The sequence below is a fragment of the Pseudomonas sp. 5P_5.1_Bac1 genome (assembly GCF_025466015.1).
Lineage (GTDB): Bacteria > Pseudomonadota > Gammaproteobacteria > Pseudomonadales > Pseudomonadaceae > Aquipseudomonas.
Genome location: NZ_JANLNX010000019.1, coordinates 1 through 57,274 on the forward strand (window position 1 = coordinate 1; position 57,274 = coordinate 57,274).

The window sequence follows — 57,274 nt, forward strand, 5'->3', positions numbered from 1 at the left end:
GGGCGGAAGGGGCCGGCAGCCTCGCCGCATCGAACGGATAAGCCCGCAAAGCTAAAGCCAAAGCCAAGACCAAAAAATCATCGTCCCCGGGGGGATTCCATGAAGCCCCCAAAAAAAGACCGCGACCAGCCCATCGCCAGCCGCGGCCAAGCGGGAAGCTCACTGCTGCAGCACGCTGGCCTGGTTCCCAGTACCAAACTGCTGAACGGTAGCGTTCATATTCATACCGCTCTGGTCCACCGTAGCCTGGTTGGCCGTCCCGCCCTGGGTCACGTAGGCGACATTGACCCCATCAGTCTGTTTGATGCTCGCCTCGTTGCCCTGCCCATAAAGCTGCCAGGTGTAGCTCTGGTTACCGCTGCCGCTCTGGTCGAGGGTCACGCTGTTGCCACTGCCGGTACTGCTGCCGGTGGCGTAGTTGAGCGTGCCGCGCTGGTCGGCGATCAGCAGGTTGTCGCTGCCGTTCTGCTCGAAATACAGCTCATTGTTGCTGTCAGCCTGGTCGATCCGCGCTTCGTTGTCCGTGCCGTTCTGGTTGAGGCGGGCCAACTGGTTGCCGCCGTTCTGGGTCAGGTTGGCGCTGTTGCCGCTGCCGTTCTGGTTGAGCTGGGCCCGTTGCTGGGTGCCGAACTGGCCGCCCAGGCGCTCGCCTTTCCAGTTGCTGGCGAGAATGCGGTTGCCACTGCCGGTGGAGTTGACGCTGAGCTGGTGGCCGTCGCCGCTCTGGTAGCTGAAGCCGACGTTGCCTGAACCGGTCTGGTACAGGGTCGCCACCGATTGCAGCGATTCGAACTGATCGACATAGAAGGCGTTGAGGTCGCCGGCCTGGATCACGCTGGCCTGGTTGCTTTCACCGAAGGTCTGGTCGACCACGGTTTCGTTGGTCTGGCCGTACTGGGCGACGTTGGCCTGGCTGGAAACCTGGGTGTCCTGCCAGACCTGCACGCTGTTCCAGCCGCCGCTCTGGCCGATATTGACCTCGCCACCTTGCCCCGAACTCTGCTCGCCGTAGGCCCAGTTGCCTTCGCCAGACTGCTGGATAGTGATCTGGCCGTTCTCGTGAAGCATGTGTTCGGCGGCGCTGTAGTTGTCATTGCCCTGTTGCAGGGTTTGCGACTGGTTGGCGACGCCGCCGAACAGTTGCTCGGCGAAGGCGCTGTTGCCGGCGCCGAACTGCTGGGTCACGGCCTGGCTACCTTCCTGGGTGTCCTGGTAGATGAAGGCGAAGTTGCCGCTGCCGGACTGGATCTGGGTCGCCTGGTTCTCGTAGCCGATCGACTGGCTGGCGTGGGTGGTGTTGAGGCTGCCGGTCTGCTGCTGGTTGATCTGGCTGCCGGATTCGTACAACTGCTCGGCGTAGCCGGCGTTGTAGTCGCCCAGGTGCTGCTGCAGGATTTGCGCGGTGGCGCCGTCCTGCAGACTGGCGGCGTTGTTGCCCAGGCCGGTTTGCTGCTGGTTGCTGGTGCTGTTGGGTGCGGCGAGTTGTTTGACCTCGGCGATGTTCTCGGTGCCGAGCTGGTTCTGGTTCGACACGCTGTCATCGGCCATGACCTGGCCGGCAAGCGCCAGGACAATGGCGGCGCTTAGGGGAGCGAGCTTGAACATGGTGATGCCTCCAGGGTTTAGCGGTATTGGTTGACGGACACGTTCTGGCCATTGCCGGCCTGGATCACCGTGCTGGAGAGCCCGGTGCCGGTCTGCTGGATGGTCGCGCTGTTGCTGTTGCCGGCCTGGGAAATCTCGGCGCGGTTGTGGCTGCCGTTCTGCACGATGGCCGCCTGGTTGCCCTGGCCCTGCTGGCTGATGGCAGCCATCAGGTCGGCGCCCTGTTGCAGGATCCAGGCTTCCTGGGCGCTACCGGACTGGACGATGGTGCCCAGCAGGTTCTGCCCGTTCTGGTCCACGGCGGCGCGGTTGGCCTGGCCGTGTTGCTCGATCAGCGCATGCTGGCCTGACGGGGCCATCTGCGGCAGCAGCGACTCGCCAAGGTCGACGCCGGGGGCCAGGTCGGCGTTGTCCATCAGGTCGTCGGCCTGCGTGGCCTGGCCGAGCAGGGCCAGGCACAGCAGCAGTGGGGTCAGGCGCGGCATGCGGCGATCCTCCTTGTTACTGCACGACAACCGGGACGGTACGCACCGTGCCCTGGCTGCTGCGAATCGTGGCGGTCGGGTTGGCGGTCGGCACGACGGTGGTGCTGTTGGCCACCACCAGCCGCCAGCGTCCGGTCACCGGCACCGTGGTGGTACCGAGGGTCACCAGGCCGCTCGGCGTGGTCACTTGCACGGTGATGGTGTTGCCGGTGGTCACCGAGGACGTGCCCGAGATATCCCAGTTGAAGCGGTTGTTGGAGCGGGCCTGGACCACCGCGGCGGTGACCGCGAAGGTTTCCTGGGCCGGCCGTGGCGACACTTGCACGCTCACCGTCGCCTGCCCCGACAGCGCCCCCAGCGAATCGCGGATGGCGTAGCTGAAGCTGGTGCTGAACGCGCTGGTGACCGTGGCCGGTGGCGTGTAGGTGACCTGGTTGCCGGTGATCGCCACGCTGCCGCGCCCGGCGGGTGGCTGGGTGACGCTGGCGATGTCCAGCGGCAGGTTGCCTTCCGGGTCGCCGTCGTTGGCCAGTACGTCGATAGCCAGTGGCACGCCGAGGGTGGCGACGCTGTCGTTGACCGGCACCGGCGGCTGATTCGGCGCGACCGTGACGGTCACCGTCGCCACCGCCGATTTCAGGCCTTTGTTGTCCTGGGCGCGGTAGCTGAAGGTGGCCTGCATCGGCGCGTTGACCACGGCGGGCGGGGTGTAGGTCACCGAGGTGCTGCCATTCAACGCCACCGTGCCCTGGCCGTTGGCCGGCTGGGTGAGGTCGGCGACGCTCAGCGGCAGGTCACCGTCCGGGTCGCTGTCGTTGGCCACCAGATTGAGGGTCAACGGCACGCCGAAGCTGGTGCTGCCGCTGTCGGCCACCGCTATCGGCGCCTGATTGGCCACCGGCGCCGGCGCGCTGCCGAGCACCTGTACCGGTTCGCTGTCGCTGCCGCCGGCGGCGGACTTGATGGTCACGCTGGCCGGCGGTTGCGCCAGGTCGTTGACCGTCAGGGTCTGCACCGTGCCCGACTTGGACAGGCGCCCGTAGCCCTGGGCCACCAGATCCGGCACCAGCACTTCGTCGCTGGAGCTGGCCTGCAGGGTCAGGCGTTTGTTGGCCCAGTCATAGCGCGCGGTCTGGATCTTCACCACGTCACTGAGCTTGCTCGACAGCGAGGTCGGCCGGGTCGCGCCGGTCGGGCTGCTGGCGGTCAGCACCACCACGGCAGGCGGCGCGCCGGGCAGCAGCCGTTGGGCGAAGAACAGGCCATTGTTGTCCGCGAGCAGGTTGTACTGGCAGGGCGACGGCGGCGTGCCGGGTACCAGTGCGACGCTTTCGCGCAGGCACAGGCTGGCGCTGTTGGCGGAGCGGGCGAACACTTCGACGCGGCTGCCGGCGGCGGTACGCCGGTAGGTGGCGCGGTCCAGTTCGGCGGCGGTCTGGGTGCGGGCGTCCAGCACTTTGCCGGAGACGCTGAACAGGTTGGTCTGGATCGTCCCGGCCGGGCCCTGGATACGCACGAAGTTGGTGTTGTTGGGGCTGCCGGTCACCGCTTCGGTGAGATTCGGGTCGCCGATATAGGTTTCCGACGCCCCGGTGTCCGGGTTGATCTCGGTATACGGCCCGTTGACGCTGCGCAGGAACGGCCCGAGCGCGCCGTTCAAGGCGCCGCTGAAATCGCCCGGCGCGCCGATGCCGATATCGCGGGTGATGTTGATCGCGCGGCGTCCGCCGCTGGCCACGGTGACGGTTTCGACGCCGTAGGGGTGGGTCACGGTGTAGGTGCCAGCGGTGGGCACCGAGGCGCGGATGCGGATGCGGGCGAAGCTCTGCTGGTCGCCGTCCACCGGGTTCTCGGCGGCGAAGGCGGCTTCGATACCGGCGACGTAGACCTCCAGTTCATAACCGCTGTTGCCCACGGCGGGAATCGAGGTCTCGGCCAGGAACCAGAACATCTCCGGCGGCCAGTTGTCGGGGAACACCAGCGGCAGGGCGTCGTCGTAGATGCCCGGCTCAGGGAGTAGCGTGCACATGTAGTTGGGCGGGGTGGCCGCCGGCAGCCGCGAACTGGCGGCGCGCGACTGGCACAGCTCCAGCGACAGGTCGCCGTCGTCCTGGTACCACATCGGGTAGCGCCCGGTGGCCAGGGTGTAGGGGCCGGGATCGACCGCGGCGAGTCCGGCCCAGGCGCTGTTGCCGAGGGTCAGGGTGAGTCCGGCGGCACACAGCGCCAGGCGGGGCCATCTGTTCATGTTGCCTCCTGCGGCGGGTCTTGGCGTGAATGCGTTCATGGCAGGATCACCACTTCTTCGCTGTCGCTGCCGCCATTGCTGCTGGTGACCGTGACGGTCGCTGGCGGAATCGGCGACAGGCCGGTGGTCAGGGTTTTCACCGCGCCTTCGCCACCCAGCGCACCGATGGCGGCGCCATGGCCGGTGTGGGCGGTGAGGGTGGGTGGGGTGATTTCATCGCTGGTCGCGGCAATCAGGGTCAGTTGCCCGGAGCCGAGGCTGTACTCGGCGCGCTGGATCGTGACCAGGTCCACCAGCGGCAGGCTGGCAGTGCTCGGCGTACTGCTGGGGATCGCCGGGGTGTTGTCGGCCGCCACGGTGAGCAGCGCCGGCAGGGTCGGGTTGAGCGCCGACTGCGCATACCAGGCGCCGGTGTGGTTGGCCTCGCTCAGCGGCAGGTTGGGGCTCTGGCTGGTCAGGGTGACCGTGGCCGGCTGCGGCGGGGCCTGGACGAACACGTCCTGCTGGGCCACCGCGTTGCCGTTGACCGTGCGCCGCGAGTAGGTGCTGCGCTGCGGGATCAGCGGTGTCGGCCGGTTGACGCTGGACAGCTTGCCGGACACCGAGAACACCTCGGTGCGCAGGTCCAGGCCGTTGGGCCCTTCGATGCGCACGTAGTTGGTGTTGAACGGGCTGCCGGTGACGGCTTCTTCCAGATTCGGGTCGCCGATGTAGCGCTCGCTGGCGCCGGTCAGCGGGTTGGTTTCGCTGTAGGGGCCGTTGACGCTGCGCAGGAACGGTCCGACATCGCCTTTCAGCGCGCCATTGTAGGTCTGCGGCGCGCCGATGCCGATATCCCGGGTCATGTTGATCGCCCGGCGTCCGGCGACGGGCACATCGAACACATCGACGCCGTAGGGATGGGTGATCACGTAGGTGCCCGGCGCGGCCACATCGACGCGGATGCGCACCCGGGCAAAGCTGACCTGATCGCCGTCCACCGGTTCTTCGGCGGCAAAGGCGGCTTCGATCGCCGTGCCGAAGCTCAGGTCGATACCGCGGGCGGCATCGACCAGGGCAGCATCGGCGGTGAACCAGAAGGCCTCATCGGGGAAGTTGCTGGGGAAATTGATCGCCTGGGTGTCGTCGAACACCCCGGGGGTGGGCAGCAGGGTGCACATGTACGAAGGCGCCGCGGCGGTGCCGGGCACCCGCGAGCTGACGGCCTTGGACAGGCACAGGTCGAGGACCCGACCATGGCTGTCCTGATACCAGGCGGCGAAACCGCCGGTGGCATGCAGATAAGGGCCTGGGTCGACATCGAACAGCGCCGCCTGGGCGGGCGCCTGGAGCAGGCCGGCCAGAACCAGCAAAGCCAGCGGATGGGGCGTTGGACGGTGCATGAGCGTATTCCTCTTGCAAGCGGGCCCAGGAAATTGGGTCGTCTGCACGAGCATCGGCAACATCCGTACCAGCGCGGCGAAAGCCTTGCCAGGCTTGGCCTGCAGCGGATTTCCCCGGTTTTCCCCACTGCCGTCTGGCGGGGCACTGGCCCCAGCATTGGGGAATGTGGCGTGGGGCAGATTCCGCATTCATGGCATTGCGCTATACCTAAAGGCATCCGCCCGGGGATTCGCCATGACCCTGCAGCCGCCTGCCGCCCAATCGCTGGAAACTGCCGCCCTCGACGGCGACGGCGAGCGCCCGGCATTCAACCTGCTGCGCTGGTACGCGGTGGTGAGCCTGGCGGTGATTCTCAGCGTGGCGATCGGCCTCGGGCTGGTGTCCAGCCGCTTCATCATCAACGAGAGTGTCGAGCGCGACGCGTTGCTTACCGCGCAGTTCATCCAATCCATCGCCGAGGCGGAGGTGCGCCACGTCGCGGTGCCGAATATCCGCACCATGGGCGAATTGCTCGACCCGCGGCTGGACGCCTCGTTCAGCGACGTCCCGGCGCAGGTCCGGCAGATGGCCCGTTGGGAATTCCTCGACCATATCGCCCACCTGCCGGACATGCTCCTGGCCAATATCTACGCGCCGGACCGCATGGTGATCTGGTCCAGCAACCCGGCGCTGGTGGGGCGCATGATCGAGTCCGATGACGACCTGGAGCGGGCCTTCGACTACAAGATGCGCGTCTCGGCCAGCTACCACGACATCGACGACGCCCGTTCCGAACAGAAATTCCTGGTGCCGCCGCAGCGCCTGTTCATCGAAAACTACATCCCCTTGTTCGACACCAGCGGCGAGCAAGTCACCGCCATGGTGGAAATCTACAAGGAGCCCCGCGACCTGATCGCGCGGATCGAGCGTGGTTTGCTGATGCTTTGGCTCGGCACCGCGCTGGGTGCCACGGTGGTCTACTGCGGGCTGTTCCTGATCGTGCGGCGTGCGGCCAGGGTGCTGGCGGCGCAGCACAAGCAACTGGTGAACAACGAAACCTACGTCGCGCTGGGCGAGATGTCCTCGGCGGTGGCCCACAGCCTGCGCAACCCGCTGGCGAGCATCCGCTCCAGCGCCGAGCTGGCCCAGGAATTCGATGACGGCGCGGCGCGGAAAAACATCGACGACATCATTGGCCAGGTTGATCGCATGTCGCACTGGGTCCGCGAACTGCTGCAATCGCTGCGCCCGCTCAGCGACGAGGCCGAGCCGGTGGCGCTGGACGGCATCCTGCGCGAATGCCTGCAGGCGCATGCCGCGCAGATCATCCGGGCACGGGTCGAGGTGGAACTGGACGACCTGAGCGGCATTCGCGTGCTGGGCCAGCCGGTGATGCTGGCGCAGGTGTTCAACAGTTTGATCAGCAACGCCCTGGAAGCCATGCCCGAGGGCGGGCGGTTCAGCGTGCGGGTGCAGGCCCGCACGCGGCGCTTGGTAAGCATCCGTCTGGCCGATACCGGCAAGGGCATGAGCAGCCAGCAAATGCGCATGGCCTTCAAGCCGTTCTTCACCACCAAGCGCGGTGGGCTGGGGGTGGGGTTGGTGCTGGTGCGGCGGATTGTCGAGCGCTTTGGCGGAACGGTGAAGCTTGGCAGTCGTGAGGGGCAGGGCACGTGGGTGACGGTGGCGTTGCGGCGGGTGAAGGCGTGATTTCTGAGGCCTGTCCCTGAACCCCTTGTTCGCGATGACCCCACCGGCCCCATCGCGAGCAAGCTCGCTCCTACAGGGTTCAGGGGGCAGGGATTCAGGGATTCAGGGAGTGGGGGCGGAGAGGGGCGGAAAGGCGAAATGGCATCACCGTGCGTCGCGTAGGCGGCACGGCTGACTCACGCCACGGACGGGCTGGGCTATAAGTTCCTGACACGGGCATCCTGCGAGGAAGCGGTCCGATGGTGCTGAACAGCGATGACGCGGCCGTTTCCGGCCAGCCCGATGCACGCCTTGCCCGGAATCAGCAGCCGTTCAATCTGCTGCGCTGGTTTTCCCTGGTCAGCCTGTTGATCATCGCTTCGGTGGCCGCCGCGCTGGGCTATGTCTCCACCCGCTTCGTGGTCAACGACAGCGTCGAGCGCGACGCGATGCTCACCGCCCAGTTCATCCAGGCCATGGCCCAGGCCGAGGTGCGCCATGCGCGCATCCCCGCGAGCGTGACCATGGGCGAGCTGCTCGACCCGCGGCTGGACGCCCTGCACCCGGGCCTGGAGGCGTCGGTGGTGGCAGATGCGCGGATCGAATTCCTCGATCATGTCGAGCACCTGCCTGACACGCTGCTGGCGAATGTCTACGCGCTGGACCGGACCATCGTCTGGTCGACCAATCCGCAACTGATCGGCCGCAAGATCGAGGGCGATGATGACCTCGATGAATCCTTCGCCTCGCGCACGCCGGTCTCGGCCAGCTACCACAAGGCCGCCGAGGAGCGCGAGGAACAGCAGTTCGAGCGCGAGCCGCGTTACCTGTTCATCGAAAACTACATCCCGATGTTCGACGCCTCGGGCACCCAGGTGGTGTCGATGGTCGAGGTGTACAAGGAGCCCCAGGATCTGGTGCGGCGGATCCAGCGCGGCTACGTGCTGATCTGGAGCAGCAGCATCATCGGCGGCGTGCTGATCTACCTCGGGCTGTTCTGGATTGTCCGTCGCGGCGCCGCCATGCTCGCCTCGCAGCAGCGCCGGCTGGTGGTCAGCGAGACCTTCGCCGCGCTCGGCGAAATGTCCTCGGCGGTGGCCCACAGCCTGCGCAACCCGCTGGCGACCATCCGTTCCAGCGCCGAACTGGCCCATGAGGTTGCCAGCGAGCCGGCGCAGAAGAACATCGCCGACATCATCGGCCAGGTCGATCGCATGTCGCGCTGGGTGCGCGAGTTGCTGGTGTCGCTGCGCCCGGCCAGCGACGAGGCCGAGGCGGTGGACCTGCTGGGCGCCATCGACGATGCCCTGGCCAGTTTCGCCGGGCAGATCGAGCGTTCGCGGGTCGAGGTGCGGGTCGACACGCCCGCCGCCGCCAGTGTGTCGATCCAGCCGATGCTGCTGACGCAGATCCTCAACAGCCTGTTCGCCAACGCCCTCGAAGCCATGCCCAAGGGCGGTCGGCTGGGCATCGAGGTGAGCCCGGAGCAGGGCGGGCGGCAGTGGCGGATGGTTGTGAGCGACAGCGGCAAGGGCATGAGCCAGCAACAGGAGCGGATGGTCTTCAAGCCGTTTTTCACCACCAAGCAGGGCGGCCTCGGGGTCGGCCTGGTACTGGTCAAACGCATCATGGAACGATTCGGTGGTTCGGTCAGCCTGACCAGCCGTGAGGAGGAAGGAACCCGTGTCAGCCTGATTTTCAATGTTGCCGGAGGGGACCATGGAACACAGCATCCTGCTGGTCGAGGACGATGAACTCCTTGCGCAGAACATCCAGACCTACCTTGAGCGCAAGCAGTTCGAGGTGACCGTTTGCCACAGCGCCGAAGACGCTCTGGAGCGTTTGCAGCATATCCAGCCCGACGCGGTGCTGACCGACAACTCGCTGCCGGGGATGAACGGCCACGAGTTGCTGCGCACCCTGGTCGCCCAGGCCCCGGAGCTGAAAGTCATCATGATGACCGGCTACGGCAACGTCGAAGACGCGGTGGCGGCGATGAAGGAGGGCGCCTTTCACTACCTGACCAAACCGGTGGCGCTGGCCGAGCTCAAGCTGATGCTGGACAAGGCCCTGGCCACCGAACGGATGGAGCGAACCCTGTCGTTCTATCAGGAGCGCGAGGCGTCGAAATCGGGAATCCAGGCGTTGATCGGCGAGTCGCCGGCGATGCTTGGGCTCAAGCACACGGTGCGGCAGTTGCTCGATGCCGAACAGCGCATGACCGGCGGCGACCTGCCGCCCGTGCTGGTGGAAGGCGAGACCGGCACCGGCAAGGAACTGGTGGCCCGCGCCCTGCATTTCGACGGGCCGCGCAGCAAAGGGCCGTTTATCGAGTTCAACTGCGCCTCGATTCCGGCCAACCTGCTGGAAGCCGAGCTGTTCGGCCATGAGAAAGGCGCCTTCACCGATGCCCGCGAGCGGCGGGTCGGCCTCGTCGAGGCGGCGGACGGCGGCACGCTGTTTCTCGACGAGATCGGCGAAATGGACCTGCTGCTGCAGGCCAAGCTGCTGAAACTGCTGGAAGACCGCACCATCCGCCGTATCGGTGCGGTCAAGGAGCGCAAGGTCAACCTGCGGATCATCAGCGCCACCAACTGCAACCTGGAGCAGATGGTGCAGCAGGGCAAATTCCGCCGTGACCTGTTCTTTCGCCTGCGGATCATCTCGATCAAGGTGCCGCGGCTGTATGACCGTGGCGAAGACATCCTGATTCTGGCCCGGCATTTCCTCGCCCAGCACGCCAAGCGCTACGGCAAGGGGCCGTTGCGTTTCAGTGTGGAAGCCGAGGACCTGATGCTCAGTTACGGCTGGCCGGGGAACGTGCGCGAGCTGCGTAATATGCTGGAGCAGACGGTGTTGCTGACGGGTAGCGAGGTGATCGGCCCGCAGCAACTGAATGTCTGCCCGAGCCTGGTGGAAGAGCCGCTGGCGATGCCCACGGCGCCGAGCTTCACTGCGCGGCCGCCGGCGGATCCGCTGGAGTCGATGAACCTGCCGGAAGTGGAGCGCGACATGGTGCGCAAGATGCTCGACCGCACCGACTGGAATGTCACCAAGTCGGCGCGGCTGCTGGGGTTGAGCCGGGACATGTTGCGTTACCGGATCGAAAAACTGGGGCTGACCCGGCCGGACAAGCGGCAGTGGTGAGGTGAGCCGGTTTCGCGGCTTTCGCGAGCCAGTTCGCTCCTACCGAAGAGCCGGACCCTCACTGCCCGCTACCAGACCCACCGCCACCGGTATTGCTGCCACCGGTTCCGTTGATCCCGCCTTTCCCCACGCCGTTTTCCGCACCGGTGCCGTCGATGGCATTGGGTTTGCTACGGTCGGTGCCGTCGGTGGTCGCGCCACCCTGGCGTCCTGGGTCGCTGCCCTGGGTGCGCGGGTCGGTGCCGTTGGGCATCGGCACGTCAGTGGCGTTGGCGCCGGCGCCAGAAGACGGCGGGTTGGGATTGGTCGGCCCGTTGTCGGCCAGGGCATGGGTGCCGAGCAGGGCGCTGAACAGCAGTACGGCAAAGGCAGAACGCTTCATGGTCAAACTCCTTTTCGCGGGGATACCTGGTATTGGGCCGTGCCCTCGCATGAGGGTGCGATCCGGATACTCCCCGCGGCGACCAGCGGCGCTTACTCGCGCCCGCGCATGAAAAAGCCCGCCACGTACTTGCGGAAGGTTTCGAGGCTCTTGAAGTCGGCATAGCGGCGGAAATTCTCCACCTCCGGCTCCGGCCCCAGCGGCTGCTCGGTCAGGGACACCGAGAGCACCCGGTCCTGGTCGGAACTGAGCAGCAGTTCGTCCATCACCTGGCCGCCGATCACCGGCCTGCGCATGATCACCCGCACACCCTTGCTGGCCATCCAGTCGATCAGCGAGACGAGCATTTTCAGCGGCTCGCGCTCTTCATCGCGGTACACCGGGAACAGATGGCCGCGGGACAGCACCGGCACGCTGGCGACATGGATCAGTTCGTAGAAATGGCTGCCGGCGCTGGCCGGCGAGTAGATCGCCAGGGCCAGCAGCGGGCCGGGCGTGCGGCTGCCGCCCCAGAGCAGGTGGTGGCCCTGGAAGTCGAAGCCGTCTTCGCTGCGCTCGTTGTAGACCTTGCGCGCCTTGATCTGGCTGACGCAGTCCAGCAACAGGCCGTGGCGGCGATGGTTGCCGAACACCGTGGATTCCCGCAGGCGCGCCTTGAGCATCATCATGTGCTTCATGTCGAGGCGGGTTTCCAGGTAGTTGCTGGCCGGCACCCGGTCAATCAGCGGGTAACGCCCGGCCACGCCGCGCAGCTCGGCGAACTGGCCGGTGAGGTCTTTTTTCAGGTGGGTGGCGTAGACGTTAAGGCCGCTGGCCTCGATCAGGGTCAGCAGCAGCGACAGCAGGCGGTGCTGCTCGCGCTTGTCGCCGGCGCCGGCGCTGCCGGACTCATCGCTGGCGGCGCGGCGAAAATCGCCAATCAGCCGCAGCGGCGTGTCCGGCGCCAGCCAGGCGGCGGGCGGGGTGTCCTGGGCGTCGGTGTCGCCGGCCTCGCGCTCGTCCTTGCTGAACGGGCAGTCAGCGGCGTGCTCGGCGGTGCCGGGGTTGTTCTTGAGGAACAGCGTGCCGGTGTGGCTGTTGAGAGTGACATTGAGCACCGGCATGGCTTTGGCCTGACAGTCACAGGCCAGCCAGTGACCGGCGGCGCGGACCTTAATCAGCAACTGGTTGGCCTGCAACAGGCGCGGGCCTTCCAGGGTGCCGCGGTTGAAACCGCGCAGAAGATCGTCTTCAGCGGGAGTGAGGGTGCGCACCAGGGTGGCGCTTTTTTCGATTATTCGCATTGCCCATTCCATGAGGGACTGCTTTGCAGCCCATCGCGCCGAACCGTCGCGATGGGCCGCTGAAGCGGTCCCGGCACACTATCAAAAAGCCGGCGATCAGCCACCAAACAACTTGGCTGCCCGGGCCCGGATTTCTTCCACCGAGAGGTCTTCCTTGTGGGTGGAAATGAACCACAGGTTACCGAACGGATCCTTCAAGGTGCCACTACGGTCGCCGTAAAACTGGTCCTGCACCGGATTGACCTCGGTGGCCCCGGCCTTGATCGCCTGGGCGTAACGGGCGTCGACGTCTTCGACGTAGAGGTGCAGCCCCACGGAAACACCGGGTTGCGACTGGCTGCTGACCAGTGCGGCCTGGTCGCAGGGCTCGGCGAGCATGATCGACGAGTCGCCGATCTTCAGCTCTGCGTGGCCGATGCGGCCGTCCGGGCCTTCGAGACGGAACATCTCGACGGCGCCGAAGGCGGCCTTGTAGAAATCGATGGCTTTATGCGCGTCCTTGATGCCCAGATACGGCGTGATGCTGTGGGCACCTTCGGGAATGGGTTTTGCGGTCATTGCGTGTTCCTCCTGTAGCCACTGCCAACGGAGCACCCGGGCACGATGCCCGGGCGTATCGCTGTATGTTTGTACAGGAATGGCAAAAGCGCAAATCCGTCGCCGCTTGCGCGGGACGGATGGCATGCGACGCGCCGAACGGTCTTCAGAAGATGTAATCGGTGGTCAGGAAACTCGACTGGCGGTTGCGGATGATTTCGCTGATCAACTGCTTGTTGCTGTCCTGGAAGCGGGTGGCCACCAGCGTGCGGATGGAGAACACCCGCAGTGCATCGTGGACCGACAGGGTGCCTTCGGCGGAGTTCTTGCGGCCATTGAACGGGAACGTGTCGGGGCTGCGCTGGCATTGGGCGTTGATGTTGATCCGCCCGACCTGGTTGGCGAAGGTGTCCACCAGCCGGCCGATCGCTTCCGGGTCATTGCCGAACAGGCTCAGTTGCTGGCCGAAGTCCGAATCGAGCACGTAGTCCACCACCGTTTGCAGGTCGCTATACGGCACCACGGGCACCACCGGGCCAAACTGCTCTTCGTGGTAGACGCGCATCGCCGGGTTCACCGGGTAGAGCAGCGCCGGATAGAAGAACGAACCACGGCTCTGCCCGCCACCGGGGTTGAGCACCTGCGCGCCCTGGCTGACGGCGTCGCTGACCAGGCCATTGAGGTAATCGATCTTGCCCGGCTCCGGCAGCGGCGTCAGTGCCACGCCCGGGGTCCAGGGCATGCCGGGCTTGAGGGCGGCGAGTTTGGCCTGGAATTTTTCCAGGAAGTTGTCCACTACTTGTTCGTGGACGAAGAGGATCTTCAGCGCGGTGCAGCGCTGGCCGTTGAACGACAGCGCGCCGGTAATGGACTCGCTGACCGCGTTGTCGAGGTCGGCGTCGGGCAAGACGATGCCCGGGTTCTTCGCGTCCAGGCCGAGGGCGGCGCGCAGGCGGTGCGGGCGCGGGTGGAGTTTTTTCAGGTCGCTGGCGGCCTTGTTGGTGCCGATGAAGGCGAACACGTCGATCTTGCCGCTGGCCATCAGCGCGCTGACGGTCTCGCGGCCACGGCCATAGATGACGTTGATCACCCCGGCCGGGAAGCTGTCGCGGAAGGCTTCGAGCAGCGGCCGGATCAGCAGGACGCCGAACTTGGCCGGTTTGAACACCACGGTGTTGCCCATGATCAGCGCCGGGATCAGGGTGGTGAAGGTCTCGTTCAGCGGATAGTTGTAAGGGCCCATGCACAGCGCCACGCCCAGCGGGGTGCGGCGGATCTGGCCGAGGGTGTCCTGTTCCAGTTCGAAGCGGCTGGAGCGGCGGTCCAGTTCCTTGAGCGCGCCGATGGTGTCGACGATGTAATCGCAGGTGCGGTCGAATTCTTTTTCGGCGTCCTTGAGGTTCTTGCCGATTTCCCACATCAGCAGCTTGATCACCGCCTCGCGTTGCAAGCGCATGCGTCCGAGGAACCCTTCGACATGGCGGATGCGCTCGGCCACGCGCATCGTCGGCCAGGCGCCGCGGCCTTTGTCGTAGGCATGCACGGCGGCGTCCAGGGCGGTGAGGGCGGTGTCGGCATCGAGCAGCGGCGCGCTGCCCAGCAGCACCTGGCGCTCTTCATCGCCTTCGCGCAGCCACACCGGGCTGCGCACCGTGGCCAGCGGGCCGTCCCAGCGGCGCAATTCGCCGTTGACCAGGTAATCGCGCTGCTCCAGCGGCTCACCCAGGCGGTACGCCTCGGGAATCTCCTCGGTAGTGGGAAACAGCGTATCCAGCAGACGATCCATGGCACGACACCTCTTTGTTCTTCGAATGGTGAAACAGATAGATGAAACGTTTCAGTCGAGAATAAACCCGCGCCGCAAAAAAAAGCCAGCCCGCCTCAACATTGCCGTTCGTCCGCCGATAACCTGAGTAATTCGATGCCAGCAGCTCGGCGTATGACTATAAGAATTTTCGCCCTCGAAGCCCCCCGCAGCTTACCTACCAGCGTGCGTTCCACCGCTTACCGCCTGCTTCCCATCGGTTTTGCCGTGATTGGCATCGGACTGTCCGTGGCCCTCGGCCGGGTGGACATGCAGCGCCAGGAAAGCGAAATGATCGCGACCGCGAGCATGCGCCTGTCTGGTATCCGCGCCGGACTGGAGGCGCAGATGCGCTCGGCGTTTGGCGAGACTGAAGGCATAGCACAGTTGCTCAGTGCCGACGGCGATATTTCTGCCGCGCATTTCCATGACATGGCGCGCCAGGCCATGGAATCGGTGCGCTATATCCGCCACGTCTCGCTGGCGCCCAACGACGTCATCGCCGATGTCTACCCGCTGCACAACAACGCAAGCATCCTCGGCCTGAATTACCGCACGCTGCCGGCGCAATACCCGCTGGTGCAGCGCGCGCGCGACAGCGCCGAGCCGGTGCTGGCGGGCCCGGTGCAGCTCTATCAGGGCGGACGAGCGCTGATCTACCGGCGTCCGGTTTTCCTCAAGGGGCACAAGGGCGTGCGCCTGTACTGGGGCAATGTCTCGGTGGTGGCGGATATCGACAGCCTGCTGCGCGCGGCCGGGGTCGGCGAGGACGCCAACTTCCACCTGGCGTTGCGTGGCGGTGACGGCGAAGGCGCGGCCGGGGCGATGATCTGGGGCGAGCCGGCGATGTTCAAGCAGCCGTCGGTGACGCTCAACGTCGATGTGCCCGGTGGCATCTGGCAACTGGCGGCGACGCCGCGGGAAGGCGGGTCGTCGATGAGCCTGTTCAGCTCGCCGCTGTTTCTGTTCGCCTTGGCCACCACCGGGCTGTTCAGCCTGTTCGTCGCCCAGTTGAACCGCAGCAACCGCCTGATCAACCTGCGCAATGGCGAGCTCAAGCATTCCCAGGCGCAACTCGAGCACCTGGCGCATTTCGACGCGGTCACCGGCCTGCCCAATCGCGTGCTGTTCCAGCGTCGCCTGCAACAGGCGCTGGCCGCGCCGAAGGTGCAACTGGCGGTGCTGGTGCTGGACATCGACGGCTTCAAGCTGGTGAACGACAGCCTCGGGCATGCCCTCGGCGACCTGTTGCTGGCGCAGGCGGCGCAGCGTCTGAAAGACGGGGTTGGCGCCGAAGACACGGTCTGCCGCCTCGGCGGCGACGAGTTCGCCTTCATCCTCAACCGCATCAGCACGCCCCAGCAGGCCTGCCAGGTGGTGGATGGCCTGCTGCGTGCCTTGCAGCAGCCGTTCGACCTCAAGGGCAATGCCGCGCTGGTCACCGGCAGCATCGGCATCGCCCTGGGCCCGGAGCACGGGCACAGCGCCGAAAGCCTGCTGCGCCACGCCGACACCGCGATGTACGCGGCCAAGGAAAGCGGGCGCAATGCCTGGCGCCTGTACCACGGCGACATGACCGCGCGCCTGCAGGAACGCCTGGCCCTGGAGCGGGCATTGCGCCGTGCGCTGGAACAGCATGAATTCGAGGTCTGGTATCAGCCGCGTATTGACCTGTTCAGTGGCCGGGTCGAAGGCGCCGAGGCGCTGTTGCGCTGGCGCGATCCGCAGAAAGGGCTGATCTCGCCGCTGGATTTCATTCCTCTGGCCGAACGTACCGGCCTGATCATTCCCTTGGGCGAGCACGTGCTGGAGCTGGTCTGCGCGCAGGTCCGCAAGTGGCGCGACCGCGAGCTGCTGCCCGGGCCGATCGCGATCAACGTCGCGGCCTTGCAGATCGAGCGCAGCGACTATGTGCGCAGCCTGACCGAGTCCCTGGAACGCCACGGCCTGAGCCCGAACCTGCTGGAAGTGGAGATTACCGAGAGCCTGCTGATGGAAAGCCAACAGCATGCCTGCGATGTCCTGGCACGCTTGCAGGCGCTTGGCGTGGCCACGGCGGTGGACGACTTCGGCACCGGCTACTCGTCGCTGGCGTACCTGAAATCGTTGCCGATCAACCACCTGAAAATCGACCGCGCGTTCATCAAGGACTTGCCCCACGGCGACAACGATGTGGCGATCACCCGCGCGATCATCGACCTCGGCCATGCCCTGGGCTATCGCATTACCGCCGAAGGCATCGAGACCCACGCCCAGTACCAGTTCCTGCGCAATGCCGGCTGCGATCACGGCCAGGGCTACCTGCTGGGTCGGCCGATGCCGGCCGACCTGTTCGAGCACTGGCTCGCGGGAGAGCGTTTTACCGCCGTGGAGTATTGAGTGCCCGGCCAGCGCGGCTGGCCGGGGGGTGGGTTACCAGCGGGTCTGGGTGCCGTCGGCGATGCGGCGGGTCAGGTCATCGAGCAGCGCCCGCTGATCGGCTTCGTATTGAAGGCGCAAGCGATTGGCTTCGATCAGGTAATCACCTTCGTTCATCTCGGCTTCGGCGGCTTCCAGCAGCGCATCGGCCTGTTCCTGCAACTGTTCGAAGTCGGTGGCATAGCGCAGCCGCAGGTGGTTGACCCAGAAAGAATAGGCATATTCGCCATCCGGCAGCTCGCTCCACAGGGCGCTGCGCCCGGTCACAGTGCTCGGGCCGAGTTCGCGCAGTTGCTCATGCAGTTGCGTGGTCCACTGCGCGTCGAGCGACTGCAGCCGTCCGCCGCCGAGCCGGGTATAGACGGTTTCGGTCGGTGTCGGCGCGAGGCGCATCTGCATGTCGACAGCCACCCGTTGCAGCGTGCGGGCGCGGAAGATCTCGAACTCAAGCTCGGTGATGACCGGAAATTTCAGGCGCAGTGCATCGTTGACCGCCTGGTAGCGAATGGCGGCCACCGCCACGCTCAGGATGTGCTCGGTCTGCTGCCGGGCACTGAGCTCCTCCCCGGGAAACGCGACCGCTTCACAGAGGTCGGCGGCCAGCTCGAACGCCAGCAGGGCGCGCGCATCGATCATGGTCGCCGATGCCAGTGCCAGGGGCGTCTCCAGCCAGCGCAACATGACCCAGAAGCGACGCCGGGTGGTGGCCGGGGCCACCTGGAACAGCGTGCTCGCGGCCAATTCCCGCAAGTCGCGGCGGTACTGCAAGGGCAGTTGGCGGCTGACCCGCTCCCAGCACGCCAGGGTCGGTTCATCGGCCTCCAGCAGCAGTTCCGCGTAATCCACATCCGGAACCATCAGGTCGATGCCGGTTGCGCTGAAGTGCTCCTGGATCCGCTCCTGCGCGGCCGGGGTGAGCGGATTTTGCTCAATGTTCAGGGCCAGTTGCGCCGCGCGGGTCATGCCCAAGGGCTCGGGCAGATCAGTGATCTGGTTGGCCGCCAGCTCGACGTGTTCCAGGTGTTCCGCTCGGTCAAGGCCCGCCGGGAACTCGTGCAGGTCGGCGTCGAACAGCCCCAGGTCGCGCAACGCCGGCAGCCGGCTGATATCCGGCGGGATGCCGAGCGGATTACCGGCCATGTTGAGCACCTGCAGCCCGGTGCATTGTTCCAGGGTGGCTTGCGAGGCCGCACTCCAGGTGATCTGGTTGTCGGTCATTTCCAGGGTGGCCAATTGCGGTCCGAGTCCTTCGGGCATGTGTTGCAGGCGCATGGACGCGGCCCATAGGCAGCGCAGCGCGGGTAGCTGGTTGATCAGCAGGAGGGGCATGCCTTGAAGCTCGTTGCTGTCCACGCTCAGCTCAGTGATATGCGTGAAGGCATCGGCCAGGTGAGGAAAGTCACTGAAGTCGCTGTCGACGAGGTTCAACGCCGAAAGGTCGAGGACCGACGGGATGTCCGACTGGCGATGCCAGTTGGACAACAGGCTGTCGTGGATCCGGTTGCGTGCGGGCCGGTCTTCCGCCCATTGGCCCAGCGTGGTGCGCAGGTATTCGAGCTGTCGCTCCAGGGCGCGCAGTTCCAGGTGCGGCGGCCGGTCAGCGGCCCGCCATTGATCCAGTTGAATCTCCGCGGATGCAACGCTGGCCCGCGGGTACAACCGACGGTAGCGGGCGATCAGCGGATTGCCGTTGGTGCTCGACGACGGGTAGACCTCCGGCCGGTCGGAACCGCCGAGAAGACGGCCGTCATCAGCCCAGCCGTATTCGTGGCCGGACCAGAGCCAGCGCTGGGTGCTTTCACGGTCCAGCAGGGCGTGTTCGGCCATCCGGGCCTTGAGCGCCTCGGTATCGCCGTTGAACTCGGGCATGACCTGGGCCAGCGCCTCGAACACGTCTTCAGTGACGGCCCCGGGTTGATCACGGACTACGGCACGGTAGCCATCGGCGGCTTTGAGGATCAGGCGCAGGTCGCTGGCGTGGCGTTCGCCGGCGCGCTCCAGCAACGGACCAGTGACGCCACCGCCGCGCAACTCGAGCCGGGTGTTGGCAGGCCAGGCGCTTTCCCGCGGTAGACTCCAGAGCGCCAGGCGGTCGCTGGCGGTGCAGCGCCGCCGCGGCAGGTAAAGCCCGTCGAGCGCGGCGTCGAGACGGTCTTCGGCCGGCACGTCGCCGCGCAAGCGCTGCAAGGTGTCGATCAACTTGACGGGGGTGGGGCGTCCGCGCAGGTAGATATCCAGGAGTTCATCGCGGTTGACGCCACTGATCCGGCTGGCGATTTCCAGCTCTTGATCGCTGTAGGCGCCAACTTGATGGCCGATGCGCCGCAGCAACGTGTGTCGCGGCCAGTCCAGCGGCGACTCGTGGGCACCGATCCAGGCGCCCTGGCCGTTGTGTTCGAAGACCGGCTGGAAGGCTCGCGGCGTGTCGGGGTGGACGAGTTGCCAGCGCTGGCCGTCGGCATGCGCGGTCATCGGGTAATGCGCGCCGTCCAGCGGCAGCAGCGGACGACCGTCCACAACCCGCTGGCCCAGCGAGTTGTGCACGGTATCGGCTGGCGGCGCAGGCACTTCATAGGGCGCCAGGTCGGCGTTCCACAGACGGGGACTGCCGTCGGGGCGCATGACCTCGATCCATTTGCCGGTAAAGCGGCTGACATAGTGAAACAGCACGCCGCCGCCCACCGCCGTAACCCCGTCGATGGCCACGGCCTTGATACTGTTCAGCGCGGCATCGATGTCGCCCTGTCGCCAGGACTCCACGCCTTCATAAACGGTGTCCAAAACTTGCGCGACGAACACCAGCGTCATCAATTGCCCGGCGGCGGGTATGAAGAAGGCGGCGACGCCAAGCAGGTCCAGCCCGAGCGCCTCCCAGTGGCGCAGGCGTTGCTGGCGCGCGGCCTCGTCGGCATCGGCGCTGGGCACCGCCAGTTGCCGGGCTTCGTTGAGCAGGCGACGGTGATGGCGGTCTTGCAGGTAGCCGAACAGTTCGCCGTCAATCGCGGTTTCGTTCCAGTGCAGGTCCGCGTCGGGAGCTGCCTGCCACGAGGTATCGCGATCGCCGGGCAGGCTTTGTCCGGTGAGCGTGCGTTGCAGCACGCTGGCGAAATGGTAGGCCTTGTCATGCTGGATAAAACGCATGAAACGCTGGCGGAACGCGGGTTCGCAGAGGCGTCGCGCGAGGTCGTGCTGGCAGGCGCCGGGAGTGGGGTAGCGCGTCAACGCGCCATCCTTGACCCCGGGCAGGTACAAGATCACGGCGGTCGAGTCGGGGGCCGGGTAGATCAGCACGGCGTCGAGAATGTCGATGCCGAACAGGCTCAGGCGGTGACAACGCGGCGAGTGCGGGCTGGTGTTGGGCGTGCTATCGACGATCAGGCTCTGCACCCGCTCGCAATCATCGCGAAGGTTGTAGCAGATGCGGGCGAGCAACAGGTCCAGGTGCAGTTGTTGTTTGCGCACCTCGATTGCCAGGGCGCGGACCTGCGTCCGGCCGAGCACGCCGTCCAGGTGTTGCTGGTAGCGTTGGCCGAGGTCCAGGGCATGGCATTCGCCGGCGAATTGCTGCGCGGTGAAGGGCAGGCCGGTGTAGTGATAGCGCGGGTAACCCAGGTGCGAACCGACAACGAACTCGCCGTCGATGGCCACGCTTTCCGGTTGCCACTCCAGGTCCCGCGGGAAGTTTTGCAGCGCCGCCTGCAATAGCGGCTCCGCCTCGTGGTTCAGCTCGGCCTGCATCAACATCCAGTTCCAGTCGCGGCTGAAACGCACCAGTCTCAGCCGGCGCATATCGCCTTGCAGGCCAAAGGCTGTGTGCAGGCGTTCTTCGAGCAAAGGGGTGGCGAAGTCGGCGAGGGGCTTGAGGTCGTGCATGGCTTTGGCCAGGGCCACGGTCGAGCGGTGTAACCGGCGTTGCGCCTGTTCGAACGCTTCGCGCAGCGTCGGCAGGGCGTTGCGCAGCCAGGGCTGTTCGCTGGCATCGGCGAGGTACTCCAGGCTATCGATCTGCTCGGCGTTGAGGTGGCGGATCCAGCTCGGCAGGCGCTCCTTGATGAGCTGCCGGTGGACGTCGGCGGCGGGCGCAGCGGGGTGAGGTAGTTGTGGCATAACGGGCGCTCCATGTAAGGGAGCGCAAGCACACCGCGAAGCGCGAATGGAGCGGTGGCAAATAGTTATCTATGGTTTGAGCAACAGACCGTCACCCGAGGAAATCGACCATGGCCCTGATCAGCCGCGAAGTCTGGTGGTTCGAACCGCCCAAGCCCGGGCAGACCGAAGCCGACCTGCGCTGGGGTTTCCTGGAAATCCATAGCGATGGGCCGCCGCGTTTCGTCGACGAGCGCCCCACCGACCGGCAGATGGCCGAGCGCAAGAGTTGCCGGCATTTTCCCAAGACCGGCGAGGGTGATTAGCCCTCCGCCAACACCCGATAGCCAACACGCGGCGCCGCTCGCAGTTGCTGTTCCAGCAACCCCGCCAGCGATTCCCCGGCGCCCAGGTAGGCGTCGCCAAAATCATTGCTGCCCAAGGCGCTGGGATGCGCCACCACTTCCAGCAAGCCGTGGCGCGGCGCGAGGCCGTCGCGCAGGTCGACCGGCGTGCAGACGAAATCTGCGGTCGACCCGGCCAAATGGCGCAAGCGGCGGTTGAGCAAGGTCTTGAACACGCGCTTGGCCGGGCCGATGTTGCGCCCCAGGTTGCGCGCCAGCCTGACCGGCACGCCTTCGCGGGCGGCGAAGCGGGCGACGATCTCGCCGATCGGCCAGATGTTGTGGACGTGCTGGTGCGAATCCAGGTGGCTGGGCAACAGGCCCAGGTTCAGGCAGTGCTGCCATTGCGCGAGCAGTTCCTGTTCCACCGCCTGCCGGGCGCGGCGCCCGAGCCAGAGGCTGTTGCGCGACAGCCTGAAAGCGAATTCGCCGGCGGCGTTGCAGAACAGTGGCTGTTCACGGATGGCGTCACTCAGCGGCCGGCCATGGCTGAGATTGAAATGCAGGCCGATGTGCCCGCGCAGCGCCGGCAGCCGGGCCAGTGCACAGGCGCCGCGAAACGCCGGCATGTTGGCCATGGCCGTCGCCGAACTGATCAGCCCGGCATTGAAGGCCCGCAGAATCACCGCATTGACGTGTTCGCTGAGGCCGAAATCATCGGCGTTGACTATGACCTGGAAGGACATTCCGTGGCTCCTGTAGCGGGACGGCGTGGGGATGGCAGGTGTTCGCTGGGGTGTTTTTGCGGCGGCGGGCTCGCTTTGCTTGAGCGTAGCCACGGCCGGCAGTGGCGCCACAGGCGCAGCGCCAGGCCCAGGCCGATGCCCGACACGCGCCAGCTATAGAAACTGTGGCGCAGGTGCTCGACCTGGCCGCTCATGCGTTCGTGCAGTTGGTGGCTGGAGTTCTCCAGGCTGACCCGCGAGGCGTCGATCCACTGCCAGCCGTCGTCCAGGCCCCAGTCGATCCACGCCTGCAACAACACCCGGCCGCTGCCCAGTTCCGCGTAGTGCGGCAGAAAGGCCAGGTTGTAGTCGTACAGCCGGCCCCGTTCCAGCAGGCCGAGGCGGTAGCTGATGCACTGGCCGTCCAGCTCCAGCACCACCAGGCGCAGGCGACCTTCGCCGGCCAGGGCGGTGAGGGCCTGGGTCATCCAGGCGCGGGAGGCCGGTGTGCTGAAGATGCCGACGCCGTCGTCGCCTTTCCAACTGGCGTCTTCCACGGCGGCGATGCGGCCGAGCCAGTCGCCCGCATTGTCGGCATCCAGCACTACCCGCCGGACCTGCGCGCCACAGGCGGCGATCCGCTTGCGCGCGCGGCGCAGCTTGTAGCGCGGATCGCCGCTGACTTCCTGGCGGTCGGCGGCGCTGAGCTGGTGCACCGGCACCGCGCAGGAGCGGCGCCGTTCATGGGTCGAACTGCGCCAGCCCCAGTGCAGCAACCAGGGTTCGCCCTGGGTGACTTCGCTCAGTTGCAGCAGGGCGTGGGGCAGGTGCCGGCGGATCTCGCGCAGCACCTGGGGCGCGTCGCGCTCGGGCAGGTCGATAAGCAGGCCGATGCGGTCGCTCAGCGGATAGCCCAGGTGGCGCACCACGCTGAACGTCAGCGGACCGATCCGCCAGGGCATGCGCACCAGCGGCAGGCACAGGCACAAGTGGTCGCGGTCGAAGCCGAGCAGCACCTGCAAGGTGTGCCCCGGTTCCAGCGCCGCCGCGGCCGCCCGCAACCAGCCGAGGCTGTTGAATGGCGTGGCCTGCGGCAGGCGCTGGCGCAGGTGTTCGTAGGCCTGCGCCGGGAAGGCGGGCGCGTCCAGCGAGTCGAGCCAGCGCAGGCGCAGGCCCATCTCAGGCCACCCCTACGGACGGCGCCACTGCCGGCGGCTTGCGCAACGCGGCCAGGCGCGAACCCGCGTAGCGGCTCTGGCGAAAGAACTTCCAGCGCCCGAACAGGCAATAGACGTGGGTGACCCGGCCCTGCTCGGCGTAGCCCATGCGCAGGTGCAGTTTCAGCGCCGGGATATTATGGCTTTCGCAAACGTCCACGACTTTGTCGCAGCCCTGTTTGAGCATGGCTTTCCACAGGTTCAGTTGCAGATCCACCGACAGCGTGGTGCCCCAGTAGGCGCGGGTCAGTTCGCCGCCGAACTCGAAGAACTCACCGGCGTTCACCGGGAACCAGCAGCCGTAGTAGTGATGGTCGTGGTAGTCCCGCGGGCACCCCCAGATGAAGGCCACCACATGACCTTCGGGGTCGCGATGGATGATCCCGGTGTGACCTTCGGCGAGCAGCTCGCGCATGGTTTCCAGGCGGTCGCCGAAGTAGCGCGCGAAAGCATGGATATTTTGCAGGGTGATCCTTTCGGCCTGGGTCGGGCTGCTGGGCTTGAGGTTGTGGGGCGGCACCGGGCTGACCAGGTCGCGCTCCATCCAGAGCAGTTCCCAGTGGTAGAACATATAGCGGTGCAAGGCGGTTTTCAGGGTCGAGCGCAGTCCTTTGTGCCTGAGGTGCGTTTGAAGCTGGTTCAGTACACGCATGATTGCCTCCAGGGGCGGGCAAGGCGGGTGGATCAGCGCGCGGATCACGACGCGCTCCAGCTCAGGGCAAACAGTGTTTGTCCTGGCAGATCGAACCCGAGCCGGCCATCGCGACAGACCAGATTGGCCGTGCGTGGCTGGTGATCGGGCCCGAAAAGGGTCAACCGGGGATTGGCCGGGCAGTGCGCGGCAGCGGTGGCGAAACGCACCTGCTGGGCGCGCTCGCTCTTGTTCACGCCGAGCACGCTGCGGGCGGGGCCGCGGGCCATGGCCAGGGCATCGACCTCGAAGGCGTCGTTGTCCAGGCGCAGCACCTCGTCCAGCCAGTGCTGCTGGATGAACTGCTGGGCCAGGCCGACCGGCTTGAGCACGAAACGCTGCGGGTCGAGCACTTGCAGCATGCCCTTCGGGTAGTCGGGTTCGTCGGCGGCCTGGAACCAGTTGAGCATGTCCAGCAGGCCGTCGGCGCTGGCGTTGATCGCTACCGAGGCCCACCACAGCGCGGCGTAATGGCCGTTCTGCTCATACAGGCTCAGGCTCGAACCGGGCGACAGGTTGGTCTGGTCCAGCAGCAACGCCTTGCGCGGCCGGCCACGCTCATCGAGGCCCACCAGCGCGGCGGCCTGGCGCACGTTGTCGCGGTAGACCCGGGTCGCCAGCAGATCGCGGACCATCCATTCGTGCCAGGCCAGCGCATCGATGCGCGGGCCGAATTCCTCCAGCAGACGCCGCGCCCAATCCAGCCCGCGACGCTCGGCGCTGTGCTCGGCCAATGGGCCGTTGACCAGCCGCGAGCTGGCCGGCATGGCGATGCGCACCCCGGCTTCGCGGGCGCCGGCGTAGTCTTCGACCTGTTGCAGGCGTTGCTGGAAGAACGCGCGGAAATCCTCGAAGCGCGGGTAATTCAGGTTCGGCTCGTCGGCGAACGCCAGGTAGTGCCGGCCCGCGCCACCCAGCGCGACACTGGCCGCCAGCCAGGCTTGCAGGCCCTGGCGGCTGGTGGCGTCGTCGCTCAGGTCGGCGCGGCGGCCGGTGGCGGCGAGCAGGGTGATGTCGTCTTGAATGGCGAAGCGCTCGCGGTACAGGCGGCGGAAGGCGGTCTCGTAGTCCGGCTGCCGGGCCAGCACGTCGACGAAACTGTAGAAACCCGCCGCCCGTGGTTTCAGGGCATCGAGTATCGGGTGGCTGGCCACGGGCGGCAGCAGATAGGGCAGGTTCAGCCCGAGTTTTGCCGTCGGGCCCAGGCGCTGCTGGCCGAGGCGCAGGTTCACCGTGCCGGGTTGTTCATCGAGCGGGCCAAGGTCGGCGACGCGGCCGGCGAACAGGTTGGCCGTGCCGTCCAGCCAGAACGCCGCCTTGCCGCGGCCTTGCAGTTCCAGGCGCCAGACCTGCGGGCGCGGGCTGACGGGCAGGGTGACTTCCTCGTATTGCCAGTAGGCCGGCTGCGCCACCAGGTTCAGGCTCAGCGCCTGGTCGTCGTCCAGGCGCACGGCGCGCAAGCCGCTGACGCCGCCGTGGTACTTGCCGGCGAGAATCGCCTGCTCGCCGGCGGCCACGCGGAAGTACAACTGCGTCCCGGCCTCCACTTGCAGGCTCACATGCACCCGCGCCGGAGCGAACTGGGCGCGGGTGCTGTCGCTGAACGCGGGCCGGTAGCGGCGGAAACTGTAGCCGGGAATCTCCAGCCGGTAGCTGCCGTGGCCGACCGCCAACGGCCATTGCTGTTCACCGCGCGCTTCGCTGGCGGCGATATCGCGGCGGGCGGCGAGGCGGCCCTGGCCGTCCAGCAGGAACACCTGCTCCGGGTTGGCCTCGGCCTGCCAGGCGCCGACCCAGTCGAGGCGCAACTGATCGGCGCGGCCCGGGGTCAGGTACAGGCTGCCGTCGCGGATATCCGGCCAGCGCAGTTCGGCAGCGCCGGCCGCGCCGCTGAACAGCATCAGGCCGATAAGCAGGCGCACGGCGTTCATCCGGCCACCCGACCGGGCAACATGCGCCACAGCGGCAGCAGGTCGCCGGGCAGGATAAACAGCGTGCGCCACCAGGCCACGCCGCTGAGCCGGCAGTACAGCACCAGCATCGCCAGCGTCACCGCGAGGTAGGCGATCGACGACGCCAGTGCCGCGCCGACGATGCCCCAGCGCGGGATCAGCAACACGTTGAGCAGCAGGTTCAGCGCGGCGCCGGCGCCCATCATCAGCGACACGCTGCCGGGGCGGTTTTTGCCCAGCAGGTCGAGGCGCAGGATGCTCGCGTAGCACAGGCCGAACAGCCCCGGCAGCAAGCCGAGCAGCGCCGGGTAGGCCGGTTGGTACTCGGCGCCGAACAGGGTGACGATCAGCCATTCGCCCACCAGCGCCATGCTCAGGCAGGCGCCGAGCATCACCGTGGCGGTCAGGCGCAGGGCCAGCGGGGTCAGTTTGTCGATGCCGGCGTCCTGTTGCAGCAGGCGCTTCATCAGCGGCGTGGTCACCGCTTCCGGGACGATCAGCAGCAGTTCGGCGGCGGCGCTGGCCATGGCGTAGTGACCGAGGGCGGCGCTGCCGAGCAGGGCGCTGATAAACAGATAATCCGAGCGCAGGATCACCTGCTGGAACAGCAGGTCCGGGTGGCTCTTGGCGCTGTAGGCGAGCAGTTCACGCTGGCCGGCGCGGTCCCAGCACAGCCGCAACGGATGACTGCGCCGCAGCCAGACCAGCCCCAGCACCACCACCAGGCCCAGCCCCAGCAGCCAACTGGCCAGCGCCGCCGACAGCGCGGCTTCAGGCCACAGCGCATAGAAGACGAGGAACAGCAGCAGCGGCGCCAATGATTCGCTCAGGCGCAGGGCGTTGAAGGCGCCGACGCCACCGGTGGCGTTGTGCAGCGTCAGCAGGCCGCTCTTCAGCACGCTCAGCGGCACCGCCAGCAACAGCAGCCAGGCCAGCAGGCCGAGTTGCTGGCTGACGGCCAGTTCGATGCCGAAGCCGCGCAGCGCGGCGAGGCAGATCAGGGTCAGCAAGGCGGCCAGCAGGCAACCGTAAACCAGCACCTGGGTCAGCAGCAGACCGACATTGCGCTGCTGCGCCGCCTGATAACCGATGGCGCTGTTGAGGCCGCCACTGGTGGCCGCGGCGATCAGGTCCGGCAGGCTGCTGAGCAGGGCGAACAGGCCGCGTTCGCTGGGCCCGAGCAGCCGCGCCAGCAGCACGTTGCGCAGCAGGCGCAAGGCGATCATCGCCAGCCGCGTGCCCATGCTCAGCAGCAAGTGGCGCACATAGGCGGGACGGCTCATCAGTGACCTCCACGGCTGATGCGCCAGGCCAGCAGCGACGGCCGGCTGGCGTTGCGCTGGCTGACGCCGATGCGCGGCAGGGCCAGCGGATCGTCGCTGTCCTGGCACAGCCCGGCGCGGGTGCTCAGTGCCCACGGATAACGGTGCGCCGCCAGACGCTGGCGCACGCGCAAGTCGTGGTCGCCGTTGGGGTAGCAGTACACCGGCAGCGGGTTGCGGCAGCCGTTGAGCAGGGCGCGGTGACTGCGCAGCAGCTCTTCTTCCAGGCGGCGGTCGTCGAGGCCGGGCAACAGCGCGTGACTGGCGCCATGGGGGCCGAAGCTGATCAGGCCGGAGTCTTCCAGTTGCCGCACCTGTTGCCAGTCGAGGGCCTGGGGCAGCGATTCCGGCGGGCAAGCGTCGGTGAGCAGGTGCAGGGCCTGCGGCGCCAGGGTTTTCAGGCTTTGCAGGTAGCGCGCCAGGGCCAGGCTGCGGGCGCGAGGCGCTTCGTTCATGAAGTAGGCGGCGGGCAATGGCCGGCCGACCCGCCGCAGTTGCTCGATCAGCAGGTGCCGCGGCGCCTCGCCGTGGCTGCCCCAGAGCGTCTCGCCGAGGCTTTCCCACCAGAAGCGCTGGCGGCTGCCGATGTAGTCGGTGGAAAGAAAGATGCTCGCCGGCACCTGGTATTTCGCCAGCAGCGGAAAGGCGTGCAGGGCGTTGTCGCGCCAGCCGTCGTCGAAGGTCAAGGCCACCCGTGGCCGATTGCCGCCGTGGCCTTGCAACAGGTCCAGCAGCGGCAGGCAGTCGAAGTGCTGGCGCAGCCAGCGTAGCAGCCGCTCGAACGCCTGCGGACCGACGCACAGTTCGTTGCGGTGCGGCAGTTCGGCAGCGCGATCATCGGCCAGCACCCGGTGCAGCATCAGGATCAGCCCGGCACCGTGCAACTGCCGGCGTCCCACCGGAGAGTTCAGGTAGATCCAGCCGCTGGCGCGCTTGATGGTGGTCTTGATCGGCATGGCCGGTCCTCAGCGATTCTGGTCAGGGTTCCATTGCTGATAACTGTGCCCGCGCAGGAACTGCCACAGGCCGACACTCATCCCGGCCAGCGTCACCAACACGTACGCGGCCAGGCGAAACGGTTTCGGCAAGCGGTGCCCGGCATCGAGCAGGCCGACCAGCGCCACGGCGTAGCCGAGCAGTTGCATGCTGCAGGTCCAGCGGTAGAACGCGCCGTCGTCCAGCAGCCAGAGGTTGCTCAGCAGCAACGGCAACAAAAGCACCGGGGCCAGCCGGCGCAGCAGCTTGTGGCTGATCAGGGCGATGGCGTACAGGCCGTGGCGTAGCGGGTTGAGCAGTGACCGCCGCGCGGCCAGGCTTTGCAGGCCGCCGACGGTGACCCGCTGGCGCCGGCGAAACTGTTTGCCGGCCTCGTCCACGCCGTAATCCAGCACCACCGCCTCGGGCACATAGACCAGTCGCTGGCCCGCCGCCGGGGCGCAGGTGCTGATAAAAAAGTCGTCGTTGACCTGCGGCGGAATCGGCTGGAACAGCTCCCGCCGAAGGGCGAGCAAGGCGCCGTCGGCGGAAACCATGCAGCCGGTGCGGTTCTCGACCCGGCGCACCCAGGCCTCGAAGTGCCGGTAGAGGCTGTCGCCCAGGCTCAGGCCCTTGCCCGGCCGGGGGATGATCATCTGCCCGGCGCTCCCGCCGACCCCCGGAGTTGCCAGCGGCAGCAGCAAGTGGCGCAGGGTGTCGTCGGCCCACTGGTTGTCGGCGTCGGTGAACACCAGCACCTCGCCCTGGCACAGGCTGACTGCGCGGTTGAGCGCCGCGGCCTTGCCCAGGCGCGGCAGGTCCAGCACCTGGACGCGCGGATCGCTGACCGCCCGGGCGCAGGCCACGGTGCGGTCGTTGGAGCCGTCGCTGGCGAGGACGATCTGCAAGGCCGCGGCCGCGTAGTCCTGGTTCAGCACGCTGCGCAGTTTCTGTTCGATATGCCGTTGCTCGTTGTGCGCGGCAATCACCACGCTGATCGACAGCGGCACGTGCGGGCCCGGTTCACGGCGCGTGCAGAACGGCGCGGCGAGGCTCAACAGCAGCGGATAGCCGAGCCAGGCATAGAGTGGCAACAGCAGGCACAGCCAGAAGATGAGCTCAGCCACGGGCTGGCCTCCTTGCGGTGAAGTTGAACAGGCTCAGGACGAACGCCATGCCGGCCAGGTGCAGCCGGATAAAGTGCAGCCCCCAGAGTTGCAGGATCAGCGTCGGCTCGCGGTGCTTCAGGCTCTGCCGCAGGCTCAGGGCCAGGGCCGGCAGGCTGGCGGCGAGCACCAGCAGCAGGGTCAGGTGCGGGAAACCGTCGAGCAGCGCCGACAGGGCCATGGCATCAAGCACCCAGGCGCCCATGGACAGCGCCGGAAAGCGCAGCAGGCGCAGACTCGCGCCGTTGCTGCGGAGCAATTGCAGGTGACTGCTCTGGCGCCACATTTCCTTGCCCAGCCATTCTTTCCAGGTGCATTCGTAACCCCAGTGCAGGACCACCGGTTCGCGCAGCACCAGCAGGCGTGCGCCGGCCTCGCTCAGGCGCAGGGTGAAATCCTTGTCCTCGCCGCTGCGCAGGCTTTCGTTGAAGCCGCCAACGGTGTCGAACCAGTGCCGAGGCATCAGCAGGTTGGGGCTGGGCAGCCATTGCTGGCGGTGCATCAACTCACCGGCGCGCAACGTGCGCCGCTGCCAGGCGCTGGCGAACCACGGTGCCTGGTGCGGGGTGTCGCAATCCAGGGCGAAGACATCGCCCAGGCCCTGGGCGTGGGCGTCGAGCAGGCGCCGGAGCCAGTTGTCCGGGACTTCGATATCGGCGTCGAGAAACGCCAGCCAGTCACCCGCGCAAGCGGCCGCGCCACGGTTGCGCAGGGCGCCGATGCTCAGGCCCGGCAGGCTCAGCACCCGCGCACCGAGGGCGCGGGCGATCTGCGGGCTGTCGTCGCTGGAGCCGTTGTCGACCACGATCAGCTCGCAGTCGATCCCGGCTTCGCTCGCCGCGCGCTGGGCCGCGGCGAGGGTCCGGCCGATGTGCCGGGCCTCGTTGAACATCGGGATGACGATGGCGACCCGGTTCATGGCCGCGGCTCCAGCCGGCCAGCGGCTTCGGCCTGGCTGCGCAACACCCAGGACAACCCCAGCATGATCCACAGGTATTTGTGGTTCGGCGCGCTGAGGAACATCAGGAACAGGCCCAGCGACAGCAGGCTCATGCACAGGTGGGTGAGCAGGTCGGCGCGGGCCACGTCATGTTGTTGCAGCCAGGCGGCGCGGGCGCTCCACAGGTTGCGCAGGGCCAGGGCGATCATGCCGACAAACAACACGCCGCCGGGAATGCCGACTTCGCTGAACAGCTCCAGGTAAGTGTTGTGCGCCCGCCGGTAGAGGTCGGTGACCTTGCGGTTGGCGGAAAACGCCTTGGCGTAGCCGGTGGTGGCGTAGTGCAGGGGAAAGGTGCCGGGGCCGGAACCGAGCAGCGGGTTTTCGCGGATCATCTTGCCGCCGACCACGATGTACGAGGCGCGGCGGCCGAGCGAGTCGTCCTCGTGGGCGTTGACCCCGGACTTGAGCACGCTCAGCGACTGGATGCGCTCGATGTAGCTGGCCGGCATCACCGCCGCCGCGACCGGCAGCAGCAGGGCCAGGGCCAGCATCAGCACGCCGAGGTGGCGCGGGCGCAGGCGGGTGAGTTGCACCCGGTAGTGGTAGAGGCCGATACCGAGGCTGATCAGCAGCACCACCAGCCCGGAGCGCGATTCGGTCTTGGTCATGCCGGCCAGCAGCAGGCCGGTGCAGGCCAGCCACAGCAACCGTTGGCGCAGGCTCGGGCTGTTGAGCAGCAGCCAGATCGCCAGCGGCACGGCGAAGGCGATCAGCAGGGCGAACACGTTGGGGTCGTCGAGCAGGCCGGAGGCGCGGCCCTGGTCCTGGTATTTGCTGGAGAACATCGCCATCACGCAGGTGGCGGCGACGCTGAGGCAGACCAGCCGGGCCAGCCAGGCGAGGTTCAGTTCGCGGCCGAGCAGCAGGGTCATGACGAACAGCAGCAGGCCGATCGACAGTTCGCGCAGGTGCTGGGCCGACATCAGCAGGCTTTCGCTGGCCCAGAAGCTCAACCCGTAACAGGCCAGGAAGGCGACCAGCAGCGGCCAGAGGTTGCTGCGCAGGCGCTCGCCTTTCAGTTGGCCGCTGGCCAGTTGCAGGCTCAGCACCAGGATCAGGCCGGCGCCGATCAGCTTGGCGGCGGACAGGTCGCTGTCCTTGAACAGGCCTTCGAAAGGCACCAGGGCGATGATCGCCAGCAGGCCCCAGGCCGGACGCCGGTACAGCAGGAGCAGGCCGCCCAGCGCGGCGACCGCGCCGGGCGCCAGGTACGGCCAGGGACTGACCAGCAGGATCAGGGCCAGCAGGCCGAACAGGCCGACCAGCGAAAGGGGCAGGATCATGCGCGGACCTCCGTTGCGGCGCCCAGGTAAACCTGGGCCCAGCGTTGCGCCAGGGTAGGCAGGTGGTAGCGTTCGCGTTGGGTGTGGCGGGCCTGGGCGGTGAGTTCACTGGCCTGGGCCGGGTCGTCGATCAGGGCGCTCAGTTGCGCGGCCAGTTCGTCCACCGCCAGCGGTGTGGCCAGCAGACCGCTGCGGCCGTGTTCGATGACATCGGGAATGCCGCCGACGCCGAAGGCCACCACCGGCACGCCGTCCTGCATGGCTTCCAGCAGGATCATCGGCGTGCCTTCGGTGCGCGAGCTGATGACCAGCGCATCGAGGCGGCTCATCCACGGCCGCATGTTGTGCTGGAAGCCCGGCAGGCGAATCCGCTCCAGCAGCCCGGCGGCGCTGATGCGGGCTTGCAGGGCGGCACGTTCCGGGCCGTCGCCGAGCATCACCGCGTTCACGTGCGGGTAGCGCCGGCACAGCGGAATCAGCGTGTCGAGAAACAGGTCCGGGCCTTTTTCACTGCTCAGACGCCCGACATAGCCGGCCAGCCACTCGCCCGCGCGGGCAACCCGCGGCGTCTGGCCGGATGCCTCCGGCAGGCCGTTGGGGATCACCCGGATCTTCTGCGTCGCGACCCCGGCACGGCGCAGGATGCGCGCGATGCTCTCGGCCACGCAGACCACCTGGCTGACCACGGCGGTGCGGCACAGTTGCAGGGTCAGCCAGGTGTAGAAACGCTGTTTGAGGTTGCGCGGGGTAAAGCCGTGCTGGGTCGCCACCAGCGGCAGGCGCCACAGGCACGCCGCCAGCCAGCCGAGCAGCAGGCCCTTGAAATTGTGCGCGTTGAGCAGCGGCCGTTGGCCGCGCTGTTCGCCCAGGTACAGCAGCGGTTGCACCAGCCCCGCGCGGCACTGACAGTCCACCCCGGCGGCGCGAAAACGCGCCAGCAGTTCGGGCGGTGCATCGAGAAACAGCACCCGATGCTGACCGGGGGTGGCCAGGCAATGATCCAGCAGCATGCGCTCGGCGCCGTAGAATCCACCGCTGTTGAGCAGGTGGATGATCGGCTGGCGCGGGGCCGGGGCGTTCAATTGCGCACCCAGTGCCACAGCCGTGGCAGCGTCCATTGTTTGTACGGATTGGTTTGTTCCGGGGTCTGGTCGTTGATCACCAGCAGCACGGGCAGGCCCAGTTCGTGGCCGATTTGCGCTGGATGCTTGAAGCGGTGGTCGAAGAACTCGCGGACATAGACCAGGGCAATCGCCAGCAGCAGGCCGGTGAGCAGGCCGAACGGGATGATCAGCATCGGCCGCGGGAAGGCTGCTTCGGTGGGCTGGTACGGCGCGCTGAGAATCCGCGCGTTGGACAGGTTGTCCAGTTGGCCCTGGCCGCGGCTTTCTTCGTAGCGCTGGGTGTAGGTGAAGAAGGCCTTGTGCAGGGCGTCGATCTCGGTGTCGAGCTGACGGGCCTTGCTCATGGTCTCCTGCAACTGGTGGATGCGCCCTTTGAACTCGCCGATACGCTGGGTTTTCTGGGCGATCACTTCCTGCACCACGGTCAGGTCTTTTTCCCGTTCGCGGATGCGGTTGTCCACCACCTTGAGAAATTGCTGGCGGCTGCGGGAGATTTGCTCGCGCTGCAACTGCATCGGTTCGCTGTTGGGCTGGAACACCGCCAGGTCGTTGCCGTAGCGCGACACTTGGGTGGTCAGTTGCTCGCCCAGTTGTTTGATCTCGCGATCTTCGAAGGCCACGTTGTCGACGGTGGTGGTGAAGGTGAACGGGAAGCTGTAGTCGTTCATCTTCGCGCTGTTGGCGGCGCTCAGCGCCGACTTCAGGTAATCCAGCCAGCGCTGGCTTTGCAGCAGGCGGTCACGGTACTGGTTGAGCGCCTGTTCCTCGGTGTTGATCGCGTTCAGGCGGAAGGTGATTTCTTCCTTCGGATCGGACGAACCGGCGGTTTCCAGCAGGCTGAGGCGTTTGCTTTCGAGGTCATCGAGGCGGGCCTGGTATTGCAGTTTCTTCTGTTCATAGAAGGACTGCGGCAGCTCGTTGGATTGCAGGTCCTGGCGGTTTTTCAGGTAGTTGTCCAGCAACTGGCTGACGAACGCCGTGCCCTGGGCCGCGTCGCCGAAGCTGTAGGTCACCGAGATCACGTTGGAGCCGGGCAGGGTCTCGACCTTGAGGTTCTTGGTGGCCTGTTCGGTGAGGGCATCGAGTTCGGTGTCGCGGGCCGATTCGACCTTGTTGCCCAGCGCCGAGCGCAGCGGATCGAGCACATAGGCGCGCAGCGGATGGAACAGCAGTTTGTCCACCACGCCGGGCTCGACCTGATAGCGGCCTTCCTCACGCAACTGGCTGATGGTCTGGCGAATCAGCGTCGGCGAGCGAAGGATATTGCTCTCGGTTTCCATGTCCGCCAGCGACGGCGGGATGAACTTGTCGGTTTCCTGGGCGAGGGCGGTATTGGTGTCGCTCTGCGACAGCTTTTTCGATTGCACGATGACTTCGGCGCCAATGTCGTAGCTCTGACGCAACATCAGCGGCAGCAGCAGGGCAATCACCGCGAAGGCGAGGAAGATCCGTTTCACCCACTGCCGGTTGGCGTAGAAGATCCGGAAGAATTCGTGCAGGTAGTTCTCTTTGGGATTCATGAGCTGATTCATCACGCGATACCCCCGAGGTCAGTTGTCGCTGCCTTTGTTGTCGACGCGGTAGCCGAAGCTGAACCCCACGCCCTGGAACAGCACGACGTCAGCCAGTTGCCGGGCCAGTTCGCCGGCGCTGGCCAGCTTGGTCTTGGGCACGTAGAGCATGTCGTCCGGTTGCAGGTAGGCGACCTGCGCGGCGCTGGCGTCCAGCGCTTTGTCCACGTTGTAGGGCATGGCCTGCACCTGGTTGCCGTTGCGCCGCATGATCACCACCGAGTCCAGCCGCGCCTTGATGCTCGGGCCGCGGGCCAGGGTCAGGGCTTCAAGCACCGAGACCGGGCGACGGATCGGGTAGGCGCCGGGCTGGCCGACTTCACCCAGCACGTAGATCTCGTTGACCGCGGTGGACTTGAGCATCACATCGACACTCATGCGCCCCGGCAGGTCGGCGTAGCGCTTGTTCAGGTACGTCTCCAACTGGGTCACGGTCATGCCTTGCAGGGCGACCGAGCCGACTTCCGGAAAGTTGGCGTGGCCGTCGCTGCCCACGGTGATCTCGCGGCTCATGCCGGTGGCCGGGTGGTTCAGCGCGCTTTTCAGGTTTTGCTCGTTGGTCAGCGGGCTCAGCACCTGCACCGTGAGCTGGTCGCGGTTGGGCTGGAACAGGCTCTTGTTGCGGTAGGCCTGCTGGATCGCGGCCCGGGCCTGCTCGGGGGTCATGCCGGCGACGTTCACCGAGGTGTTGGCCGCCGGCAGTTCGATGCGCCCGTCGGGCAGCACCAACTGGTTGCCGTTGAGCGAGCTGGCGGAGAGGAAGCTCAGGCCGATGGTGTCACCGGACTGGATACGGTAGGCATCGGAGCCGCTGGTGCTGATGTGGAAGATCACATCCAGCACGTCCTGCGGACGCAAGACCTGTTCCTTGCTGGAAAGCTCGGTGTCCTGGGCGTTGGCCGGCGCGGCGGTGAGGATCTGTACCGGCATCGTCCGGGCGTCCTGCTGGGTGGTGCAGGCCGCCAGTGGCAATAGCGCGAACAGGGCGATCAAGGGCATTTTCATGAGTGTTTCCCTCGCACGGTCGGCTCAAAGGTTGTTGTAGAGCCACTTGGGCATGTAGTAGCGGCGCCGGTTGAAGACGCTGCCGATCAGCCGCGCGCCGGCCTGGACCAGGCGCTGGCTGGCGGCCTGGGCCACTTCGCGGCGGGTGTCGTCGGCGTTGATCACCAGGATCACGCCGTCCACCAGCGGGCCCATCACCAGGCTGTCGGCACCGGCGTAGACCGCTTCGCCGTCGATCACCACGAAGCGGTACTCGGCCGCCAGCGTGTGCAGCAGCGCGCGCAGCAGTTCCGGGTCGAGGCGTTCGCCACCGCGGTCATGCAGGCCGCCGGGCAGCACGTCGAAGCGCTGGTCGGACAGGCGCACGATGCAGTCCTGGGCCAGTGGCGGTGTCTGGTCGTCGAACAGCAGGTCGTGAAAACCCCGCAGCTTGTTCAGGCCCAGTTGCTGGCTGAGGGTGTTGGGGCCGTTGCTGCCGTCGATCAGCAGCACCGTTCCACCGCTCATCAGGGCCAGTTGGCTGGCGAACGCCAGCGCGCTGGTGCTGGTGCCGCTGCCGCTGTTGGCGGCGGTCAGCAACAGGACGCGCTGCGCCGGGTCGAGCACGGTGGAGGTGAGGTTGGTTTCGCTGGGGACAGCGATGCTCATGCTTCTTGAAGTAGAACCGTCCATCTCAACTTGCTCCGTGGCCACTGAAGACTTTGAAGGGGGTCTTGAGCAGGATTTTCAGGTCCAGGCTCAGGCTCTGTTCGGCGATGTAGCTCAGGTCCAGTTCGACCCGCTGGTCGAAGTCGATGTCGCTGCGCCCGGAGATCTGCCAGAGGCCGGTCATGCCCGGGTAGATGCTCAGGCGCGCGAGGTGGTTGTCCTTGTAGCGGTAGGCGTTGAACGAGGTGGGCCGGGGGCCGACCAGGCGCATGTCGCCGAGCACTACGTTGAACAGGTTGGGTAGCTCGTCCAGGCTGCTGCGCCGTAGCCAGCGACCGATCGGGGTTACCCGCGGGTCATCGTCGATCTTGAAGTCGATGGACTGGGCGCCGTGCTTGTTGAGGTGGCGCAGCGACTCCTTCCGCGCCTCCGCGTCGGCGACCATGGTGCGGAACTTGAACATGCCGAAATTGCGGCCCCGGTAGCCGGTGCGCTTCTGCACGAAGAACACCGGCCCCGGGCCACTCGCCTTGACGGCCACGGCCAGGCCCAGCAGCAGCGGCGCCAGCAGCACGATCAGCAGCGAGGCGCCGCCGGCGGCGACCCAGCGGTTGGTCCGCGACAGCGTCCAGGGGCGACCGCCGAGGCGGCCGGTGAACCAGCCGCGGCCCTGTTTGTGGACCGCCGAGTCGATGCGCATGCGGTGTTTGGGGTCCATGCGCTTGTCCTGGCTCAGCGCCTGGATCTGCGCGCTTTTCGGTTGTCCGGTCATAGCGACCTCCGTTGCTCGTCGGGCGACGCCCGGTGGATCTGCGCTGGCGTCCCGTGCAGCGGCAGGTAGTGATCGAGGAACCAGGCGGCAAAGCGTCCGAGGCCCTCGTCGAGGGAAATCAGCGGGGTGAAACCGGTGGCGTGGGCCAGGTCGCTGGCGTCGGCGCAAGTGTCCAGCACGTCGCCGGGCTGCAGCGGCAGCAACTCGATGGCGGCGCGGCGGCCGAGGTGTTTTTCCAGCAGGGCGACGTAGTCCAGCAGCGCCACCGGGCGTTGCCCGCCGATGTTGTACAGGCGCCAGGGCGCGTGGCTGCTGGCCGGGTCCGGGGTCATCGCGTCCCAGCCCGGGTTGGCCTGTGGCGCCAGGGGAATCAGCCGCACCATGCTTTCGACGATGTCGTCGATGTAGGTGAAATCACGCTGGTGCCGGCCATGGTTGAACAGGCGCAGCGGGCGGCCTTCGACGATGGCGCTAGCGAACTGCATCGGCGACATGTCCGGGCGACCCCAGGGGCCGTAGACGGTGAAGAAGCGCAGGCCGGTGGCCGGGATGCCGAACAGGTGGCTGTAGCAGTGGGCCATGGCTTCATTGGCTTTCTTGGTCGCGGCGTACAGCGACAACGGGTGGTCCACCGCATCGCGTACCGAATAAGGCGTGTGCTGGTTGGCGCCATACACCGAGCTGGACGAGGCGTAGAGCAGGTGTTGCACCGGGTGGCGGCGGCAGCTTTCGAGAATGTTGAGAAAGCCGCTGAGGTTGCTGTCGAGGTAGGCCCGCGGATTCTCCAGCGAGTAGCGCACCCCGGCCTGGGCGGCCAGGTGCAGGACCACGTCGGGGCGCTCACGGGCGAACAGCGCGTCCAGCGCGCTGGCGTCGGCCAGCTCGATACGCTGCAACGGAAAGTGCCCGGCCTGCTGGCGTACCCAGCCGACCCGTTGATGCTTGAGGGTCGGGTCGTAATAGCCATTGAAGTTGTCCAGGCCAAGCACCTGGTAGCCGTCGCGCAACAGCCGCAGGACGCAATGGGCGCCGATGAAACCGGCCGCGCCGGTGACCAGGACTTTCATGGCGCGGGCACTTCCGGATCGACATGACGCAGGCCGATGCCGCAGTAATCCAGGCCGAAGGTCGCGACCTGGTCGGGGTTGTACAGGTTGCGGCCGTCGACGATCAGGCGCTGGCGCAGTTTCTTCGCCAGCAGGGTGAAGTCCACCACGCGAAAGTTCTTCCACTCGGTGCAGATCACCAGGGCGTCGGCGTCTTCCAGGGTGTCGTCGCGGGTGGCGCAGAGTTTCAGGTCGTTGCGGTAGCCGTAGAGGCGCCGGCATTCGGCCATGGCTTCCGGGTCGAAGGCATGCACGGTGGCGCCTTCGGCCCACAGCGCTTCCATCAGGTAGCGGCTCGGCGCTTCGCGCATGTCGTCGGTGTTGGGCTTGAAGGCCAGGCCCCAGAGCGCCACCGACTTGCCCTTGAGGCTGCCGGGAAAGTGCTGCTTGAGTTTGCTGAAGAGAATCTGCCGCTGGGCGTCGTTCACTTCGCTGACGCTCTGCAGCAGGCGCAGCGGCATGCCGTTGTGCTCGGCGGTGTGCAGCAGGGCGCGCAAGTCTTTGGGAAAGCACGAACCGCCGAAGCCGCAGCCGGGGTAGATGAAGTGGTAGCCAATGCGCGGGTCGGAGCCGATGCCTTTGCGCACCGCTTCGATGTCGGCGCCCAGGCGTTCGGTGAGGTTGGCCAGCTCGTTCATGAAACTGATACGGGTGGCGAGCATGGCGTTGGCCGCGTACTTGGTCAGCTCGGCGCTGCGGTTGTCCATGAACATGAGCTTTTCATGGTTGCGGCAGAAGGGCGCGTAGAGTTCGGTGAGCTGGTCCTGGGCCTGGGCGTCGCAGGTGCCGACGATGATCCGGTCGGGGCGCATGCAGTCGGCCAGGGCGCTGCCTTCCTTGAGGAACTCCGGGTTGGACACCACGCGGACTTTCAGCGTCAGTTTGCCGAGCCGGTCGAGTTCTTCCCGGGCCAGTAGCGCCACCGTGTCGGCGGTGCCCACCGGCACCGTGGACTTGATGATCAGGGTGCGATCGGCCTCCATCAGCCCGGCGATCTGCCGGGTTACCCCGAGCACATGGGAGAGGTCGGCGGAGCCGTCTTCGTCGGGCGGCGTGCCGACCGCGATGAACACCAGTTCGGCATGCGCCACGGCATCGCTGGACTGGGTGCTGAACAGCAGGCGACCGTCGCGGATGTTGTCTTCGAGCATGGCGGACAAGCCCGGCTCATGGATCGGCGGCACACCCTGGCGGAGCTGGCTGATCTTGTGCGCATCGACATCCACGCACAGCACCCGGTGTCCGACATCGGCCAGCGCCGCGGCCTGCACGAGCCCTACATAACCTGTACCGAATACGCTCACGTCCATTCCGGGTTGCCTCGCAGGGCGTAATGGGGATGAAACAGCGGTGTGATTTCGGTATAGCGCAGGCTGGCGGAAAAGTGTCAAAGCAATGGCATGTTTCGTTTAACTTACAGCGCCTGTTGGCGAGGTCGTTTTGCCATCAACTCTTTTCCAATCCGTGCTTTAGCGAAATCGACGCTGGCCAATGGCTGTCGATTTTCGCGATGAACGGTCGAAAGCCGCGTGGTTGAAGGCTCCTGTGATTTTGTTCGATAGTCGAAGGGGCAGATTTCTGTGGTGCAAGGGGGTAGAAACAGGCGTCAAAAACTCGCCATAAAAATGACAAGCCATAGATGGAAAGAAAATCGCAAGCTGGCTACCGTTCGAGAAACCTCGCCATTCGCGGACGGAGCCTTGCCATGCGCGCATCGATCAAGAGCCTGCTGTTGCTGGCCTATCTGGCCTGCTTTCACGCCGCTATCCTCGAGCGTTTTCAAGCACTCGGCGGCGGCCTTGCACTGGTGCTCTACGGCGGGATGTTCGTGCTGCTGGCGCTGACCCTGCTGGCGGCCGCGCATATTCGCCAGGGCGCGTTGCGCTGGGGGCTGGCGCTGGTGTTCTTCGCCAGCGCGGTGTTCTTCGATGCCTACACGCGAATCACCAACAGCTACCTGACCTACAGCGCCTTCCTGTCGATGGTCTACTCCGGTGGCTTTATCCAGGAGGCGGTGGCCCAGTACCACGCCTCGATCATGCAGGCGCTGCTGCGCGGACTCTTGCTGCTGCTCGGCATCGGCCTGCGCCCCGGCGCCAGGCCACGCTTGCCGCGGGCCTTGCCGTGGACGGCGCCGGTGCTGGGGCTGCTGTTGCTCACCGGCATACTCTTCGTGCGTTCCGGCGAAGGCGCCCGTGGCCTGCCGGTGATGTACACACCGCTGGCCTACCTGAACCTGATGGCCTACGAGGCGCTGCACGACCATGTCGGCGCCCGCGAGCCGGTGAGCTTGCCGCGCAGCGGCCCGGCGCTGGTCCGCGACATCGTGCTGATCATCGACGAGAGCATCGCCGGCAACTACCTCGACACCACCACCCCACTGGGGGTCAAGACGCCGCTGACCCAGGCGCAGCCGGGCGTGCGCATTTTCAACTACGGCTACGCGGCGTCCGTCGCCAATTGCAGCGCCGACACCAACGTCACCCTGCGCTACGGCGGCACCCGCGCGGACTACCTGCGGATCAACTCGACCCAGCCGTCGATCTGGCAGTACGCCCACCAGGCCGGGTTGTCCACGGTGTACGTGGACGCCCAGCGCACCGGCGGGCACCTGCAGAACCTGATGACCGACACGGAAAAACGCGATATCGACCGCTTCATCCAGTTCGATGACACCCCGGTGCTGGAGCGCGACATGGCTGTCGCGGCGACCCTCACCGAGCTGCTGGCCGACGGCACGCCGCACCTGATCGTGGTCAACAAAGTGGGCGCGCATTTCCCGGTGCACGACAAGTACCCGGACGCCTTCATGAACTACCGCCCGGCCTTGCCCCGCGGGCAGTTCACCGATGTCACCGACACCGGCCAGCGCGACGGCTTCGCCGGGCGGCCAGAGGATTGGGTGCTGTACCGCAACGCCTACCGCAACACCTTGCTGTGGAATGTTGGCGAATTCTTCAACCGCCTGTTCGCCAAGGCCGACCTCAGCCAGGCGGTGGTGATCTACACCTCCGACCATGGCCAGGACCTGCACGAGCGCGGCAATCCCGGGCTGAACACCCATTGCGACAGCGACCCGGTGGCGGAGGAGGGGTTGGTGCCGCTGCTGGTGATCCAGGGCGAAGGGCTCAAGACCCTCGACTGGCAGGCGCACCTGGCGGACAACAAAAACCGCTCCAGCCACTACAACCTGTTCCCGACCCTGCTGCAGTTGCTCGGCTACGACAGCGCCGCGCTACAAGCGGTGTACGGCAAACCGCTAAGCGTACCGACCGAAGACCCGTTCAGCTTCAACACCCGTTTCAACGCCCGGCTGGGCGCTAGCCCGGTGTTCAAGCACATCGACCTGAGGCAGGTGGTGGTGCCGGCGGATGGCCAGGTGGTGGGAATTCGGCAGTGAAGCCGACATTTTTCCGAGCCTCGAGATCGAGCGCCGCCCCCCCCCGTAGGAGCGAGCTTGCTCGCGATGCGCCGCGCAGACGGCGCGCGATCTCAACCACGCTAAAGCGCTGCCGACGAGCACACAGCGCACACGCCAACCCTCAATCACCTCCCCAAAAACCGCGCCGGCCGCTTCTCGATAAACGCCGCCATCCCTTCCTTCTGATCCTGCGAGGCAAACAGCAACGCATTGGCCTTTCTCTCCAGCGCCAACCCCGTCTCCAGCGGCGCATCCATGCCCGCGAGGATCACTTCCTTGATCTGCTCCGCCGCCAGCGCCGGCATCGCCGCGATGACGTTGGCCAGTTCCAGCGCACGGGCCTGGACCTGATCGTCCTCCACCAGATCGCTGACCAGCCCGGCGACCCAGGCTTCCTCGGCGGTGATCGGCTGCCCGGTCAGGGCCATGCGCATGGCCTTGGCCTTGCCCACCGCCCGCACAAGGCGCTGGGTGCCGCCGATGCCGGGCATGATGCCGATGCGGATTTCCGGCTGACAGAATTTCGCCCCGCGCCCGGCGACGATCAGGTCGGCATGCATCGCCAGTTCGCAGCCGCCGCCATAGGCATAGCCGCACACCGCGGCGATCACCGGCTTCGGACAGTGCTGGATCGGCGCCCAGACCCGTTCGGTATGGCGCTGGTGAATCTCGATCGGGCCGACCCCGGCCATGCTGGTGATGTCGCCACCGGCGGCGAACACCTTGTCGCCGCCGGTGAGCAGGATGCAGCGCACCTCGGGATCGGCCCCCAGTTCGCTGAAGTGCCGCGACAGCGATGCCTGCAATTCCAGGCTCAGGGCGTTGCTCGCCTGGGGTCGGTCGAGGCGCAGCAGGGCCACGCCGGGGGCCGGGAATTCGAGCAGTACGGAGGGACGATCGGTTGCGGACATAAGCCTTCTCACGCGTGAAAAACCGGGGGGATTGCCAGGCAGTGTCGGGCGTGCGCGGGTGTCGATTCATCGTCCGTTCAGACGAAGTTTGCCCCGGCCTTTGTCCCTAGAGTGGGCCTTGTCAGCAAAACAAGGAGCCTGAAATGGGGCAGCAACGCGGTCTTGATTACAGCGGCAAGGTGGTACTGGTCACCGGCGGCACCAAGGGCATCGGCGCGGGTATCGCGCAGGGTTTCCTCGACGCCGGTGCGCAGGTCATCGTCTGTGCCCGCAACGCCCCTGAACAGCTACCGGCCAGCGGCGAACGCACGGCGGTGTTTTTCGCCGTCGACGTGCGCGACGGCGAGTCGTTGCAGGCGCTGTTCGACAGCATCCAGCGCGACTTCGGCCGCCTCGATGTGCTGGTCAACAACGCGGGCGGCGCCCCGGCGGCGGATGCCGCGACAGCCTCGCCGCGTTTTCACGAAAGCATCATCCGCCTGAACCTGATCGCGCCGCTCAACGTCGCCCAGCAGGCCAACCGCCTGATGCAAGCGCAGGAAACGGGGGGCTGCATCGTCTTTATCGGCAGCGTCGCCGCCCAGCGTCCGTCGCCGGGCACCGCCGCCTATGGCGCGGCCAAGGCCGGCGTGGTGGCCCTGGTCACCTCGCTGGCGGTGGAGTGGGCGCCCAAGGTCCGGGTGGTCACCGTCAGTCCGGGCCTGGTGCTGACCGACCAGGCTCACCTGCACTACGGCAGCGAGGCCGGCGTCGCCGCGGTCAGCGCCGGTATTCCCGCCGGACGCATGGCGGCGGCCGAGGATATCGCCAACGCCTGCCTGTACATCGCCTCGCCCCTGGCCAGCTACGCCAGCGGTTGCAACCTGCTGCTGCACGGCGGCGGCGAGCGACCGGCTTTCCTCGGTGCGGCGCAGGCCACGCCCACCTGATCGACCCCACGGCGGCGCCACCCGGTGGCCGCCCTCACTTTGCAGGAGACGACTGTGGCTGATCCACAATTGCTGTCCAACGTGCGCGCCCTGGTGGGGCGCCAATACGGTCGGGTGTATGCCTGGGACGAAGTCAACGCGCCGATGATCCGCCAGTGGTGCGAGATCATGGGCCTGGAGAACCCGCTCTACACCGATCCGGCCGCCGCGCTGCAAGGCCCGCATGACGGCATCGTCGCGCCGCCGGCGATGCTTCAGGTGTGGACCATGGAAGGCCTGCACGCCAACAACTATCCGCCGGGCTCCACCGACGAAAACCCCTATGAAGTGCTCAAGCTGTTCGAGGAACACGGCTACGCCTCGGTGGTCGCGGTGAACTCGGAACTGACCTTCCAGCGCCCGGTGCACCTGGGCGAGCGGCTGTACTACACGACCCGGCTGGACGCGGTGGGCGACGAGAAGACCACCGCCCTGGGCACCGGTTTCTTCGTCACCCTGGTGATGAGCCACTTCGTCGAGAAGCCCGAGGGCGACGAGCCGGTGGGCGAGCTGCTGTTCCGCGTCTTCAAGTTCCGCCCGGCCAATCCGCAGCCCGCGGCCAAGCCGGCCGAGGCGCTGGCCAAGCCCAAGCGTCCGCTGCCGGGGATGAGCGACGACACCCGGTTCTTCTGGGAAGGCTGCGCCGAAGGCAAGCTGCTGATCCAGCGCTGCACCGCCTGTTCGACCCTGCGCCATCCGCCGGCGCCGGTGTGCATCCAGTGCCACAGCTTCGACTGGGACACCGTGCAGGCCAGCGGTCGCGGCAGCCTGTATTCCTTCGTCGTCATGCACTACCCGGAAGTCCCGCCGTTCGATCACCCCAACCCCATCGGGCTGATCGAGCTGGAGGAGGGCGTGCGCCTGGTCGCCGGGTTGACCGGCGTGCAGCGTGACGAACTGAAGATCGGCCAGCGCCTGCAGGTGGAATTCCAGACCTTCGACGAACAGCAGACCTTGCCGCTGTTCCGTCCCGTGGCCGAGCCGGAGTAAGCGCCCATGGATTTCGAATTGAGCGAAGACCAGCGCGCCATCGAGCAGATGGCCGACAGCCTGTTCGTCGATTACTGCAACGATGACGCCATGCGCCAGTGGGACACCCGCGGCGAACCGATGATGGCCGCACTGTGGGACTTGTGCCGGGAAACCGGCCTGCATGCCTTGGCAATTCCCGAATCCGCGGGCGGCAGCGGCCTGGGCATGACCGAATTGATGCTGGTGCTGCAAGCCCAAGGCCGCGGCCTGGGCCAGGTGCCGCTGTGGCGGCATCAGTTGGCGGCGGCGACCCTGGCGACCTTTGCCAGCGACGCCTACCCGGCCTGGATCGAGCGGGCCGCCAGCGGCGAGGCGTTGCTGAGCCTGTCGCTGGAAGGCATCAATGCCGCCTGCGGCATCGAGCTGGAGGCCACGCCCAACGGCGCTGTCTGGCAGGTCAACGGCCGCATCGCCGCCTTGCCGCTGGCGGCGCAATCCGGCGCCGCGCTGGTGCCGGTGCTGTTGCATGGTCAGCCCCGGCTGATGCTGCTGGAACTGCAATCAGCCAACGTGCACCTGACCCCGGCGGTGATGACCCACGGCGAGGCGGTGGCCGATGTGCGGGTCGAGGGCCTCAGCGTCAGCCACCTGCTGCCGGTGGACGCCCTGGACTGGCTGGAATCCCGCGCCATCGCTGCTCAGGCGGCGCTGCAACTGGGGGTCAGTCAGGAACAGATCCGCCGCACCGTCGAGTACGTCAGCGAGCGCCAGCAGTTCGAACGGCGCATCGGCAGCTTCCAGGCGGTGCAGATGAGCATGGCCGACGCGCACATCGCCCTCGAAGCCTTGCGCAGCAGCCTCTGGCAGCTCTGCTACCGCCTTGACGCCAGGCTGCCGGCGCCGTCGGAAGCGCTGGCCACGGCGTGGCTGGCCTGCGAGGCCGGGCACCGCATCGGCCATGTCGCGCAGCACGTGCATGGCGGCATCGGTGTCGACCTGACCTACCCGATCCACCGTTTTCTCTATTGGAGCCGCGCCCTGGGCCTTGCCCTCGGCGGATCGGCGGCATGCCTGGAACGTCTCGGCGACTGGCTGAGCGATAACGACAAGCTGGGATGGAAATATGACCTTGAAGAACACCAAGCGCTTTGAAGACGTGCGTCCCGGCGAGTTGCTGCCGGAGCTGGCGGTGCCCATCACCGTGCCGCTGATTGCCGGCGGGGCGATCGCCACCCGCGACTACTTTCCCGGCCACCACGACCTGGACGCCGCCCGTGAACTGGGCTCGCCCCACGTGTTCATGAACATCCTCACCACCAATGGCCTGGTGCAGCGCTTCGTCGAGGCCTGGGCCGGCCCGCTGGCACGCTTCGCGTCGCTGAAGATCAAGCTCGGGGTGCCCAACTACCCCGGCGACTGCATGACTTTCAGTGGCAGCGTGACCCACCTCGATCCTGAAACCCGCACGGTCGAAGTGACCCTTGGCGGCAAGAATTCCATGGGCAACCACGTGACCGGCACGGTCGCGCTGGTCCTGCCCTGACAGCCGGAGACACTGTCATGACGCAATCGTCGATTTCCGGGCGCGCCGCCATTGTCGGACTGGGCGCGACCGAGTTTTCCAAGAATTCCGGGCGCACCGAACTGCGCCTGGCCATGGAAGCCACCCTCGCGGCGCTGCAAGACGCCGGCATCGATCCATCGGAAGTGGAGGGCTTCAGCTCCTACTCGGTGGACAAGGTGCCGGAGTACGAGATCGCCCGGCTGCTGGGCTGCAAGGACGTCAAGTTCTTCTCCCAGGTGCCCCATGGCGGCGGCGCCGCCTGCGCGCCGATCCTCCACGCGGCGATGGCCGTGGCCACCGGCGTGGCCAAGGTGGTGGTGGTTTACCGGGCAATGAACGAACGTTCCTGGTACCGCTTCGGCAGTGGCAGCTACGGCTTCGCCTCGACGCCGATCTTCGAGAACGTCAACTACGGCTGGTACATGCCCCACGGCTTCCACACCCCGGCAGCCTGGGTCGGCATGTTCGCCCAGCGCTACATGCACACCTATGGCGCCACCTCCGAGGACTTCGGCCGGGTCGCGGTGGCGGTGCGCGATTTCGCCGCGACCAACCCCAACGCGTTCTTCTACAACAAGCCGATCACCCTCGAAGAACACCAGGCCTCGCGCTGGATCTGCGAGCCGCTGCACCTGCTGGACTGCTGCCAGGAGTCCGACGGCGCGGTGGCCCTGGTCATCACGTCGGCCGAGCGCGCCCGCGACCTGCGGCAGAAACCGGTGACCATCAAGGCCGGCTCCCAAGGCATCAGCAGCGGCCAGCAGATCATGACCTCGTTCTACCGCGACGACATCACCGGCCTGCCGGAGATGGGCGTGGTCGCCCGCGAGTTGTATCGCCAGTCCGGCCTCGGCCCGGACGCGATCCAGACCGCGGTGATCTACGACCACTTCACCCCGTTCGTGCTGCCGCAATTGGAAGAATTCGGTTTCGCCCCGCGTGGCGAGGCCAAGGAATTCATCCGCGCCGGCCACCACGCCCGTGGCGGCAAGCTGCCGATCAACACCCACGGCGGGCAACTGGGCGAGGCCTATATCCACGGCATGAACGGCGTCGCCGAAGCGGTGCGCCAGGTGCGTGGCACGGCGGTGAACCAGGTGGCGGACGTCGAGAACGTGCTGGTCACCGCCGGCACCGGCGTCCCCACCAGCGGCCTGATTCTCGGCGCGGCCTAAGGAGCAGTCCATGTTCGTCGACCTCACCCCCGAACAACACGCCCTGCGCCGCACGGTGCGCGACTACTTCCAGGCCCTGATGACCCCCGAGCTGCGTGAGCAACTGCGCGGCAAGGAGGGCGGCGAGCTGTTTCGCCAGACCATCCGCCAGATGGGCCGCGACGGCTGGCTGGCGGTGGGCTGGCCAAAGGCCCATGGCGGCCAGGGCTACGCCGCCACCGAGCAGTTGATCTTCTTTGAAGAGGCGAATATCGCCGGCGCGCCATTGCCGTTCGTGACCATCAGCACCGTCGGCCCGGCGCTGATGGAGCATGGCAGCGCGCTGCAGAAGGAGCGTTTCCTGCCCGGCATCGCCGCCGGCGAAATCATGTTCGCCATCGGCTATTCCGAGCCGGATGCCGGCAGCGACCTGGCGGTGCTGAAGACCAGCGCCCGGCTCGACGGCGACAGCTTCGTGGTCAACGGCAACAAGCTGTGGACCTCCGGCGCCGAATCCGCCGATTTCATCTGGCTGGCGGCGCGCACCGACCCGAACCTGGCGCGGCACAAGGGCGTCTCGATCCTGATCCTCGACACCACGCTGCCGGGCTTTTCCAGCACGGTGATCCCGACCACCAGCAACCCCACGGCGGCCACCTACTACGACAACGTGCGGGTGGCGAAGGACATGCTGGTGGGCGAGCTGAACGGCGGCTGGAAACTGATCACCGCGCAGCTCAACCACGAACGGCTGGGCCTGGGGTCGTGGTCGGACAAGGTTGCCGGGCTGTTCCGCCGCATTTACTTGTGGGCCAGGGCCCGTGACGAGCAGGGCCGCCGGGCGATGGACAAGGCCTGGGTGCGCAGCTCGCTGGCGGAATGTTATGCGCGGCTGGAAGCCATGCGCCTGATCAACCTGCGGATCGCCGCCAACCTGGAGCACGAGCGCATGGACGTGGCGCTGAGCTCGACCACCAAGGTCTACGGCTCGGAATCGGCCATCGAGATCCTGCGCCGGTTGTCCGCGGTGATTGGCGCCAACGGTGTGTTGCGTTCCGGCTCGGCCGCCGCGGCCTTGCACGGCGAGCTGGAATACGAGCTGCGCGCCTCGGTCACCCTGACCTTCGGCGGCGGCACCAATGAAATCCAGCGCGAACTGATCGCCCAGTTCGGCCTGGGCATGCCGCGCACCCAGCGCTGAGCCAACCACAACAACAATAACCAGCCCCGGGTCAGGCCCGGGGCGAGGGTCAAGTCATGAGCACGATTGAGCAATTCAGGCATGAAACCCGCGCCTGGCTGGAGGCCAACTGTCCGCCGTCGATGCGCACCGCCATGGGCGAAGGCGACGTGGTCTGGGGCGCCCGCGAGCCGCAGTTTCCCAGCGAAGACGCGCGACTGTGGTTCGAGCGGATGCGCGACAAGCGCTGGTTCTGCCCGGAATGGCCCGAGGAATACGGCGGCGCCGGGCTGAACCCGGAGCAACTGGCGGTGCTGGAAAGCGAGATGCGCCGCCTCAAGTGCCGGCCGCCACAGATCAACCTGGGCATCTGGATGCTCGGCCCGGTGCTGCTGGCCTACGGCAGCGACGAACAGAAACGCAGCCTGCTGCCGCCCATGGCCCGTGGCGAAACCCGCTGGTGCCAGGGCTTCTCCGAGCCGAACGCCGGTTCCGACCTGGCCGGCCTGAAGATGGCCGCCCGCGACGCCGGCGACCATTTCGTGGTGGACGGCAGCAAGATCTGGACGTCCTACGGCGACAAGTCCGACTGGATGTACGCGCTGGTTCGCACCAACACCAGCAAGCCCAAGCACGAAGGCATCAGCCTGATCGTGCTGGACATGCGCAGCGCCGGGGTGAACGCCGTGCCGATCGACCTGATCAGCGGCAAATCGGCGTTCTGCCAGGTGTTCTTCGATGGCGTCAAGGTGCCGAAAAGCCAGTTGATCGGCCCGCTGGACGGTGGCTGGAACCTCGGCAAGTACCTGTTGCAGCACGAACGCAAGGCCATGTCGAAATTCGGCGAGATCAGCCTGCCGTCGCATTTCGACCTGCCGGCGCTGGTCCGCGAGTACCTGCCGCAGCCCGAGAGCCAGGGCGAACTGGCCTTGCAGGCGCGTGCCGTGGCCTGCGCGATGAACGAACAGGCCTACAACCTGACCGTGCAACGGATGGCCGAGGAAGCACGGGGCGGCGACGACGTCAGCGGCCTGATGGCGATCATGAAGCTGGTCCACACCGAGCAGGAGCGCGACAAGTTCGAAGTGCTACTCGACATCCTCGGCGGCCACGCCCTCGGCTGGCAAAGCGAGGCCTTCGACGAGCGCCAGTTGGCGGTGACCCGCGGCTGGCTCAACAGCTACGCCCTGACCATCTCCGGGGGCGCCTCGGAAATCCAGCTCAATGTCATCGCCAAGCGCGTGCTTGGCCTGCCTGACGCGAAAAAAGGAGCGACGGCATGAACCTGCGTTACAGCGAAGAACAGCGCCTGCTCGCTGACAGCGCCCGCGACTTCCTCGGCGCGCGCAGCCCGGTGGCCGCCCAGCGCCGCTTGCGCGACGAAGGCGCGGGGCAGGGCTTCGATGCGCAACTGTGGCAGGACGCGGTCAACCTGGGCTGGAGCGCGATTCCCTTCCCCGAAGACCTCGGCGGCCTGGCATTCGGCTGCATGGGCCTGGGGCCGGTGTTCGAGTCCATCGGTCACAACTTGTCGGCGACGCCATTGCTGTCCAGCGTGGTCCTCGGCGGTTCGCTGCTGCACCTGGCCGGTAACGCCGAGCAACAGCAGCGCTGGTTGCCGGGGCTGATTGCCGGCGGTTTGCGTCTGGCGCTGGCGGTGGATGAGCGCGCCCGGCACAAGCCGCTCGACACCTGCCTGAGCGCCGTGGCCGAAGGCGACGGCTATTGCCTGGACGGCGACAAATACTGGGTGGTGGACGGTAACGGCGCCGATGCCTTTATCGTCGCCGCGCGCACCTCGGGCAACGCCGGGCAAGCGGCGGGCATCAGCCTGTTCCTGCTGCCGGCCGACACCCCGGGCCTGATTTGCAGCGCCTTGCCGCTGATCGACGCGCGCAACAGCGCTCGCCTGCAATTGCAGCAGGTGCGGGTCGGCCGCGCGGCGTTGCTCGGCGAAGCGGGGCAGGGTTGGGCACTGCTCGACGCGGTCCTCGACCGTGGCCGCGCCTGCCTGGCGGCGGAACTGCTGGGCATCGCCGAGCACCTGTTCCACACCACCCTCGATTACCTCAAGACGCGGGTGCAGTTCGACGCGCCTATCGGTTCGTTCCAGGCCCTTCAGCATCGCGCGGCGCGGCTCTATGTCGATCTGGCCCTGGCCCGCAGCGCGGTGATGGCCGGGCTTTCGGCGCTGGACGACGACAACCTCGACGCCGCCGCCCGTGGTCGCCTGGTCAGCCTGGCGAAATGGAAGGCCGGCGACACCGCGCTCAAGGTCGCCAACGAGGCGGTGCAGATGCACGGCGGCATCGGCGTCACCGATGAACTGGACGTCGGCCTCTACCTCAAGCGGGTGCGGGTGGCCCAGGCCTGCCTCGGCGACCGGGATTTCCATTGCGAGCGCTACTGGGCCCTCGACCCGGCCCGCGCCTGACGTTCAGGAGAACGACACATGAGCATTGAACAGTGGCGCACGGCGTGGGAGCAGTTGACTGCCGCAGGCGCGCCGTTTGAAGTGGTGACCCCGGCGGACGGCGCGCCGCGTTACTTCCGTCACGCGGCGCGGACCCTGCAGGAGGTGATCGACGCGGGGCGGGTGCATGGCGAGCGCGAGTTCCTGGTCTGGCAAGACCAGCGCCTGAGCTTCGCCGGTTTCTTCGATCAGGTCGATCGCCTGGCCGGGCAATTGATTGCCCGCTTTGGCCTGCAACCCGGCGAGCGGGTGGCGATCGCCATGCGCAACCAGCCGGCCTGGCTGGTGGCCTTTGCCGCGATCCAGCGTTGCGGCGCGGTGTGCGTGCCGCTCAACAGTTGGGGCCTGCGCGATGAATTGCTGCATGGCCTGGAAGACAGCGGCGCCGGTTTGTTGCTGTGCGACGAGCCACGCCTGGCGCTGCTGCGCGATGACCTCACGGCGCGGCAGCGGACCACCCTCGTGGTCGGCCTGGCATCCGCGGCGGGGCTGCCCGATTACTGCTTCCGCTACGAAGACCTGCTGGCCGCCGAGGCATTGGTGGTGCCGGCGGTGCCGGTCGAGCCGCACGCGCCGGCGATGATCCTCTACACCTCCGGCACCACCAGCCGGGCTAAGGGCGCGCTGTCCAGCCACCGCGCGGTGTGTCAGGCGCTGGCGGCGCTGGATTTCCAGAGCGCCTTTTGCGCCCTCAGCTCACCGCAACGCATCGCCCGGGTGATCGACAGCGGCTTTGCCCCGACCTCGCTGATGGCGGTGCCGCTGTTCCATGTCAGCGGCCTGCATGCGCAGTTTCTCTCGGCGCTGCGCGGCGGCCGGCGCCTGGTGTTGATGTACAAGTGGGACGTCGAGCGGGCCATCGACCTGATCCGTGACGAGCGTTGCACCCAGTTCAACGGCGCGCCGGTGATGATGCAGCAACTGCTGGCCTCGCCGCGCTTCGGCGGTGCCGACACCGCCAGCCTGTTCGGCCTCGGCCTGGGCGGCGGCGCGTCGTCCGCCGGGCTGCTCGGCGACATGGCCCGGCGCAAGCCCGACGTGATCGGCGGCAGCGGCTACGGCCTGACCGAAAGCAACGGCATCGGCGCCGCGATCGGCGGCGATCCGTTCCTCTACAAGCCGGCGAGTTGCGGCTGGCCGCTGCCGATCGTCGAAGTGCGCATCGGCGACAGCCCGGCACACCCCGTGCCCAACGGCCAGCCCGGACTGATCTGGCTGCGCTCGCCGACCCTGATGAGCAACTACTGGAACCAGCCCGTGGCCAGCGCCGAGACCCTGTGCGATGGCTGGCTGAACACCGGCGATATCGGCTACCTCGACGACGAAGGCTTTCTCTGCATCAGCGGCCGCGTCAAGGAATTGATCAACCGCGGCGGCGAGAAAATCTCGGCGGCGGAAATCGAAGCGTGCATCAGCGAGATGCCGGGCGTCGAGGACGCGGCGGTGTTTGCCGTGCCGGACCCGTTGCTGGGGGAGGCGGTGGCACTGGTCATCCAGGGCGCGCGCCTGCCTTCGGCCGAGGACGCCCAGTTGTTCATCGCCGCGCGGCTGGCCGGGTACAAGGTGCCAGCGCATGTGTACCGGGTAACGGAGGCACTGCCGAGGAATGCGACCGGGAAGGTGCTCAAGGCGGAGTTGAAGCAGCGGATTTCTGGTTGATAAACCGCAATTTCTTAGTCTTTCCGGACGATGTTTCCTACCCCGGAAAACCAACAATGAAGCACATCCGAAAGGCTTATCAGCGAAGGAGGCAATACATGAAAACAAAAAGAACAGGTGTCATGCTCGCGGTCGCTCTCACTGCCAACTGCTTGGCTATTGCTGGCGCATGCGCCGCTGTATCGCCCGACGAGGCTGCCCGCCTGGGCAAGGACCTGAACTGTGTTGGCGGCGAAGTGGCCGGCAACGCCGAAGGCACCATCCCGCCCTACACCGGCAAGTACCTGGGTGAAGTGCCCGGCTGGAACCACGTGAAATTCTCCGGCGACCAGCCGGTCGATCCCTACGCCGATGAGAAGCCGATCCTGGTGATCACCGCGGCGAACATGAGCCAGTACGAGTCGCACCTGACCGAGGGGCAGAAGGCGCTGCTGAAGAAATACCCGACCACCTACAAGATGAACATCTACCCCGGCCACCGCGATTTCCGCTACCCGGACTACGTGTGCAAGCGGGCCATGTCCAACGCTCTCAACGCCAAGCTGGTGAATGACGGCCTGGGCATCGAGGGCCTTGGTCAGGTGCCGTTCCCGATTCCGAAGAACGGCATGGAAGTGCTGTGGAACCACCAGCTTCCGGCCCGGGCCTACACCGAGGAAAAAATCTCCGACCTCGCCTCGGTCCTGCCCAACGGCAGCATCGGCTGGGGCCGGGCCCACGCCCGCAACCTGTCGCAGGCCAACTCGCCGACCGTGGAGCCGAAGACCGAGGACGGCGTCCAGGCCATGAGCTACAACACCACCCTCAAACCGGCCCGCGACAACGGCGTGATCAGCATCGCCCACGAGCCCTACAACTTCGTCACCTCGTCGCGCCAGGCCTGGTCCTACAGCCCGTCGACCCGACGCGTGCGGCAGATGCCCGGCTACGGCTACGACCAGCCGATGATCGGCACCAACGGCACCATGACCGTGGACGAAGACCGCCTGTTCAACGGCGCGCCCGAACGCTACACCTGGAAATTGTTGGGCAAGCGCGAAATCTACAGCCCGGCCAACGCCTTCAAGGCCAACTCGGCGAGCTACAAATACAGCGACATCCTCACCCCCAACCACCCCAACCCGGATGTCATGCGCTATGAACTGCGCCGGGTCTGGGTGGTGGAAGCGGACCTGAAGGAGGGCTTCCGTCACGTCTATGGCAAGCGCGTGCTGTTCATCGACGAAGACACCTGGAACGCCGTGATGGCCGACAACTTCGATGCCCGCGGGCAACTGTGGAAGCACGCCATGATCAACTACTACTACCACCCCGACATGAGCGGCTGGCAGGCCGGCTCGCAGTTCTTCATGGACCTGAACTCCGGGCAGTACACCGGGTACGGCATGACCAATGAAGCGAAGAAGGGCCCGATTCTCAACGAAGGCAAGTACAGCCCGGATATGTACACCGCTGATGCGGCGCGGGCGATTGGGCGGTGATTTGATCTGCTGTTAAGTGTTGTTTTTGAGCCCTGCCGGGAATTGGCGGGGCTTTTTTTTGGGTTTTACTGAGGGGCGACTAGGCGCTAGTCGACAGCTTTATCAGCGCTCTCAAGATCGAGCGCCGCCCGCGCGGCGCATCGCGAGCAAGCTCGCTCCTACATTGGTTGCAACGTGCCATGGCCTGTCAGAAGGGTGTTGCCCTCCTTTGGCGATTGGCGATGAACCGCAGGGAGGCTGTCGTACAAACAAGGCAGTCAACCATGGCCTGACAGACATAGGTACGTTGCAAACCACTGTAGGAGCGAGCTTGTCGGGGCGCCGAACCGTCGCGATGCGCCGCGCGGGCGGCGCTCGATCTAACCGGCACTGGAAAACTTCCGACATGCACTAACCCCACCCAACCCTCAAAGAAATTGCTTGTTAAAAAATTCACCTGTACCGTCGCGCCCCTGCGCAGGCCGGATTCGCGCGCATCGCAGTAGAGAAGCCTTGGGTAGCGGGAAACCCGCACCCTTGACACGCGCGACATCGCTCTTTCGAGAGTCGATCAATATCGAGCCCTCGCCGACGGCACCGACGTGTACTGCATGTTCGGCGCGCTGAGCGCCGCGTCCGCGCAGGCGGTGGTTGAGCACGAAATCACTACTCTGGCCGACAACGTGATTCACGCGGTTGAAGCCTTCGAAGACCATTTTGACGTTTGAGTACAAGGGTTCGTCCATGAGCATGTGGAAAAAACTGGTGACCGCCCTGCGTGGCGGCGCCTCGGAAGTTGGTGAAGCGATCATCGACGCCAACGCCATTCGTATCCTCGAGCAGGAACAGCGCGACGCCGACGCGGCGCTGGTCAAGGCGCGCAACGGCCTGATCGAGATCAAGGCCAAGCACAAGCTGGCTCTGCAACGTATCGCCGGCCTCGAAGGCGATGTCGCCAGTTGGGAAGGCAAGGCCATCGCCGCGCTGAACGCGGATCAGGAAGGCCTGGCCACCGAATGCGCCGGCCGCGTCGCCGAAGTCGAGGCGCAACGGGTTCAGGAACGCGAGATGGCCAGCCAGTTCGGCCGTCAGGTCGACCTGCTGCAAGCGCAGATCATCGAAGCCGAAAGCCGCCTCAAGGGCATCCGCCAGCAAACCGAAATGGCCAAGGCCCGCGAGACCGTGCAGCAAGCCCGTATCGCAACCGCCAGCGCCACCGGCGGTGCCAACGGCAAGGTGGAAACCGCGGTCAACTCGCTGGCGCGGATCAAGCAGCGCCAGGACGAGCAGGACGCCAAGCTGGACGCCGCCCGCGAACTGGCCGAAGTGTCCAGTGGCGATGATCTGGAGCGTCGTCTCCAGGACGCCGGCATCGGCGCCAAGACTGACGGTGCAAGTGATGTGCTGGCACGCTTGAAAGCCAGGCAGCAAGGTAGCGCCACCGTCGAGTGACAGTGCACGCGAGGGCATGCGGAGTGATCCGCCTGCCCTTTTTTCATGGCCTGGATTCTAAGGTGACCCATGGCATTCGGTAATCGGCTGCGCGTCGTGCTCGGCCTGGGCGTGTTGCTGGTGGTCGTGCAAGTGCTCAACTGGCTGAGCGGCTACGCCCTGGTGCAGTTCGGCATTGTTCCGAGAACCCTGCACGGACTGGTGGGCGTGGCGTTTGCGCCGTTCCTGCATGGCTCCCTTGCGCACCTGTTGAGCAATCTCCTGCCATTCATGGTGCTGAGTTGGCTGGTGTTGAGCGAAGGGCTGTCGCGCTTTATCCGGGTGGCGTTGTTGATCGCCGTGATCGGTGGCGTGCTGGTCTGGGCGCTGGGACGTACCAGCGTGCATGTCGGCGCCAGCGGGGTGATCTTCGGTTTGTGGAGCTATCTGCTGGCCCGCGCCTGGTATCAGCGCAGCCTGGCCAGCGTGTTGGTCGCGCTGGGGGTGCTGGTGGTGTATGGCGGGCTGGTGTTCGGCTTGCTGCCGGCGCGCGGGGTGTCGCTTGAGTCGCACCTCGCCGGGGCATTCGCCGGCATCCTCGCCAGCCGCTTGATGCATTCGAAACGACTGTTGGCACGCGGCACGAACGACATAAAAAGGACGGTTAAATGAGTTGGATAAAACGCCTGCTGGGGATGCAGGCTCCGCTGCCCGCGAAAGCGGACGGCCGCCCGGCGATGGGGCCCCAGGCTCCGCTGGGCCTGGCATCCGGGCGTATGCTTTGCCTGGATTCGAAACTCGCGCTGTTGCTGGCGGACGCTTCCAGCGTCGTTGTCCCGGAGGACGAGAAGGTCTGGGCCACCGGCAGTGTCGACCTCGGCCAGGGCACGCGCCTCGAGCGCTTCTACCTGGATAACGAAGACTACTTCCTGCAGGTGGTGATGCACGGCAATGGCGCCGATGATATCGAAGACATCATCCTGTTCGGCTATCACCAGGTCACCACCATCGCCAGCCGTGACGAACTGCTGCGCCTGACCGGCCCGGATTCGAAGGTCGGCCTGCCGTTCTTCGAACTGGACGGTATCGAGTACCAGCGCCAGTGGGGCTCGGAAGACGGCCAGACCGAGCTGGTGCCGATGCTTGAGCGGGTCAGCAACCCCGAGGCCAGCTATCAGGTCCGTCATCACTGCATGCTCTACGCCCGTGACCTCGAACTGACCAACCGCCGCGAATTCCTGCTGTTTTCCGTCGAGGAAGACGAGGAGGGCAATGTCGCCCTGTCGTCCGCCATCGGCGTCACGCTGCAACTCACTGATATCACCGTCATCTGACAAGGAAGCACCATGCTTGAAGCACTCCGTATGTCGCTCAACGCGACTGCCGTATTCGGATTCGTTCTTTATATCGTCGTCGCCGTGGCGCTGTTCGCGCTGTTCCAGTTCCTCTACACCCGGATCACCCCGCACAAGGAGTTCGAGCTGATCCGCGAGAACAACCCGGCGGCGGCGATTGCCCTGGGTGGCTCGCTGATCGGTTTCGCCCTGCCGGCCAGCAATATCATTTCCTACAGCGTCAGCGTGGTGGACTTCGTGGTCTGGGTGCTGATTGCCGCGGTCGTGCAATTGCTCGCCTTCGTCGGCACCGGCCTGGTGCTCAAGGGCCTGGCGGCGCGGATTGCCCGTGGCGAACTGGCCGCGGCGATCTACGCGGCGTCCGTCGCCATCAGCGTCGGCTTCCTCAATTCGGCCTGCATGACCCCAGCGGCCTGAACCCAAGGAGAAGCCCATGAGAGCCCGTAGTTCCGCAAAACTGCTGCTGGCCAGCGCGCTGCCCCTGGCGATCAGTGGCTGCAGCGACCCCGAGCAGACCGTCACCTACTCGCTGAAAAGCAACTTCAAGAACGTCCAGGCCTGCGTCGACGCCAGCTTCCCGGCGGACGTCTGCTCCGACGCCTATATCCAGGCGATGGTCGATCACCGCCAGGTCGCGCCGACCTACGATGATCGCGCCGCCTGTGACGCCGATTTCATCGAGGGCTATTGCCAGCCCACTTCCGACGGCAAATACATGCCGCAACTGGCCGGTTTCGAGCTGGCCATGAGCGGTGATATGCCCAAGGATCAGATGG

General features: G+C 66.3%; 47 protein-coding genes and 1 pseudogene (1 of these 48 cut by a window edge). 22 read left to right on the top strand and 26 right to left on the bottom strand.

Annotated elements, in window-relative coordinates; all coding sequences use genetic code 11:
• Positions 1–159: 159 nt before the first annotated feature.
• From NTD82_RS03545 to NTD82_RS03560, 4 genes are read right to left on the bottom strand one after another with little or no spacing between them, the layout of a single operon-like run.
• Positions 160–1,605 carry a curlin gene (locus NTD82_RS03545; protein WP_262127759.1) on the bottom strand — a complete coding sequence of 482 codons (1,446 nt, stop codon included), beginning with the start codon at positions 1,603–1,605 and terminating at the stop codon, positions 160–162.
• A gap of 17 nt (positions 1,606–1,622) precedes the next feature.
• On the bottom strand, positions 1,623–2,090 hold the full coding sequence (locus NTD82_RS03550; protein WP_262127760.1) for a curlin: 468 nt from the start codon (positions 2,088–2,090) through the stop codon (positions 1,623–1,625).
• 16 nt (positions 2,091–2,106) lie between these two features.
• Complete coding sequence (locus NTD82_RS03555) at positions 2,107–4,338, bottom strand: Ig-like domain-containing protein (protein WP_262127761.1); 2,232 nt, start codon at positions 4,336–4,338, stop codon at positions 2,107–2,109.
• Positions 4,339–4,373: 35 nt separating this feature from the next.
• On the bottom strand, positions 4,374–5,720 hold the full coding sequence (locus NTD82_RS03560; RefSeq protein ID WP_262127762.1) for a hypothetical protein: 1,347 nt from the start codon (positions 5,718–5,720) through the stop codon (positions 4,374–4,376).
• Between the two features lie 235 nt (positions 5,721–5,955).
• Between NTD82_RS03560 and NTD82_RS03565 the strand changes: the two genes are divergently transcribed.
• The 3 genes from NTD82_RS03565 to NTD82_RS03575 all read left to right on the top strand — a co-directional run bounded on the left by NTD82_RS03565 (position 5,956) and on the right by NTD82_RS03575 (position 10,536).
• Complete coding sequence (locus NTD82_RS03565) at positions 5,956–7,410, top strand: ATP-binding protein (RefSeq protein ID WP_262127763.1); 1,455 nt, start codon at positions 5,956–5,958, stop codon at positions 7,408–7,410.
• 239 nt (positions 7,411–7,649) lie between these two features.
• Positions 7,650–9,143: an ATP-binding protein gene (locus tag NTD82_RS03570; RefSeq protein ID WP_262127764.1), complete on the top strand. Its 1,494-nt coding sequence runs from the start codon at positions 7,650–7,652 to the stop codon at positions 9,141–9,143.
• Positions 9,109–10,536 (top strand): sigma-54-dependent transcriptional regulator, encoded by a 1,428-nt coding sequence (locus tag NTD82_RS03575; protein ID WP_262127765.1) that lies wholly within the window; start codon positions 9,109–9,111, stop codon positions 10,534–10,536. The genes NTD82_RS03570 and NTD82_RS03575 overlap by 35 nt, the downstream gene beginning before the upstream one ends.
• A 58-nt stretch (positions 10,537–10,594) precedes the next feature.
• Here the strand turns inward: NTD82_RS03575 and NTD82_RS03580 are convergent, their stop codons facing one another.
• The 4 genes from NTD82_RS03580 to NTD82_RS03595 form a co-directional block, all read right to left on the bottom strand.
• Positions 10,595–10,918, bottom strand: a complete 324-nt coding sequence (locus NTD82_RS03580; RefSeq protein WP_095153523.1) for a hypothetical protein — start codon at positions 10,916–10,918, stop codon at positions 10,595–10,597.
• Between the two features lie 92 nt (positions 10,919–11,010).
• Positions 11,011–12,201 carry a hypothetical protein gene (locus tag NTD82_RS03585; protein WP_262127766.1) on the bottom strand — a complete coding sequence of 397 codons (1,191 nt, stop codon included), beginning with the start codon at positions 12,199–12,201 and terminating at the stop codon, positions 11,011–11,013.
• 96 nt (positions 12,202–12,297) lie between these two features.
• Entirely contained in the window at positions 12,298–12,759 is a 462-nt protein-coding gene (locus tag NTD82_RS03590) for a VOC family protein (RefSeq protein WP_095153521.1), read from the bottom strand.
• A 145-nt stretch (positions 12,760–12,904) separates the two neighbouring features.
• Positions 12,905–14,524 carry an NADP-dependent glyceraldehyde-3-phosphate dehydrogenase gene (locus NTD82_RS03595; RefSeq protein ID WP_262127767.1) on the bottom strand — a complete coding sequence of 540 codons (1,620 nt, stop codon included), beginning with the start codon at positions 14,522–14,524 and terminating at the stop codon, positions 12,905–12,907.
• Between the two features lie 153 nt (positions 14,525–14,677).
• Between NTD82_RS03595 and NTD82_RS03600 the strand changes: the two genes are divergently transcribed.
• Positions 14,678–16,921, top strand: a complete 2,244-nt coding sequence (locus tag NTD82_RS03600) for a putative bifunctional diguanylate cyclase/phosphodiesterase (RefSeq protein ID WP_262127768.1) — start codon at positions 14,678–14,680, stop codon at positions 16,919–16,921.
• Between the two features lie 33 nt (positions 16,922–16,954).
• Here the strand turns inward: NTD82_RS03600 and NTD82_RS03605 are convergent, their stop codons facing one another.
• Positions 16,955–21,067: a dermonecrotic toxin domain-containing protein gene (locus tag NTD82_RS03605; RefSeq protein WP_262127769.1), complete on the bottom strand. Its 4,113-nt coding sequence runs from the start codon at positions 21,065–21,067 to the stop codon at positions 16,955–16,957.
• 110 nt (positions 21,068–21,177) lie between these two features.
• Between NTD82_RS03605 and NTD82_RS03610 the strand changes: the two genes are divergently transcribed.
• A complete protein-coding gene (locus NTD82_RS03610; protein WP_095153517.1) occupies positions 21,178–21,372 on the top strand; it encodes a hypothetical protein in 195 nt (64 codons plus the stop codon).
• On the opposite strand, the gene NTD82_RS03615 is transcribed toward NTD82_RS03610, so the two are convergent.
• Genes NTD82_RS03615 through NTD82_RS03690 form a run of 16 tightly spaced genes read right to left on the bottom strand, consistent with a single transcriptional unit; the run spans position 21,369 to position 39,260 of the window.
• Positions 21,369–22,136, bottom strand: a complete 768-nt coding sequence (locus tag NTD82_RS03615; protein ID WP_262127770.1) for a ChbG/HpnK family deacetylase — start codon at positions 22,134–22,136, stop codon at positions 21,369–21,371. The genes NTD82_RS03610 and NTD82_RS03615 overlap by 4 nt on opposite strands.
• Positions 22,118–23,293, bottom strand: a complete 1,176-nt coding sequence (locus NTD82_RS03620) for a GNAT family N-acetyltransferase (protein WP_262127771.1) — start codon at positions 23,291–23,293, stop codon at positions 22,118–22,120. The genes NTD82_RS03615 and NTD82_RS03620 overlap by 19 nt, the downstream gene beginning before the upstream one ends.
• A gap of 1 nt (position 23,294) precedes the next feature.
• Positions 23,295–23,984, bottom strand: coding sequence for an N-acetyltransferase (locus NTD82_RS03625; RefSeq protein ID WP_262127772.1), 690 nt, complete (start codon positions 23,982–23,984; stop codon positions 23,295–23,297).
• A gap of 44 nt (positions 23,985–24,028) precedes the next feature.
• On the bottom strand, positions 24,029–25,954 hold the full coding sequence (locus NTD82_RS03630; RefSeq protein WP_262127773.1) for a hypothetical protein: 1,926 nt from the start codon (positions 25,952–25,954) through the stop codon (positions 24,029–24,031).
• Positions 25,951–27,258, bottom strand: a complete 1,308-nt coding sequence (locus tag NTD82_RS03635) for a lipopolysaccharide biosynthesis protein (RefSeq protein ID WP_262127774.1) — start codon at positions 27,256–27,258, stop codon at positions 25,951–25,953. Before NTD82_RS03635 ends, NTD82_RS03630 begins: the two co-directional genes overlap by 4 nt.
• Entirely contained in the window at positions 27,258–28,253 is a 996-nt protein-coding gene (locus NTD82_RS03640) for a polysaccharide deacetylase family protein (RefSeq protein ID WP_262127775.1), read from the bottom strand. Before NTD82_RS03640 ends, NTD82_RS03635 begins: the two co-directional genes overlap by 1 nt.
• A 9-nt stretch (positions 28,254–28,262) precedes the next feature.
• Positions 28,263–29,399 (bottom strand): glycosyltransferase family 2 protein, encoded by a 1,137-nt coding sequence (locus tag NTD82_RS03645; protein ID WP_262127776.1) that lies wholly within the window; start codon positions 29,397–29,399, stop codon positions 28,263–28,265.
• Positions 29,392–30,357: a glycosyltransferase family 2 protein gene (locus NTD82_RS03650; protein WP_095153511.1), complete on the bottom strand. Its 966-nt coding sequence runs from the start codon at positions 30,355–30,357 to the stop codon at positions 29,392–29,394. Before NTD82_RS03650 ends, NTD82_RS03645 begins: the two co-directional genes overlap by 8 nt.
• On the bottom strand, positions 30,354–31,724 hold the full coding sequence (locus NTD82_RS03655; protein ID WP_262127777.1) for an O-antigen ligase family protein: 1,371 nt from the start codon (positions 31,722–31,724) through the stop codon (positions 30,354–30,356). The genes NTD82_RS03650 and NTD82_RS03655 overlap by 4 nt, the downstream gene beginning before the upstream one ends.
• Positions 31,721–32,842 (bottom strand): glycosyltransferase family 4 protein, encoded by a 1,122-nt coding sequence (locus tag NTD82_RS03660; RefSeq protein WP_262127778.1) that lies wholly within the window; start codon positions 32,840–32,842, stop codon positions 31,721–31,723. Before NTD82_RS03660 ends, NTD82_RS03655 begins: the two co-directional genes overlap by 4 nt.
• Positions 32,803–34,368: a GumC family protein gene (locus NTD82_RS03665; RefSeq protein ID WP_262127779.1), complete on the bottom strand. Its 1,566-nt coding sequence runs from the start codon at positions 34,366–34,368 to the stop codon at positions 32,803–32,805. Before NTD82_RS03665 ends, NTD82_RS03660 begins: the two co-directional genes overlap by 40 nt.
• Positions 34,369–34,398: 30 nt before the next feature.
• Complete coding sequence (locus NTD82_RS03670) at positions 34,399–35,418, bottom strand: polysaccharide biosynthesis/export family protein (protein ID WP_371864257.1); 1,020 nt, start codon at positions 35,416–35,418, stop codon at positions 34,399–34,401.
• Between the two features lie 30 nt (positions 35,419–35,448).
• Complete coding sequence (locus tag NTD82_RS03675; protein WP_095153506.1) at positions 35,449–36,096, bottom strand: CpsD/CapB family tyrosine-protein kinase; 648 nt, start codon at positions 36,094–36,096, stop codon at positions 35,449–35,451.
• 1 nt (position 36,097) lies between these two features.
• On the bottom strand, positions 36,098–36,844 hold the full coding sequence (locus NTD82_RS03680) for a sugar transferase (protein WP_262127780.1): 747 nt from the start codon (positions 36,842–36,844) through the stop codon (positions 36,098–36,100).
• Entirely contained in the window at positions 36,841–37,911 is a 1,071-nt protein-coding gene (locus tag NTD82_RS03685) for an NAD-dependent epimerase (protein ID WP_262127781.1), read from the bottom strand. The genes NTD82_RS03680 and NTD82_RS03685 overlap by 4 nt, the downstream gene beginning before the upstream one ends.
• Positions 37,908–39,260 carry a UDP-glucose dehydrogenase family protein gene (locus NTD82_RS03690; RefSeq protein ID WP_095153503.1) on the bottom strand — a complete coding sequence of 451 codons (1,353 nt, stop codon included), beginning with the start codon at positions 39,258–39,260 and terminating at the stop codon, positions 37,908–37,910. Before NTD82_RS03690 ends, NTD82_RS03685 begins: the two co-directional genes overlap by 4 nt.
• A 395-nt stretch (positions 39,261–39,655) precedes the next feature.
• On the opposite strand from NTD82_RS03690, the gene NTD82_RS03695 reads away from it, so the two are divergent.
• Positions 39,656–41,350, top strand: a complete 1,695-nt coding sequence (locus NTD82_RS03695; RefSeq protein ID WP_262127782.1) for a sulfatase-like hydrolase/transferase — start codon at positions 39,656–39,658, stop codon at positions 41,348–41,350.
• A gap of 146 nt (positions 41,351–41,496) precedes the next feature.
• Here NTD82_RS03695 and NTD82_RS03700 read toward each other — a convergent pair whose 3' ends face one another.
• Positions 41,497–42,282 carry an enoyl-CoA hydratase gene (locus tag NTD82_RS03700; protein WP_095153501.1) on the bottom strand — a complete coding sequence of 262 codons (786 nt, stop codon included), beginning with the start codon at positions 42,280–42,282 and terminating at the stop codon, positions 41,497–41,499.
• A 143-nt stretch (positions 42,283–42,425) separates the two neighbouring features.
• Between NTD82_RS03700 and NTD82_RS03705 the strand changes: the two genes are divergently transcribed.
• From NTD82_RS03705 to NTD82_RS03780, 16 genes and pseudogenes are all read left to right on the top strand, one after another.
• The gene (locus NTD82_RS03705; RefSeq protein WP_095153500.1) at positions 42,426–43,211 is read left to right on the top strand and encodes an SDR family oxidoreductase; all 786 of its coding nucleotides are present in this window, start codon (positions 42,426–42,428) and stop codon (positions 43,209–43,211) included.
• Between the two features lie 54 nt (positions 43,212–43,265).
• Complete coding sequence (locus tag NTD82_RS03710) at positions 43,266–44,240, top strand: bifunctional MaoC family dehydratase N-terminal/OB-fold nucleic acid binding domain-containing protein (RefSeq protein WP_095153499.1); 975 nt, start codon at positions 43,266–43,268, stop codon at positions 44,238–44,240.
• A 6-nt stretch (positions 44,241–44,246) separates the two neighbouring features.
• A complete protein-coding gene (locus NTD82_RS03715) occupies positions 44,247–45,374 on the top strand; it encodes an acyl-CoA dehydrogenase family protein (RefSeq protein ID WP_262127783.1) in 1,128 nt (375 codons plus the stop codon).
• Positions 45,346–45,765 carry a MaoC family dehydratase gene (locus tag NTD82_RS03720; protein ID WP_095153497.1) on the top strand — a complete coding sequence of 140 codons (420 nt, stop codon included), beginning with the start codon at positions 45,346–45,348 and terminating at the stop codon, positions 45,763–45,765. Before NTD82_RS03715 ends, NTD82_RS03720 begins: the two co-directional genes overlap by 29 nt.
• A 17-nt stretch (positions 45,766–45,782) precedes the next feature.
• A complete protein-coding gene (locus NTD82_RS03725; RefSeq protein ID WP_095153496.1) occupies positions 45,783–46,961 on the top strand; it encodes a lipid-transfer protein in 1,179 nt (392 codons plus the stop codon).
• A 10-nt stretch (positions 46,962–46,971) separates the two neighbouring features.
• A complete protein-coding gene (locus NTD82_RS03730; protein ID WP_262127784.1) occupies positions 46,972–48,141 on the top strand; it encodes an acyl-CoA dehydrogenase family protein in 1,170 nt (389 codons plus the stop codon).
• Positions 48,142–48,197: 56 nt separating this feature from the next.
• A complete protein-coding gene (locus NTD82_RS03735; RefSeq protein WP_262127785.1) occupies positions 48,198–49,403 on the top strand; it encodes an acyl-CoA dehydrogenase family protein in 1,206 nt (401 codons plus the stop codon).
• Complete coding sequence (locus tag NTD82_RS03740; RefSeq protein ID WP_262127786.1) at positions 49,400–50,554, top strand: acyl-CoA dehydrogenase family protein; 1,155 nt, start codon at positions 49,400–49,402, stop codon at positions 50,552–50,554. Before NTD82_RS03735 ends, NTD82_RS03740 begins: the two co-directional genes overlap by 4 nt.
• An 18-nt stretch (positions 50,555–50,572) precedes the next feature.
• On the top strand, positions 50,573–52,252 hold the full coding sequence (locus NTD82_RS03745) for a class I adenylate-forming enzyme family protein (RefSeq protein ID WP_262127787.1): 1,680 nt from the start codon (positions 50,573–50,575) through the stop codon (positions 52,250–52,252).
• Between the two features lie 98 nt (positions 52,253–52,350).
• A complete protein-coding gene (locus tag NTD82_RS03750; RefSeq protein WP_410017022.1) occupies positions 52,351–53,733 on the top strand; it encodes a DUF1329 domain-containing protein in 1,383 nt (460 codons plus the stop codon).
• Between the two features lie 563 nt (positions 53,734–54,296).
• A pseudogene (locus NTD82_RS03755) lies at positions 54,297–54,440 on the top strand (DUF2170 family protein); the annotation flags it as partial.
• A 16-nt stretch (positions 54,441–54,456) separates the two neighbouring features.
• The gene (locus NTD82_RS03760) at positions 54,457–55,164 is read left to right on the top strand and encodes a PspA/IM30 family protein (RefSeq protein WP_262127788.1); all 708 of its coding nucleotides are present in this window, start codon (positions 54,457–54,459) and stop codon (positions 55,162–55,164) included.
• Positions 55,165–55,233: 69 nt separating this feature from the next.
• Positions 55,234–55,815 carry a rhomboid family intramembrane serine protease gene (locus NTD82_RS03765; RefSeq protein WP_262127789.1) on the top strand — a complete coding sequence of 194 codons (582 nt, stop codon included), beginning with the start codon at positions 55,234–55,236 and terminating at the stop codon, positions 55,813–55,815.
• Positions 55,812–56,477 carry a YjfK family protein gene (locus tag NTD82_RS03770; RefSeq protein WP_262127790.1) on the top strand — a complete coding sequence of 222 codons (666 nt, stop codon included), beginning with the start codon at positions 55,812–55,814 and terminating at the stop codon, positions 56,475–56,477. Before NTD82_RS03765 ends, NTD82_RS03770 begins: the two co-directional genes overlap by 4 nt.
• A gap of 12 nt (positions 56,478–56,489) precedes the next feature.
• Positions 56,490–56,915, top strand: coding sequence for a DUF350 domain-containing protein (locus NTD82_RS03775; RefSeq protein WP_095153487.1), 426 nt, complete (start codon positions 56,490–56,492; stop codon positions 56,913–56,915).
• A gap of 16 nt (positions 56,916–56,931) precedes the next feature.
• Positions 56,932–57,274, top strand: partial view of a DUF1190 domain-containing protein gene (locus NTD82_RS03780; RefSeq protein ID WP_262127791.1) — the beginning only. 458 nt of this gene lie beyond the right edge of the window; only the first 343 of its 801 coding nucleotides appear in the window; its start codon is at positions 56,932–56,934; its stop codon lies off the right edge, out of view.

Bases quoted from the DNA above. Each gene is read 5' to 3' on its own strand.
- NTD82_RS03590 (WP_095153521.1), bottom strand. From the start codon at position 12,759: ATGACCGCAAAACCCATTCCCGAAGGTGCCCACAGCATCACGCCGTAT.
- NTD82_RS03720 (WP_095153497.1), top strand. From the start codon at position 45,346: ATGACCTTGAAGAACACCAAGCGCTTTGAAGACGTGCGTCCCGGCGAG.
- NTD82_RS03770 (WP_262127790.1), top strand. From the start codon at position 55,812: ATGAGTTGGATAAAACGCCTGCTGGGGATGCAGGCTCCGCTGCCCGCG.
- NTD82_RS03545 (WP_262127759.1), bottom strand. From the start codon at position 1,605: ATGTTCAAGCTCGCTCCCCTAAGCGCCGCCATTGTCCTGGCGCTTGCC.
- NTD82_RS03685 (WP_262127781.1), bottom strand. From the start codon at position 37,911: ATGAAAGTCCTGGTCACCGGCGCGGCCGGTTTCATCGGCGCCCATTGC.
- NTD82_RS03615 (WP_262127770.1), bottom strand. From the start codon at position 22,136: ATGTCCTTCCAGGTCATAGTCAACGCCGATGATTTCGGCCTCAGCGAA.
- NTD82_RS03775 (WP_095153487.1), top strand. From the start codon at position 56,490: ATGCTTGAAGCACTCCGTATGTCGCTCAACGCGACTGCCGTATTCGGA.
- NTD82_RS03760 (WP_262127788.1), top strand. From the start codon at position 54,457: ATGAGCATGTGGAAAAAACTGGTGACCGCCCTGCGTGGCGGCGCCTCG.
- NTD82_RS03555 (WP_262127761.1), bottom strand. From the start codon at position 4,338: ATGAACAGATGGCCCCGCCTGGCGCTGTGTGCCGCCGGACTCACCCTG.
- NTD82_RS03690 (WP_095153503.1), bottom strand. From the start codon at position 39,260: ATGGACGTGAGCGTATTCGGTACAGGTTATGTAGGGCTCGTGCAGGCC.
- NTD82_RS03570 (WP_262127764.1), top strand. From the start codon at position 7,650: ATGGTGCTGAACAGCGATGACGCGGCCGTTTCCGGCCAGCCCGATGCA.
- NTD82_RS03735 (WP_262127785.1), top strand. From the start codon at position 48,198: ATGAGCACGATTGAGCAATTCAGGCATGAAACCCGCGCCTGGCTGGAG.
- NTD82_RS03550 (WP_262127760.1), bottom strand. From the start codon at position 2,090: ATGCCGCGCCTGACCCCACTGCTGCTGTGCCTGGCCCTGCTCGGCCAG.
- NTD82_RS03605 (WP_262127769.1), bottom strand. From the start codon at position 21,067: ATGCCACAACTACCTCACCCCGCTGCGCCCGCCGCCGACGTCCACCGG.
- NTD82_RS03575 (WP_262127765.1), top strand. From the start codon at position 9,109: ATGGAACACAGCATCCTGCTGGTCGAGGACGATGAACTCCTTGCGCAG.
- NTD82_RS03670 (WP_371864257.1), bottom strand. From the start codon at position 35,418: ATGCCCTTGATCGCCCTGTTCGCGCTATTGCCACTGGCGGCCTGCACC.
- NTD82_RS03765 (WP_262127789.1), top strand. From the start codon at position 55,234: ATGGCATTCGGTAATCGGCTGCGCGTCGTGCTCGGCCTGGGCGTGTTG.
- NTD82_RS03600 (WP_262127768.1), top strand. From the start codon at position 14,678: ATGACTATAAGAATTTTCGCCCTCGAAGCCCCCCGCAGCTTACCTACC.
- NTD82_RS03665 (WP_262127779.1), bottom strand. From the start codon at position 34,368: ATGAATCCCAAAGAGAACTACCTGCACGAATTCTTCCGGATCTTCTAC.
- NTD82_RS03595 (WP_262127767.1), bottom strand. From the start codon at position 14,524: ATGGATCGTCTGCTGGATACGCTGTTTCCCACTACCGAGGAGATTCCC.
- NTD82_RS03700 (WP_095153501.1), bottom strand. From the start codon at position 42,282: ATGTCCGCAACCGATCGTCCCTCCGTACTGCTCGAATTCCCGGCCCCC.
- NTD82_RS03610 (WP_095153517.1), top strand. From the start codon at position 21,178: ATGGCCCTGATCAGCCGCGAAGTCTGGTGGTTCGAACCGCCCAAGCCC.
- NTD82_RS03745 (WP_262127787.1), top strand. From the start codon at position 50,573: ATGAGCATTGAACAGTGGCGCACGGCGTGGGAGCAGTTGACTGCCGCA.
- NTD82_RS03695 (WP_262127782.1), top strand. From the start codon at position 39,656: ATGCGCGCATCGATCAAGAGCCTGCTGTTGCTGGCCTATCTGGCCTGC.
- NTD82_RS03635 (WP_262127774.1), bottom strand. From the start codon at position 27,258: ATGAGCCGTCCCGCCTATGTGCGCCACTTGCTGCTGAGCATGGGCACG.
- NTD82_RS03740 (WP_262127786.1), top strand. From the start codon at position 49,400: ATGAACCTGCGTTACAGCGAAGAACAGCGCCTGCTCGCTGACAGCGCC.
- NTD82_RS03650 (WP_095153511.1), bottom strand. From the start codon at position 30,357: ATGAACCGGGTCGCCATCGTCATCCCGATGTTCAACGAGGCCCGGCAC.
- NTD82_RS03625 (WP_262127772.1), bottom strand. From the start codon at position 23,984: ATGCGTGTACTGAACCAGCTTCAAACGCACCTCAGGCACAAAGGACTG.
- NTD82_RS03730 (WP_262127784.1), top strand. From the start codon at position 46,972: ATGTTCGTCGACCTCACCCCCGAACAACACGCCCTGCGCCGCACGGTG.
- NTD82_RS03715 (WP_262127783.1), top strand. From the start codon at position 44,247: ATGGATTTCGAATTGAGCGAAGACCAGCGCGCCATCGAGCAGATGGCC.
- NTD82_RS03565 (WP_262127763.1), top strand. From the start codon at position 5,956: ATGACCCTGCAGCCGCCTGCCGCCCAATCGCTGGAAACTGCCGCCCTC.
- NTD82_RS03585 (WP_262127766.1), bottom strand. From the start codon at position 12,201: ATGCGAATAATCGAAAAAAGCGCCACCCTGGTGCGCACCCTCACTCCC.
- NTD82_RS03680 (WP_262127780.1), bottom strand. From the start codon at position 36,844: ATGACCGGACAACCGAAAAGCGCGCAGATCCAGGCGCTGAGCCAGGAC.
- NTD82_RS03655 (WP_262127777.1), bottom strand. From the start codon at position 31,724: ATGATCCTGCCCCTTTCGCTGGTCGGCCTGTTCGGCCTGCTGGCCCTG.
- NTD82_RS03705 (WP_095153500.1), top strand. From the start codon at position 42,426: ATGGGGCAGCAACGCGGTCTTGATTACAGCGGCAAGGTGGTACTGGTC.
- NTD82_RS03630 (WP_262127773.1), bottom strand. From the start codon at position 25,954: ATGAACGCCGTGCGCCTGCTTATCGGCCTGATGCTGTTCAGCGGCGCG.
- NTD82_RS03580 (WP_095153523.1), bottom strand. From the start codon at position 10,918: ATGAAGCGTTCTGCCTTTGCCGTACTGCTGTTCAGCGCCCTGCTCGGC.
- NTD82_RS03725 (WP_095153496.1), top strand. From the start codon at position 45,783: ATGACGCAATCGTCGATTTCCGGGCGCGCCGCCATTGTCGGACTGGGC.
- NTD82_RS03660 (WP_262127778.1), bottom strand. From the start codon at position 32,842: ATGGACGCTGCCACGGCTGTGGCACTGGGTGCGCAATTGAACGCCCCG.
- NTD82_RS03750 (WP_410017022.1), top strand. From the start codon at position 52,351: ATGAAAACAAAAAGAACAGGTGTCATGCTCGCGGTCGCTCTCACTGCC.
- NTD82_RS03640 (WP_262127775.1), bottom strand. From the start codon at position 28,253: ATGCCGATCAAGACCACCATCAAGCGCGCCAGCGGCTGGATCTACCTG.
- NTD82_RS03620 (WP_262127771.1), bottom strand. From the start codon at position 23,293: ATGGGCCTGCGCCTGCGCTGGCTCGACTCGCTGGACGCGCCCGCCTTC.
- NTD82_RS03560 (WP_262127762.1), bottom strand. From the start codon at position 5,720: ATGCACCGTCCAACGCCCCATCCGCTGGCTTTGCTGGTTCTGGCCGGC.
- NTD82_RS03675 (WP_095153506.1), bottom strand. From the start codon at position 36,096: ATGGACGGTTCTACTTCAAGAAGCATGAGCATCGCTGTCCCCAGCGAA.